Consider the following 56,606-nt stretch of genomic DNA (forward strand, 5'->3'; position numbering starts at 1 on the left):
CGGTCAGCGTCGGGCTGAACCTCACCCGCGCCTCGCTGGACGCGGCCACCAAGTACCCGTGGCCGCGCGGCGGTCACCCCACCGAGCCGGACTCGGTCAAGTTCGGGGCGTACGAGGACGACCTGCCGGTCTTCGCCTGGCTGCGGCGCGGCGCGCCCGCGGACCGCAAGTGCTTCGAGGCCCAGGTGATGGACTGGTCGGACGACGTGGCGTACTCGGTCCACGACTTCGAGGACGGCCTGCACGCCGGGCACCTCGACCCCAACCTGCTGTTCGCCGAGCCCGAGCGGAACGCCATCTGGCAGGTGGCGATCGGCCGTTACGTGCCGGCCGGCACCGACCCGGAGGAGCTGCGCGAGGCCCTGGACCGGCTGATGGAGGAGGAGTGGTGGCCGCACGGGTACGACGGCTCGGCCGCCGCCCAGGCCCGCCTGAAGGACGCCACCAGCCAGCTGATCGGCCGGTTCTGCCTGGCCGCGGAGGGCGCGACCCGGGAGGCGTACGGCTCGGGCCGGCTCACCCGGTACGGGGCGGAGCTGGTCGTCCCCCGGGAGGCCCGCAACGAGTGCGCCGTACTGAAGGCGGTCGCCGACCTGTACGTGATGCAGCGCGAGGAACAGGGGCGGGTGCGGGCCGACCAGCGCATCGTCCTGGCCGAACTCGCCGAGGCGCTCAGCGCCCGGGCGCCGGAGGGGCTGGACCCGCAGTTCCGGGCCCTGTTCGACGCCGCGCCCGACGACCGGGCGAGGAAACGCGCGGTCATCGACCAGATCGCGTCCCTCACGGACGCCTCGGCGCTCTCCCTGCACACCCGGCTCACCGTCCGCGCACGGCGCGCCGGGACCTGAGCCGATCGGGCCACGTCCCCTTCACGCGGCAGACTCGATGCGGGACGCTCGCAAGTGGCCGCAAGTGGCGAAGAGGTTATGAGGAGGCATCAGGTGGTCGACGCACACCGGACGTTCGTCATCGTGGGCGGGGGTCTGGCCGGGGCAAAGGCGGCGGAAACACTGAGGTCGGAAGGGTTCACCGGCCGGGTCATCCTGATCGGCGACGAGCGCGACCACCCCTACGAGCGCCCTCCCCTGTCCAAGGGGTACCTGCTGGGCAAGGAGGAACGCGACAGCGTCTTCGTCCACGAGCCCGGCTGGTACGCCCGGGCCGACGTCGAACTGCACCTGGGCCAGTCCGCCGTCCAGCTGGACCGCGAGGGGAAGCGGGTCGTCCTGGGCGACGGCACCGCCCTGCACTACGACAAGCTGCTGCTGGCCACCGGCGCCGAACCCCGCCGCCTGGACATCCCCGGGACCGGCCTGGCCGGGGTGCACCACCTGCGCCGCCTCGCGCACGCCGAGCTGCTGCGCGGGGAGCTCGCCGCCCTCGGACGGGACAACGGACACCTGCTGATCGCGGGCGCCGGGTGGATCGGCCTGGAGGTCGCGGCGGCCGCCCGCACCTACGGCGCGGAGGTGACGGTGGTCGAACCGGAGCCCACCCCGCTGCACGCGGTGCTCGGCCCGGAGCTCGGCGGCGTCTTCGCCGACCTGCACCGCGAGCACGGGGTGACCTTCCACTTCGGCGCCCGGCTGACCGAGATCACCGGCCAGGACGGCATGGTGCTGGCAGCCCGCACGGACGACGGCGACGAGCACCCGGCGCACGCGGTGCTCGCCGCGGTCGGGGCCGTCCCGCGGACCGCGCTCGCCGAGACCTCGGGCCTGGCCCTGGTGGACCGGGCGCACGGCGGCGGCATCGCGGTGGACGAGTCGCTGCGCACCTCCGACCCGGACGTCTACGCGGTCGGCGACGTGGCCGCCGCCCACCACCCGCTGTTCGGGACCCGGCTCCGGGTCGAACACTGGGCGAACGCGCTCAACGGGGGCCCGGCCGCCGCCCGGGCGATGCTCGGCCAGGAGGTCCGCTACGACCGGGTGCCGTACTTCTTCTCCGACCAGTACGACGTGGGCATGGAGTACTCGGGGTACGCGCCGCCCGGGGCTTACGACGAGGTGCTCATCCGGGGCGACGTCGCGCGGCGGGAGTTCATCGCCTTCTGGCTGTCGGAGGGCCGGGTGCTGGCCGGCATGAACGTGAACGTGTGGGACGTGGTGGAGCACGTCCAGGCGCTGATCCGGTCCGGTACGGCGGTGGACCGGGAGGCGCTGGCCGACCCGTCGGTGCCGCTGGAATCGCTGCTCCCGGCACAGGAGGGTGCCTGACGGGATTGTCGTACTCCGGCCGTAGAATTCACGCGTGGCAGGCAGGATCAATGACGACGACGTGAAGGCGGTACGGGACGCGGTCCCGATCGACGCCGTCGTCTCGGAGTACCTCCAGCTGCGCAACGCGGGTGGCGGCAACCTCAAGGGCCTCTGCCCGTTCCACGACGAGAAGTCCCCGTCCTTCCAGGTCAGCCCCAGCAAGGGGCTGTACCACTGCTTCGGCTGCCAGGCGGGCGGGGACACCCTCGACTTCATCATGAAGATCGACCACCTGTCGTTCTCCGAGGCGGTCGAGCGGCTGGCCGGCCAGGCCGGGATCACCCTCCGCTACGAGGAGGGCGGGTACACCGCGGGCACCAGCGGCCGCGGCGAGCGGATCCGGCTGGTCGAGGCGCACAAGGCGGCCGCGCAGTTCTACGTGGACCAGCTGGAGTCCCCGGAGGCGGAGATCGGCCGCCGGTTCCTGGCCGAGCGCGGCTTCGACCAGGCGGCGGCCGCGCACTTCGCGGTGGGCTACAGCCCGGCCGGCTGGGACCACCTGACCCGGTTCCTGCGCGGGCGGGGCTTCACCGACAAGGAGCTGATCCTCTCCGGGCTGGCCCAGGACAGCCGCAGCGGAAAGCCGATCGACCGGTTCCGGGGCCGGCTGATGTGGCCGATCCGGGACATCACCGGCGAGGTGGTCGGCTTCGGCGCGCGCAAGCTGCGGGACGACGACAACGGGCCGAAGTACCTGAACACGCCCGAGACGGCGATCTACAAGAAGTCCCAGGTCCTGTACGGCATCGACCACGCCAAGAAGGAGATCGCGAAGACCTCCCGGGCGGTGGTGGTCGAGGGCTACACCGACGTGATGGCCTGCCATCTGGCCGGGGTCACCACGGCGATCGCGACCTGTGGCACCTCCTTCGGCGGCGACCACATCAAGATCCTCCGGCGGCTGCTGATGGACAACGCCACCGCCGAGGTGATCTTCACCTTCGACGGTGACGCGGCCGGCCAGAAGGCCGCGCTGCGGGCCTTCGAGGACGACCAGAAGTTCGCCGCGGAGACCTCCATCGCGATCACGCCGGGCGGGATGGACCCGTGCGAGCTACGGCTGGCCGAGGGCGACGAGGCGGTGCAGGGCCTGGTGGAGAGCCGGACCCCGCTGTTCGAGTTCGCGCTGCGGCACATCGTGGCCCGGCACAACCTGGACAACCCGGCGGGCCGGGCGGCGGCGCTGGACGAGGCCGCGCCGGTGGTCGCCAACATCAAGAACATCGCGATCCAGCACGAGTCGGCGGTGCAGCTGGCCGGCATGCTGGGCGTGCGGGACGAGCAGTTCGTGGTCAAGCGGGTGGCGCAACTGGCCCGTTGGGCGCGGGAGCGGGGCTCGGGCGGGAACGGCGGGCCGGGCGGGCCCGGCGGACGTCCCCCGCAGCCGGGGCGCGGGCAAGGGCGCGGGCAGGCGTACGAGGCGGTGCCGGCGCCCGCCCCGGCGGCACTGTCCGGTCCCGCGCTGAACCTGCGCAGCCCGGCCCACCGCACCGAGCGGGAGCTGCTGAAGCTGGCCCTGCAGCGGCCGGAGCTGGTCTCCCCGGCGTTCGACGCGTACGGGGTGGACGAGTTCACCGCACCGCCGTACGCGGCGGTCCGGCAGGCGGTGCTGGACGCGGGCGGCGTGTCTTCGGGCGGCGAGGACTTCCTGGCCCGGGTCCGCGAGGCCGCGCCGAACGACACGGTCCGGTCACTGGTGACGGAGCTCGCCGTCGAGGCGGTCTTCTCGAAGGCGGTGGACGAGGTCTACGCGGGCGAACAGCTGGTCGCGGTCCGGCTCCGCGCGGTGGACCGCCGCGTCAACGAGCTGAACAGCGCGATCGTCCGGCTGAACCCGCACGCGCAGGCGGAACGGCACCAGGCGATCAACCAGGAGCTGTGGGTGCTCCAGCAGTACGGCCGCCGGCTGCGGGAACAGGGCGCGGCGGGGCTGTAGGCCGGGCCGGGACCCGCTCTCGCGCGGGGCCGGCGGTTCCGGCGAGGTCGGCGGTTCCGGCGAGGCTGGCGGTTCCGGCGAGGCCGGCGATCGGGCGGGATCCGCGGTTCGGTCGAGATCAGCGGTTTGGGCGGGATCAGCGGTACGGGCGGGATCAGCGGTTCAGCCGGGATTCAACGGTTCCGCCAGTCGCCGCCGGGGATCGGGATGCCGGACTCGGAGAGCCGGCGGGCCACCAGCGGTGCCGCCAGGTACACCCAGGCACGGACCGGGGTGCCGTCCGGGCGGAGGGCCTCGCGCAGGACCCGGTCGTAGACGTTCCGGGGGCGGCCCGCGCCGTGGTACTCCTCCAGCCGGTCCAGGGCCGCGAGCAGCTCCTCGTAGGCTCCGGGCGCGGCGGTGACCAGATCTCCGGATATGGAGCCGCCCGGGTGTTCCACGGCGAACGGGTAGCCCGGGCCCTCGTAGAGCCGCGCGCCGGGGAGCCGGGCGGGCTCCTCGGCCGCCGTGCGGCCGCGGAGGAACAGGTCGTGGTTCAGCTCGCCGGGGCGCAGGGTGCCGTAGACGAAGAACGGGAGCTCGGCGGTCACGGGGCGACCTCTGCGGCGACCCAGGCCAGATAGTCGGCGCCGCCCCGGACCACCGGGGTGGCGATGATCTCCGGGGTGTCGTACGGGTGGCCGGCTGCCAGGGCTGCCTCCAGGGCCGGATACCGCTCGGCGGTGGTCTTGAACAGCACCTGCCACTCCTCCGCGGTCTCGACCGCGCCCTGCCACCGGTAGACCGAGGTGACCGGGCCGGAGATCTGGGCGCAGGCGGCCAGCCTCGCGTCCACCGCGCCCCTGGCCAGCGCCGCGGCGCCCGCCGCCGAGTCCACGGTGGTCGACACGGTGACGACCGCCGCTCCGGACGGCTCCGGTACGGGCCGTTCGACCGATGTCACTGGGGCCTCCCTGGCAATGGAACGTATGGGCGCGATGCGAACGAAGGAACGGTACGGCGATTCTCGCCCCCGTGCCCAGGGGCGGCCCCACCGGAGGTGGGGGCAGGTGTTCCGCAGGGTGACGGGGTCCCCTGCGGAACACCTGCCGACCCGGCGGCGGGGCCATGCGAAGAGGGCGGGATCACCCGGACGGCAGTCGGCGGTGGTGCACCCCGTACGCACGCCCTGACCTGCTGCGACGGGGTGTGCGCGGGGGCCGGCCGAAGGGATGTGACGGAGCATCAGCAGGCGCCCCGGCCCCGGGAGGGATTAGCTCGACGCACGACCCCGCGTCACGAGGACCGAGGAACCCATGCGCCGCCGCACCGCCCATCTGCTCACCGCCACCGCGCTGACCGCCGCCGCCTTCGCCGGCCCGGTCGCGGGAGCGGTCGCGGGGGCGGTCACCCGTTCCGGGCCCTTCGCGGCCGGGGACTTCGCCGTGCTGGAGGTCTGGCCGAAGTCGGCCGCCCCCGGCACCACCGTCACCGTGAACACCACCGCCTGCGGGCCGGACAGCCACGCCGACGGCGATGCCACCACGGTCGGCGGCGGCCGGTTCCGCCTGGTGCCGGGCACGCACCAGGAGGTCGTCGTGGGGCAGTTCCAGGTCGCCCGCGACACCTCGCCCGGCACCTACGACATCGGTTCGACCTGCGCCGACGGCAAGTTCGCCACCGGCCGTCTGGTCGTCACCGAAGGGCACGGCCCGCAGGGCCACGTCCGTACCGGAGTGGGCGGTGGCACGACCACCACCGCTGACCCCGCCAAGGTCACGGCGGGAGCGGCAGTGCTGGCCGCGGCCGCCGTCGGCGGTACCTGGCTCCTGCGTCGCCGGGCGAGCGGCACGCGGAGCTGACGGGCGCCCACCGCGGCCCCGGCCGCGGTCCGACCGGTACCGCCCCCGTCGCCCGCCCCGTGAGGTCCCCCCGTTCGCGGGGACGGGCGACGGCCACCCACCGCACGGCCCGGGGCACAGCGCACCGCGCGGCCCGGCCCGGGCCCCACCGAGGGACGGGGACATGCGAGGCGACACCCGCGGCACCGGCACCGGCACCGGCCCCGGCCGTCCCGGCCGCGGGTGTCGCGAGCCCCGCGGCCGGCCGGGCCCGCTCGGCCCCGCCTGGCGGATCGGGCTCCTCGCGGTCGCCTTCTGCCTCGGCGTATGGCTGGTCGGCAGCGGGTCCGCGGAAGAGGTGCGGCCGCCGCAGCCCTCCTCCGCCGAGGCGGCGGGGGTCTCGGGCGGCTGGGGCGCGATCGCGCCGCTGCCCGGTTCGCCGCCCCTCCGCATCCGAGTTCCGTCCATCGGGGTCGACGCCCCGCTGACCGGGCTCGGTCTGGAGCGGGACGGCAGCCTCCAGGTGCCGCCCACCGCCGACCGCAACCTGGCCGGCTGGTACCGGGACGGCACCACCCCCGGCGCGGCCGGAACGGCCATCGTGGCCGGGCACGTCGACCACGCCACCGGCCCCGCGGTGTTCTACCGGCTCGGCGCGGTCCGGCGCGGCGCGTTCGTCGAGGTACCGCGGGCGGACGGCCGTACCGCCGTGTTCACCGTGCACGCGGTCGAGGTGTACGACGCGGACGCCTTCCCCGACGACCGCGTCTACGGACCCGCGAAGGGGGCCGAACTCCGGGTGATCACCTGTGGCGGGCGCTTCTCCCCCGGTACCGGCTACCGCGGGAACGTGGTGGTCTTCGCGCACCTGACCGGCACCCGCTGAGTCGGCTTCATCGATTCGGACGGACGCGCCGGGTCGGGCCCACCGGGTCAGGCCGTCCGGGTCAGGCCAGCGGTTCAGGCCCGCCGGGTCAGGCCCACTGCTCCCAGCCCAGCTTCAGCACCAGCGCGCACACCACCGTCAGCAGCACGACCCGGACGAAGCCACTGCCCTTCTTGAGCGCCAGCCGGGCCCCCGCCATGCCCCCGGCGAGGTTGAACACCGCCATCAGCGCGGCCAGCCGCCACATCACCGCCCCCTGGTACGCGAAGACGGCGAGGGCACCGGCGTTCGTCCCGACGTTGACGATCTTGGCGGTGGCCGAGGCGGTCAGCAGGTCCAGGCGGAGCAGCCCGGTCAGGGCGAGGACCAGGAAGGTGCCCGTACCCGGCCCGATCAGGCCGTCGTAGAAGCCGATGCCCACGCCCGCGAGGAGGATCGCGGCGGCGATCCGCTGCCGGGTGACCGGCCCCGTGGCCGGAGCCGCCCCGAACGAGGGCTTGAAGATCACGAAGGCGGCGACCAGCAGCAGCACCACCATGACCACCGGGATCATGGCGTCCTTGCTGAAGGAGGCCGCGAGCACGGCGCCGCCCGCCGCGCCCGCCATCGCCGCCAGGCCGATCCGGGCCGCGGTCTTCACGTCCACGGGCGCCTTGCGGGCGAAGGTGATCGCCGCACCGGTGGTGCCGACGATGGCCACCGCCTTGTTGGTGCCGAGCGCGTGCGTGTGCGGCACGTTCGCGGGCAGGCCCAGCAGCAGGGCGGGCAGCAGGAGCAGTCCGCCGCCGCCCACCACCGCGTCGATCCAGCCCGCCGCCGCGGCGGCCACACACAGCACGATGATCATCGTCGTAGATATGTCAGGCACGTGGTGAACCTACGGTCCTGTCCCACGCCGAGTCGATCAATCGCCGCTTTCTTGCGCAAGGTTTGAGGTTTCGGCGGCAGTGGCCGCAGGCGGGACCCGGTCCGGAGCCACCGGAGCCGCCGGCTCCAGGACGGCGGTCAGCACGGTCGCGGCCAGCGCCCCGGCCAGCCCGATGCCCGCAGCGACCCGCCACTCGGGTGGCACGGCGTGCAGCGTGGCGAACCGCCCGGCCCGCCGCCGACGGCGCCGGCCGCTCGGGCCGGAGCGCACGCCGGAGTCCCCGACGGAATTCCAGCCCGAGTCCCGGCCCGAGTCCCGGCCCGAGTCCGGTCCCGCGTCCGGGCCGTGGTTCCAGCCCGAGTCCCGGCCGTGGTCCCAGCCGGAGTCCTGGCCGAAGTTCCAGCCGGAGTCCCCGCCGTGGTTCCGGCCCGAGTCCGGGGCCGATCCGGAACCGGGCACCCGCCCGGGCGCCCCGGCCCACGCGGCCTCAGGCACGGGCGCGGGCACGGGCGCAGCCACGGGGCCGGGTACGAGCCCGGGGCCGGCCTCGGGCACGGGCACGGGTATCGCCACGTCCACGGAAACGTGCAGCGGATGGCGCATGGGGTGGAGGTGCGGACGCACGGCGGGTCGGTCTCCCTGTATCGGAACGTAGGTCGGACGGTGATTCGGAAAAGGTGGCTCGGCACAGGCAGCCCGGCAGAGGCGGCCCGGAAGAGGCAGCTCGGAAGGTGAAGCACTCGGCGTGGATGTGCCCGGCCGGCACCCCGGCCCGCAGCAGCGCGGCCCGCGTCGCCGCCGCCATCCCCGGCGGCCCGCACAGGTAGACGTCGTGCTCGGCCAGGTCCGGCAGCAGTGCGCGCAGCGCACCCGGGGCCAGTGGGTCGTACGCCCCGTCGGACGGCCCCAGCAGGTAGTGCAGCCCGGCCTGCCGCCCGGCCGCGATGGCCTCCAGCTCGGACCGCAGCACCAGCTGCTCCGCCGCCCCGGCCCGGTAGAGCAGGGTCAGGTCCCCGGGACCGCCGGGCAGCGTCTCGAACAGCGCGCGCAGCGGGGTGATGCCCACCCCGCCCGCGATGAGCAGCACCTTGGGACGGGTGCGGCGGGCCGCGGTGAGCGCACCGAACGGCCCGGTGGCGATCACCCGGGTGCCGGGCCGCAGCCGGCGGATCCGGCGGGAGTGCCCGCCCAGGCCCTTCACGGTGATGCGCAGGGTGTGCTCCCGGACCGGGGCGGAGAGCGAGAACGGCAGCGCCGTGTACCAGAGCCGCCGCTCCTGGGGGCACCTCCCAGCGGCAGCTGGGGGAGAACCGCCAGCGCAGGAACTGCCCCGGTTCGGCCCGGAGTTCGGCGAGGTGGTCCCCGTATACGACGACGGAGACCACGCCCGGCCCCTCGGCCCGGACCTCGGCGACCCGCAGCGAGTGCCGCAGGGCCTGCCGTACCGGGACCACCGCGCGGTACCAGACCAGCAGTGCGGCGACCACGGTGTGGGCGAGGGCCCAGAACCAGCCGAGGGCGTCGAGGTCGGGCCCGGCGAGCTGGTGGACGAACCCGAGGGCCGCGGCCGCGTACACCAGCAGGTGCGCCCCCCGCCAGGTTTCGTGGGCGAGGCGGTGGCGTACCGCGCGGGCGGAGGTGACGCCCACGGCCGCGAACAGCGCCGTGCCGGCGGTGGCGGCGGCCAGCGCGGGGTAGCCGATCAGCTCGCGGGCGGCGGTGAGCAGGTCGCGCCCGCCGTGCACGGCGTAGCCGAGGAGGGCGAAGAGGCCGTGGCCGAAGCAGAGCAGCAGCACGGGCCGGCCGCCGGCCGCGTGCCAGCGGGCCAGCCGGTCGGCGCCGACGCCGTGCTCGACGGCGGGCACCCGGGCCATCAGGAACAGCAGGACGAGCACCCCGTACCCGGCGAGCAGGCCGGCGAGGTGGGCGGCAGTGGCGAACAGCGCGTCGGGCCGCGCGGAGGGCCGGACCTGCGCCGCCCACAGCAGGCAGACCGCCCCCGCCCCGCCCAGGATTCCGCCCTTGACCCGCACCACCACATCGCCCATACGGGCAAGCTAGGCGCCCTCCGACGGCAGTTGAAGATCCTTAAGCCTGGCTTGAGCGAGCCCTCACGGGCGCTTAACCCGGCCTGGGAGACGGGCGTTCCTCCCGGGTAACAAGGGTGATGCCGTCGGGAAACAGCGGCCGCGCACGCTCAGGGCATGACCTGGCGACAGCAGCGTGTGGTGGTGGTCGGCGGTGGCCTCGCGGGGCTGCGCCTCGCCCGGCGGCTCGACCCCGCACCGATCAGCGTGACCGTACTCGGCGAGGAGACGTACGCCCCCTACAACCGGGTACTGCTCGCGGAGATCCTCGCGGGGCGGTACGCGCCCGAGGTCGCGGCCCTGCCCGCGGCCGGACCGGAGCTGCGGCGGGGCGTGCGGGCCGTCCTGATCGACCGGGAGCAGCGGGTGGTGCACTGCGACGACGGCTCCGTGGAGCCGTACGACACGCTGGTGCTGGCCACCGGGTCCAACGCGGTGCTGCCGCCGCTGCGCGGCCTGTTCGAACCCGGGAAGGGCGAACTGCCGGACGGCGTGCACCCCTTCCGCACCATGGACGACTGCACGGCCCTGTCGGATGCGGTCCGGCCGGGCGTCCGCGCGGTGGTGATCGGCGGCGGGCTGCTGGGCGTCTCGGCGGCCCGGGCGCTGGCCGCGCGGGGCGCACAGGTGGTCCTGGCCCAGCAGGGCGAGCGGCTGATGGAACGTCAGCTGGACGAGCCGGCCTCCGCGCTGCTGCGGTCCCACCTGGCCGAGCTGGGCGTGGAGGTCCACACCGAGTGCCGCGTCCGCGCGGTGCTCACCGACCCGCCGGGCTCCGGCCCGGCCCGCGGGCCCCGGCCCGGCCCGCCGCTCCGGGCGGCGCCCGGTGCCCGGCGGTCGCCGGGCGGACCCCGCCGGGTCACCGGCGTGGAGCTCGCCGACGGCTACCGGCTGGACGCCGACCTCGTCGTCCTCGCCTGCGGCGTACGGCCCCGCGTGGGCCTGGCCCGGGCCGCCGGGCTCGACGTACGGCAGGGCGTGCTCGTCGACGACGAGCTCCGCACCACCGACCCGCGGATCCACGCGATCGGCGACTGCGCCGAGCACGACGGCCAGGTCTACGGTCTGGCCGGCCCGGCCCTGGAACAGGCCGACGTACTGGCCTCGATCCTGCTGAGCGGTTCGGCCGCGGCCGAACCCGCCGCGCCCTCGTCAGCCCCCGAAACCCCCGTGCCCGGCCCCGGTCAGGGGGCCGGAGCCGGGCACGGCCGGCCACCCGGCACCCCGGGAGCGGCCACGGGCACGCCCCTCCGGTACACCGGCACCCGCGCCCTGACCCGGCTCACCCTGAACCACGGGCCCGCCGGACCCGCACCCCTGGACCTCGCCGCCTTCGGCGAGACCACCCCGCTCCCCGGCGACGACGTGGTCCGGCTGACCGACGCGACCCGCCGCACCTACCGGCAGGTCGTCGTCCGCGGCGACCGGCTCGTCGGCGGGGTCCTCCTCGGCGAACTCTCCGCCGTGGGAACCCTCGCCCGCGCCTGGGAGGGCGACGAACCGCTGTCCGCCACGGACCGGCTGATCCACCTGCTCACCGACGACGGAGGCTCCTCACAATGACCAAGCCCACGATCCTGCTCATCGGGCACGGCATGGTCGGCCAGCGCTACCTCGAAGCGCTCGCCGAGCGGGGCACCACCCGCACCCACCGCGTCGTCGTGCTCGCCGAGGAACCCCGGCCCGCCTACGACCGGGTCCACCTCACCTCGTACTTCTCCGGCAGCACCCCCGAGGACCTGTCGCTCACCCCGGCCGGCTTCCTGGCGGAGCACGGCATCGAGCTGCACCTCGGCGACCCCGCCACCGCCGTCGACCGGGCCGCCCGCACCGTCACCACCGGCTCCGGCCGGGTCCTCCCGTACGACGTACTGGTGCTCGCCACCGGCTCGTACCCGTTCGTGCCGCCGGTGCCCGGCAAGGACGCCGCCGGCTGCTTCGTCTACCGGACCATCGAGGACCTGCTCGCCATCGAGGAGTACGCCAAGGAGCGGACCCGCGGCGCGGTGGTCGGCGGCGGCCTGCTCGGCCTGGAGGCGGCCGGCGCCCTGCAGGGCCTCGGCCTGGCCACCCGGATCGTGGAGTTCGCGCCCCGGCTGATGCCCGTACAGGTCGACGAGGGCGGCGGCGCCGCCCTGCTCCGCACCATCGAGGGCATGGGCCTGACCGTGCACACCGGGGTCGGCACCCAGGAGGTGGTCACCGGCGGCCCGGACGGCTCGGTCAGCGGCATGCTGCTCTCCGACGGGACGACCGTCGAGACCGACCTGGTGGTCTTCTCCGCCGGGGTCCGGCCCCGCGACCAGCTGGCCCGGGACTGCGGCCTCGACGTCGGCGAGCGCGGCGGCATCACCGTCGACGCCCGCTGCCGCACCTCCGACCCGTACGTCTACGCCATCGGGGAGTGCGCACAGGCCGTCGACGGCCGGGTCTACGGGCTGGTCGCCCCCGGCTACGAGATGGCCGAGACCGCCGCCGACGACCTGCTCGGCCGCGACCGGGAGTTCACCGGCGCCGACCTGTCCACCAAGCTCAAGCTGCTCGGCGTGGACGTGGCCTCCTTCGGCGACGCCCACGGCAGCGCCGAGGGCTGCCTCGACGTGGTCTACTCCGACTCCCGCTCCGGGATCTACAAGAAGCTGGTGGTCTCCCCCGACGGGACCCTGCTCGGCGGGGTGCTGGTCGGCGAGGCCGACGCGTACGGCCTGCTGCGCCCGCTGACCGGCAGCGTCCCGCCGGTCTCCCCCGAACAGCTGGTGCTGCCCGCGGGGGCGGGCGCGCCCGCCGCACTCGGCCCGGCCGCGCTGCCCGACACCGCGGTGATCTGCTCCTGCCACAACGTGACCAAGAAGGAGATCGCCGCCTGCGCCACCCTCGCCGAGGTCAAGAAGTGCACCCGCGCGGGCACCGGCTGCGGCTCCTGCGTGAAGGTGATCGGCCAGCTCCTCCCGGCGAGCACCGACAAAGGACTCTGCGGCTGCTTTCCCTTCACCCGGGCCGAGCTCTACGAGATCGTCCGCACCCGCCGCCTGACCTCGTACGAGGAGCTCCTCGACGGGCACGGCCGGGAGGCGGCCAGGGGCGGCGACGGCTGCGAGACCTGCAAGCCGGCCGTCGGCTCGATCATCGCCTCCCTCGCGCCGAGCATCGGCGCCAGCGGCTACGTCCTCGCCGACGGGCAGGCGGCCCTGCAGGACACCAACGACCACTTCCTCGCCAACCTGCAGCGCAACGGCTCGTACTCGGTGGTCCCGCGGATCCCCGGCGGCGAGATCACCCCGGAGAAACTGATCGTGATCGGCGAGGTCGCCCGCGACTTCGGCCTCTACACGAAGATCACCGGCGGGCAGCGGATCGACCTGTTCGGCGCCCGGGTGGACCAGCTGCCGAGGATCTGGGCGCGGCTGGTGGACGCCGGCTTCGAGTCCGGGCACGCGTACGGGAAGGCCCTGCGCACGGTGAAGTCCTGCGTGGGACAGACCTGGTGCCGCTACGGCGTCCAGGACAGCGTCCGCATGGCCATCGACCTGGAGCTCCGCTACCGGGGCCTGCGCGCCCCGCACAAGCTGAAGTCGGCGGTGTCCGGCTGCGCCCGGGAGTGCGCGGAGGCGCAGAGCAAGGACTTCGGCGTGATCGCCACGGCCAACGGCTGGAACCTCTACGTCGGCGGGAACGGCGGCGCCACCCCGCGCCACGCGGACCTCCTCGCCCAGGACCTGTCCGACGCCGAACTGGTCCGGCTGATCGACCGCTTCCTGATGTTCTACATCCGCACCGCCGACCGGCTGGAGCGGACCTCCACCTGGCTGGACCGGCTGGAGGGCGGCCTGGACCACCTCCGGGACGTGGTCGTGCACGACTCGCTGGGGCTGTGCGCGGAGCTGGAGGCCCTGATGGCCGAACACGTCGCGCACTACCGGGACGAGTGGGCGGCCACCCTGGACGACCCGGACCGGCTGCGCCGGTTCGTGTCCTTCGTCAACGCGCCGGGCGCCCCCGACCCGGCCGTGCAGTTCGTGCCCGAGCGGGACCAGGTCAAGCCCGACCTGGCCGTCCTCACCCTGGAACCCCTGGGAGGGAACCGATGACCGTGGAACTGCGGGTGGCCGAGGGATGGCTGACCGTCTGCGAGCTCTCGCAGCTGCTGCCCGGGCGGGGGGTGGCGGCGCTGCTGCCCGACGGCAGCCAGGCCGCGGTGTTCGTGGACCGGGCCGGCCGGCCGTACGCGATCGGCAACCGGGACCCCTTCACCGGGGCGCAGGTGCTCTCGCGCGGGCTGATCGGGGCGGCGGAGGGCCGGCCGTTCGTGGCGTCGCCGCTGCTCAAGCAGCGCTTCGACCTGGAGACGGGGCGCTGCCTGGACGACGAGGAGGTGGCGGTCCCCACCTATCCGGTGCGGACCGCCGCGACCTCGTAGCCCCTCCGGCGTCACCGCGCTCCGGCGTCACCGGCGCGACGGCCGCCGTCAGCCCTGGGCGGCGGCCGGGTCCATCCAGATGACCTCCCACAGGTGGTGGTCGAGGTCCTCGAAGGTGCGGCCGTACATGAAGCCGTACTCCATGGCCGGGCGCGGCTCGGTGGCGCCGCCCGCGAGGGCTCCGTCCACCAGCTCGTCGACCCGCTCGCGGCTGTCGGCGCTCAGCGCGAAGATGCCCTGGGCGGTGCGGGCGGTGTCGGCGATCTCCTTGGAGGTGAACTCCTTGAACTTGGCCTCGGTCAGCAGCATCGCGAAGATGGTGTCGCTGAAGACCAGGCAGGCCGCGGTGTCGTCGGTGAACTGCGGGTTGAAGGAGTAGCCGAGCTTCTCCCAGAAGGCCTTGGCCGCGTCCAGGTCCTTGACGGGGAGGTTCACGAAGATCATCTGCGGCTGGGACATCTCGGTCTCTCTTCTCTCGGGTTCCGCGCGCCTCCGCGTGGCGCGGGGGCTACGGCGTGGTGCGGTGTGGTGTGGTGTGGTGCTGTCGAGAGGTGGACCGGGGGCGCCCGGGAAACTCATCGGTCCCGTCCGAAGTTTTTTCGGGAATCCGCGAACCTGCAGGTCAGAGGGTCGGAGAGAGAGGTTCGGAAGGTCGGACCAGGGAGGCGCAGCTCCAGGGCGGCCAGCGGGACGAATCCCGGGCCCTCCCCGGTGCGTGCCGCCCCCGTGCCCGCCAGCCGCTCGTGCAGGGTGAGCGCGATCCGCTCGCCCTGCGTCTTGGCCCGCTCCGCGAGCGGTCCCTCGTACAGCCCGTCGACCGTGGCCCGCCACAGCTGCACCCAGCGCCCGAAGTCCTCCGCGGTCATCGGGCGTACGGAGTGCAGGGCGGCGTGAGGGGCCAGAGCATCGCCCCTGTAGTAGGCGCTGCGGAACAGGGCGCGCTCCCAGAAGTCGGTGATCCTGGGGAGGTGGGCCTCCAGATCGGTGCCCGCGATCCGGGTGAAGAACGGTCCGATCAAGGGGTCGGCGAAGGCCGCGGTGTAGAAGCGGCGCAGCAGGACCGCGAGGTCCGCCCGCCCGGCGATATCGGAGCGCTTCTCGTTCATGTCCCCGCCATCCTCGCGCATCCGCGGTCCTCCCGGGGCAGAAAGCCACAGGGTGCCGCGGCGTCCGGAAATCGACCCTCCGGGACGGGACGGGAGCCGCCGAAGTGCCGCCTGGGCTTCGCGGGGATTGCACTCCGAGCGGTCGCCCCCGCGTCATGCGGAGTTGACGCCCAGTCAATGCCGGAGTCCTAGGTTCCCAGGCGCACGTGTACCCGTGCGGCCGCCCGGCCCCGGGGCCCTCCTCCCCCCAGGAGTGACCGTGGAACGTCGTACCTTCCTGCGCGGTGCCGTGATCGGCACCTCGGCCGCCGCCTTCGGCGGCACCCTGATGCGCGGCGCCGCCTACGCGGCCCCCGCCCAGCCCGGCCCCGGCCCCTACGGAGCGCTGGGCGCGGCGGACGCGAACGGCATCATGCTGCCCGGCGGCTTCACCAGCCGGGTGATCGCCCGTTCCGGCCAGACCGTCGGCGGCACCTCCTACACCTGGCACAACGCCCCCGACGGCGGTGCGTGTTTCACCGACGGCTCGGGCTGGATCTACGTGTCGAACTCCGAGATCAACCCCTCCGGCGGTGCGAGCACCGTCAGGTTCGACTCCTCCGGCACGGTCACCGGCGCGTACCGGATCCTGTCGAACACCCGGCAGAACTGCGCGGGCGGCAAGACCCCGTGGAACACCTGGCTGTCCTGCGAGGAGGTCAGCCTGGGCTACGTGTACGAGACGGACCCGTACGGGGTGAACGCGGCGGTGCGGCGGCCCGCGCTGGGCCGGTTCAAGCACGAGGCCGCGGCCGCCGACCCGGTCCGCCGGGTCGTGTACCTGACCGAGGACGAGACCAACGGCTGCTTCTACCGCTTCCTCCCCGCCACCTGGGGCGACCTGTCCTCCGGCACCCTCCAGGTCATGGTGGCCGGCACCGGCACCTCCGGCTCCTTCACCTGGCAGAACGTGCCGGACCCGGACGGCTCGCCGACCACGACCCGCAGCCAGGTCCCGGGCGCCAAGAAGTTCAACGGCGGCGAGGGCTGCCACTACGCCAACGACACGGTCTGGTTCACCACCAAGGGCGACAACCGGGTCTGGCAGCTGAACCTGGCGAACAGCACCTACGAGCTGGCCTACGACGACTCTCTCGTGGTGGGCGGCGGTGCCCCGCTGACCGGCGTCGACAACGTCACCGGCTCCTCCTTCGGCGACCTGTACGTGGCCGAGGACGGCGGCAACATGGAGATCTGCGTGATCACCCCGGACGACGTGGTCGCGCCGTTCCTGCGGATCACCGGCCAGTCCTCCTCCGAGATCACCGGCCCGGCCTTCTCCCCGGCCGGCAACCGCCTGTACTTCTCCAGCCAGCGCGGTACGAGCGGCAGCTCCTCGGGTGGCATCACCTACGAGGTGACGGGCCCGTTCCGGACCTGAGCCCCCTGGCCCTTTCTCCCGACGGCCGCACCCCGACCGGGTCCTGGCGGGGTGCGGCCGGGGTGCGGCCGCGCCGGGCCTCCTTCAGGAGGCCACCGCCCCGCCCTTCAGCAGGGCCGCGCCCAGCGGGGTCACGGTGTGCAGCACCGCGTTGCCCCGGCGCAGGGTGGTCACCAGGCCGGCCTCGCGCATCACGCAGGCGTGCTGGCTGGCGGATGCCAGGGACACCCCGGCCCGGCGGGCCAGCTCGCTGGTGGTGGCGCCGTCGCCGATGGCCCGCAGCACCACCGAGCGGGTGTGGCCGACCAGCTTGCCCAGGGTGCGGACGCGCTGCTCGTCGGGACAGGCCGGGCGCACGTGGCGGGCCGCGGCCGGCGCGGCCGCGGCGGAGGCCGGCTCGGCGGCCGCCGGGTACACCAGCACCGGCGGCAGCTCGGGGTCCTGCAGGGTCACGGCGGTGCGCCGGCAGAAGAACGAGGGCTGGAGCAGCAGCCCGCGGCCGTCCAGCGTGACGTCCCGGTCCACCGGGTAGTCGCATTCGAGCACCGGCGCCCGCCAGCGCAGCATGGACGGCAGGGAGGCCAGCAGCTCGTCCGCGCCGCCGTCGAGCAGGGCCCGGCCGCGGGCGGCCCGCTCCGCCTCGATCTGGGCCTGGATATGGGTCCAGTACGGCTCCACGGCGGCCCGGTGGTATCCGCGGAGCTCGCGCAGCAGCCGGGGCAGCACCTGGGTCCCGCCGTCGGCGAACTCGCGCAGCCGGGGCGGCAACGGCGCTCCGGCGGCCACCAGGGACAGCTCCTTCCGCAGCCGGTCGTCGCGGATCCCGCGGAGCGCGTCGAGCCCGAGGTCCCAGCCGTACCGTCCCTCGGCCGGGGTCAGGAAATCGGGGAAATAGCCGCGACTCGGTATGAGCGCACCGAGGAGCCGTGTTTCACTATTCAACCGGCTGCGCGCTTCAGTACGCCATTCACCGAACAACCGGGCATCCCGCCGGTCTCTTAGTCGGTGAAAACTAAGAATCGTTTCCCACAACGCATCGGGACGCCCTGCCATCCGTACGCGTGCCAGGTCCACTCCAGTGAAATGGATACGCAGCACCGAACCCCCACCTGTGCAACCGCAATCCCCCCGCTCCATGAGTATGCATGCCGTCACACGACGTCACCACGCCCTTTCGGCCACAGTTGAAACCCCTTTCGGCAGGGGCGTGACAACCGAAATGCTGTACTCCGCCGGGCACACTCCGGCGCGACCGAAACGCTCCGCGAAGGCCGTGGGGGGCTTTGCGGGGCCTGGCGGTCGGTCGCACCGGGAAGCGCCGACGTGACCGGCAGATTGACAGCAGGCGGTGGACGGGTGGGGATCCGTCCGCCGCCTGCTGCGTTCGTCCGAGGTGTTCGGCCGCCACTCCGAATAGTTGTTGAACAACAAAAATTGTTGCGCGCCTGCCCTCGGGGGTCAGGGAACCCGGGGGCAGGCGCGCGGTCGTGGGGCCGGCCGTCCCGTCGGGGTCCGGGTGGACCTCATGACCCGTCGTGGACCTGATGGCCCGTCATGTCCGACGGGACGGCCGGAGTGGTGGGGGCAGCCGAAGGGCGGTCAGCGGCTGCCGGAGGGCGGTCAGCGGCTGTCGGAGCCCTTGTCGCCGCCCGCCGCGGCGGCCCGGCCGGCCTCCAGGCGCGCCACCGGGATCCGGAACGGCGAGCAGGAGACGTAGTCGAGGCCGACCTCGTGGAAGAAGTGCACCGACTCGGGGTCGCCGCCGTGCTCGCCGCAGACGCCGAGCTTGAGGTCGGGGCGGGTGGCCCGGCCCAGCTTGGCCGCGTGCCGGACCAGGGAGCCGACGCCGTCCTTGTCGATGGTCTCGAACGGCGAGACCCCGAAGATGCCCTTCTCCAGGTAGGCGGTGAAGAAGCTGGCCTCGACGTCGTCGCGGGAGAAGCCCCACACCGTCTGGGTCAGGTCGTTCGTGCCGAAGGAGAAGAACTGGGCGGCCTCGGCGATCTGGTCGGCGGTCAGCGCGGCGCGCGGCAGCTCGATCATGGTGCCGATGGTCAGCTTGAGGTCGGTGCCGGTGGCGGCCTCGACCTCGGCGATGATCCGGTCGGCCTCCTCGCGGACGATCTCCAGCTCCTGGACGGTGCCGACCAGCGGGATCATGATCTCGGCGCGCGGGTCGCCCTTGGCGTCCTTGCGCACCGCGGCGGCCTCGGCGATCGCACGGACCTGCATGGCGAACAGGCCGGGGATGACCAGGCCGAGGCGGACGCCGCGCAGACCCAGCATCGGGTTCTGCTCGTGCAGCTTGTGCACGGCCTGGAGCAGGCGCAGGTCGTTCTCGTTGGGGTCCTTGCGGGCCTCGGCGAGGGCGACCCGGACCGACAGCTCGGTGATGTCGGGCAGGAACTCGTGCAGCGGCGGGTCGAGCAGACGGACGGTGACGGGCAGGCCGTCCATCGCCTCGAACAGCTCGACGAAGTCCTTCTTCTGCAGCGGCAGGAGGGCACTGAGTGCCTCCTCGCGCTCGGACTCGGTGTCGGCCAGGATCAGGCGCTCGACCATCTCGCGGCGCTCGCCGAGGAACATGTGCTCGGTGCGGCACAGGCCGATGCCCTGGGCGCCGAACCGGCGGGCGCGCAGCGCGTCCTCAGCGTTGTCGGCGTTGGCGCGGACGCGCAGCCGGCGGACCCCGTCGGCGTAGGACATGATCCGGTGCACCGCGCCGATGAGCTCGTCGGCCTCGTCCGCGCCGGCGTGCATGCGGCCCTCGAAGTACTCGACGACCGGGGAGGGTACGACGGGTACCTCACCGAGGTAGACCTTGCCGGTGGAGCCGTCGATGGAGACGACGTCGCCCTCCTCGATGACCTGCCCGGCGGAGGTGGTCAGGCGGCGGCGCTTGGTGTCGACGTCGAGGTCCTCGGCGCCGCAGACGCAGGTCTTGCCCATGCCGCGGGCGACGACGGCGGCGTGCGAGGTCTTGCCGCCGCGGGAGGTCAGGATGCCCTCGGAGGCGATCATGCCGTCCAGGTCGTCCGGGTTGGTCTCGCGGCGGATCAGGATGACCTTCTCGCCGGAGCGGGACCACTTCACGGCCGTGTAGGAGTCGAACACGGCCTTGCCGACAGCCGCGCCCGGGGAGGCGGCGATGCCGCGGCCGAGCAGCTCCGTCTTCGCGTCCTCGTCGAAGCGCGGGAACATCAGCTGGGCGAGCTGGGCGCCGTTGACCCGGCGGAGCGCCTCGGCCTCGTCGATCAGGCCCTGGTCCACCAGCTGGGTGGCGATGCGGAACGCGGCGCCGGCGGTGCGCTTGCCGACCCGGGTCTGGAGCATCCACAGCTGACCGCGCTCGATGGTGAACTCGATGTCGCAGAGGTCCTTGTAGTGGGTCTCCAGCGTCTCCATGATCTGCATCAGCTGGTCGTAGGACTTCTTGTCCAGCTGCTCCAGGTCGGAGAGGGGCACCGTGTTGCGGATGCCGGCGACGACGTCCTCGCCCTGCGCGTTCTGCAGGTAGTCGCCGTAGACGCCCTGGTGGCCGCTGGCGGGGTCGCGGGTGAAGGCGACGCCGGTGCCGGAGTCCGGGCCGAGGTTGCCAAAGACCATCGAGCAGACGTTGACGGCGGTGCCCAGGTCGCCGGGGATGCGCTCCTGGCGGCGGTAGAGCTTGGCGCGGTCGGTGTTCCAGGAGTTGAAGACCGCCTCGACGGCGAGGTCGAGCTGCTCGCGGGCGTCCTGCGGGAACTCGCGGCCGGCCTCCTTCGCGACGATCTTCTTGAAGGCCTTGACCAGCTTCTTGAGGTCGGCGGCGTCGAGGTCGGTGTCGACGGTGACCTTCTTGGCCGCCTTGGCCTCGTCGAGGGCGTCCTCGAAGAGCTCGCCCTCAACCCCGAGGACGGTCTTGCCGAACATCTGGATCAGGCGGCGGTAGGAGTCCCAGGCGAAGCGCTCGTTGCCGGCCTGCTTGGCCAGGCCCTGGACCGACTCGTCGGAGAGGCCGATGTTGAGGACCGTGTCCATCATGCCGGGCATGGAGAACTTGGCGCCGGACCGGACGGAGACCAGCAGCGGGTCGTCGGACTGGCCGAGCTTCTTGCCCATCTTCGCTTCGAGCGCCTGCAGGTGGGCGGTGACCTCGTCGCGCAGCGCGGCCGGGGCCTCGCCGCTGTCCAGGTACACCTTGCAGGCCTCGGTGGTGATGGTGAAGCCGGGAGGCACCGGGAGACCCAGGTTGGTCATCTCGGCGAGGTTGGCACCCTTGCCGCCGAGAAGGTCCTTGAGGTCGCGGTTGCCTTCGGTGAAGTCGTAGACGAACTTCTGATCTTTGTTTTCCGACACGGGTCTCGACTCCTCGAGGACTCGGTGGCTGCCCTGACGGCGAGGAACATACCCAGATCGAAGGCTTCTGGGTACGTCCACTTGGTCGTCATGCGCCCGTAACCGGCCGACTGCCACCAGATCGAAAGTGACTGGCGAGTAGCGAAAACCTCCCAAGAGCTTTCACCTCCCGAACGGGAAAGTGCCAACTGAGGCGTGTTCCCGCTCGGATGAGCGATCATCGATACATTTGCCTTCAAGGCTTGAACGCACAAAGGGTGGCACCCAGTGCCACCCTTTGGAAGTCATAGCCGTGATCTGAGCGCTCATCTGAGCGCAACCCACCCCATGCGTGGCGTATCTCACGCCGCGCACGGAGGGGATTCTCAGCCTCCGGACGTATCCAGCTCTGCGTCTTCACTCACCCCAGCGCAGTCGTAGGGATCCTTCAGCCAGCCTTCCGGCAGGACAACTCGGTTGTTTCCGGACGTCCGGCCGCGGGGGCCGTCGGCACTCTCGGGCCAGGGCTGGTCCAGATCAAGCTCGCTCAGATGAGCGTCCAGTTCGGACAGGGAGGACGTGATCGCCAGCTTCTTGCGCATCTCGGATCCGACCGAGAATCCCTTGAGGTACCAGGCCACGTGCTTACGAAAGTCGATCACACCGCGGGCCTCGTCCCCGATCCACTCCCCCAGCAGGGTCGCGTGTCGGATCATGACCGCGGCGACCTCCCGGAGCGAGGGGGCGTAGTAGTCCCCCGTACGACCCTCGAAGGCGGCGACCAGGTCGTTGAACAGCCACGGACGGCCCAGGCAGCCCCGGCCCACCACCACGCCGTCGCAGCCGGTCTCGCGGACCATCCGCAGCGCGTCCTCGGCGCACCAGATGTCCCCGTTGCCCAGCACCGGGATCTCCGGGACGTGCTCCTTGAGCCGGGCGATGGCCTCCCAGTCGGCGGTGCCGCCGTAGTGCTGGGCGGTGGTCCGGCCGTGCAGGGCGATGGCGGTGACCCCCTCCTCCACGGCGATCCGGCCGGCGTCCAGGTAGGTCAGGTGGTCGTCGTCGATGCCCTTGCGCATCTTCATGGTCACCGGCAGATCGCCGGCCCCGCTGACCGCCTCGCGGAGGATCGCCCGGAGCAGGTTCCGCTTGTACGGAAGCGCGGAGCCGCCGCCCTTGCGGGTGACCTTGGGCACCGGGCAGCCGAAGTTCAGGTCGATGTGGTCGGCCCGGTCCTCCTCGACGATCATCCGTACGGCCTTGCCCACGGTGGCCGGGTCCACCCCGTACAGCTGAATCGACCGCGGCTTTTCCGACGCGTCGAAGTGGATCAGCTGCATGGTCTTCTCGTTGCGCTCGACCAGCGCGCGCGTCGTGATCATCTCGCTCACGAACAGCCCCTTGCCGCCCGAGAACTCGCGGCAGAGGGTACGGAACGGGGCGTTGGTGATGCCGGCCATGGGCGCGAGCACCACCGGGGGCTGCACGGTGTGCGGGCCGATCGCGAGGGCGGTGGGGAGCGTGGTCATCCCCCCATTGTCGCGCATGCCGTGTTGATCAGGTGTCCGTACGATCGGCGCCATGAGCGAGACCGGCCACCGGCACCGCATGCTCGTGCTGGCGATCTGCTGCATGAGCCTGCTGATCGTCAGCCTCGACAACACCGTCCTGAACGTCGCCCTGCCACAGATGAAACGCGAGCTCGACGCTCCCGTCTCGGGCCTGCAGTGGACCATCGACGCCTACACCCTGGTGATGGCCTCACTGCTGATGCTGATGGGCTCCACTGCCGACCGGATCGGCCGCCGCAAGGTCTTCGTGGCGGGGCTGGTCCTGTTCACCCTGGGCTCGCTGCTCTGCTCGCTGGCCCCGGGCCTGGAGTGGCTGATCGCCTTCCGCGCACTCCAGGCGGTGGGCGCGGCCATGCTCAACCCCGTCGCCCTGTCGATCATCGCCAACACCTTCACCGAACCGGCCGCGCGTGCCCGCGCGATCGGGGTCTGGGGCGGGGTGGCCGGCATCGCCATGGCGGCCGGCCCAGTGGTCGGCGGGGTGCTGGTGGACTCGGTGGGCTGGCGCTCCATCTTCTGGCTCAACCTGCCGATCGGTCTGCTCGCACTGCTGCTCACCCTGAAGTACGTCCCGGAGTCGCGGGCGCCCCGGCCGCGCCGTCCCGATCCGGTCGGGCAGGTGCTGATCATGGCCCTGCTGGGCTCGCTGACGTACGGGATCATCGAGGCGCCCACGGCCGGGCTGCGCTCGGGGCTGGTCCTGGGGTGCGCCGCGGTCGCCGTGGCCGCCTTCGTGGGACTGCTGGTGTACGAGCCCCGGCGGGTGGACCCGCTCATCGACCCCCGGTTCTTCCGGAGCGTGCCCTTCAGCGGAGCCGTGGTGATCGCGATCTGCGCCTTCGCCGGGCTGTCCGGGTACCTCTTCCTGACCACCCTCTACCTGCAGGACGTACGCGGGCTGGACGCCCTGTCGGCGGGTCTGTGGATGCTGCCGCTGGCGCTGATGACCTGCCTGATCGCCCCGCTGTCCGGGCGGCTGGTGGGCAGCCGGGGGCCGCGGCTGCCGCTGGTGGTGGCGGGTCTGGGGATGGGGTCGAGCGGCCTGCTGTTCGCCGCGTTCTCGGCGGAGGACCAGGTCTGGCTGATGCTGACCGCCTACCTGCTGTTCGGCCTGGGCTTCGGCATGGTCAACTCGCCGATCACCAACACGGCGGTCTCGGGCATGCCGCGCTCCCAGGCGGGGGTGGCGGCGGCGGTCGCGGCCACCAGCCGGCAGACCGGCGGCACGCTGGGGGTGGCGGTGATCGGCTCGGTGCTGGCGGCGGGTCTGGCCCGCGGCGGCGACTTCGCCGAGGCCGCCCGGCCGGCCTGGTGGATCATCACGCTCTGCGGGGCGCTCACGCTGGTGCTGGGCGTGGTGAGCAGCGGCGCCTGGGCGCGCGCGACGGCCGCCCGGACGGCCGCGGCCCTGGAGGAGCCGCCGGCCGGCCCCGGTCCGGCCGCCATGGCCTCCGGGCCGCCCCGCTCCGAGTGACCGGACGTACGCCGGCCGCCCCGGGACCCGGCCGGGCTACTCGCCGCAGGTGAAGTCCTCCGCGGAGGAGTTCACCCGGCCGAGGAGGGTGCGCAGCTGCTCGCACTCCTCGTCGGAGAGGTTGCCGAAGATGCCGCGCTCGACCTCGTCGAGCGCGGCGTTGGTCTTTCCGAGGGCGGCCGAGCCGCTGCCGGTGATCGCCACGATGTGGCGGCGCCGGTCGGCCGGGTCCCGGCGGCGCTCTACCAGGCCCTCGGTCTCCAGGTCGTTGAGGATGCCGACGAGCACGCTCGGGTCGACCTCCAGCCGCTCGGCGAGCGCACGCTGGCCGATCGGGCCGGCGTCCAGGTGCATGAGGGTCATGGCGTGCCGGGGGGTGAGGCCGGCCGCGCCGAGCGCCTTGCGGATCCGCGTCTGGGTGACCGAGCCGTGCCAGGCCAGCTGCAGGCCCAGGCGGCGCATGGGGTCCGGATCCGTCGTCATACGAGCACCGTATCAGCGAACTAATGATTGCGATCTGCCAATCGTTGATGCTATTCAATGATTGACCGCTCAAGACCATTGGAGTTGCTCATGTTCATCGCCTTCGCCGTCGTCTCGGCGCTCCTCGCCCTCGCCCTCGCCGCTTCCGCGGCCGCCCAGTTCCGGCGGCACCCGCAGATCGTCGGCAACATGCGCAGGCTGGACATCCCGGACTCCTGGCTGCCCCGACTGGCCGCCGTGAAGGCCGCGGGCGCGATCGGGCTGGTCGCGGGGCTCTGGGTGCCCCTGCTCGGCGCCGCCGCCGCGATCGGCGTCGTCCTGTTCTTCGCCGGTGCGGTGATCGCGCACCTGCGGGCGAAGGACTGGGATGTGGCCCCGGCGGTGGTGCTCGGCCTGCTGGCCGGCACCTCGCTCACCCTCGGCATCCTCGCGGCATAACCCGATCGGAGGGATGACCGCTGACAGATATTGAAATCTGTCAGCGGTCATGCCACTCTTCTTGCATGACCACTCCCGCGAACACCCCTCAGCACCGCACGCTCGGCTCCGCCGGTCCGGCCGTGTTCCCCCTCGGCCTCGGCTGCATGGGCATGTCCGCCCTCTACGGAGAGGCGGACCGGGCCGAATCGATCGCCACCATCCACGCCGCCCTCGACGCCGGGGTCACCCTGCTCGACACGGGCGACTTCTACGGCATGGGGCACAACGAGCTGCTGATCGCCGAGGCCCTCCGCACGGCCCCGCGGTCGGCCCGCGAGCAGGCCCTGACCAGCGTCAAGTTCGGAGCCCTGCGCACGGTGGAGGGCGGCTTCACCGGATACGACGGCCGCCCGGAGGCCGTGAAGAACTTCCTGGCCTACTCGCTCCAGCGGCTCGGCCGGGACCACATCGACATCTACCGCATCGCCCGGGTCGACCCCGACGTGCCGATCGAGGAGACGATCGGCGCGATCGCCGAGGCCGTGCAGGCCGGGCACGTCCGGCACATCGGACTCTCCGAGGTCGGCGCCGACACCATGCGCCGGGCGGCAGCTGTCGCCCCCATCGCCGACCTGCAGATCGAGTACTCGCTCATCTCCCGCGGCATCGAGGCGGAGATCCTGCCGACCGCACGCGAGCTGGGCATCGGCGTCACGGCGTACGGCGTCCTCTCCCGCGGCCTGATCAGCGGGCACTTCACCCGGGACCGGCTGCTCGGCCCCGGCGACTTCCGCGGCATGAGCCCCCGCTTCCAGGGCGAGAACCTGGACCACAACCTCGCGCTGGTGGACTCGCTGCGCAAGGTGGCCGAGGACAAGGGCGTCAGCGTGGCCCAGACGGCCATCGCCTGGGTCCTCGCCCAGGGCCCGCGGCACGGGGTGGACATCGTCCCGCTGGTCGGGGCCCGCCGCCGGGACCGGCTCGCCGAGGCACTGGGTGCGCTGGACGTGGAGCTCGGCCCGGAGGATCTGGCCGCCGTCGAGGCCGCCGTGCCCGCCGGTTCGGCGGCCGGCGAGCGCTACCCGGCCGCCCAGATGGCCCACCTCGACAGCGAGCACTGAGCGCCCGGTACGGTCGAGTCATGCCGCCCGAAGCCCTGACCCCCGACCGCATCCTCGAAGTCACCGAGGACGTGCTGCGCCGCTACGGCCCGGCCAAGGCCACCGTGGTCGACGTGGCACGGGCGCTGGGGGTCAGCCACGGCAGCGTGTACCGGCACTTCCCCTCGAAGGCGGCGCTGCGCGAGGCGGTCACCGACCGCTGGCTGGGCAGGACGGTCGGGCGGCTGGCCGAGATCGCCGCCGCCCCGGCCGAGCCGGCGCCCTCGAAGCTGGAGTCCTGGCTGGAGGCCCTGTTCGAGGCCAAGCGGCACAAGGCGGGAGACGATCCGGAGCTCTTCGCCACCTACACGGTGCTGCTCGCGGAGAACAGCGGGGTGGTCGACGCCCACCTCGCCGAGCTCGTCGCCCAGCTGACCCGGATCATCGAGGAGGGGGTGACCGCCGGCACCCTGTCCGCCGCGGACGCCCCGGCCTCGGCGCGTGCCGTCTTCGACGCCACCGCCCGGTTCCACGACCCGCAGTACGCGGCCGAGTGGCAGAGCCCCACCATCGCCGCCGAGTTCGAGGCCGTGTCCTCCCTGGTGGTCCGCGGCCTGAGGGCCTGATCCGGTCGCCCAACTCCCGCCCCTGACCTGCGCGATCACCTGGAACAGCCGATTCCGAAGAGTTGGTGATCATTTGAGCCGGGCGTGGTGACCCCGTGCCCATCCGTGGCCTACCGTCCCCCAGACCGCACTCATCCGCTCTTCGTCTCGTCTCAGGGGGAAACATGTCCACGGCGTCCGTTCCGGACACCCGCCCGGAACCACCCGCCCGCTCCGGATCCGCGGCCGCGATCGGCTGGGTCCTCACCATCCTGCTCAACGTCGTAGCGCCGATCCTCACCTACAACACGCTCAAGGACGACCACGGCTGGAGCGAGTTCGCCGCACTGCTGGCCAGCAGCGCGTGGCCGGTGCTGGACACCGCCGTCATGGTGGCCTGGCGGCGCAAGCTCGACGAGTTCGCCGTCGTCACGCTGGTGTTCATCGTCATCACGGCCGTGGTCTCGCTCCTGGGCGACCACTCGGCCCGGACCCTCCTGGTCAAGGACTCCGGGGTGACCGGCCTGTTCGGGCTGCTCTGCCTTTCCACCCTGCTGGCGCCGCGTCCGCTGATGTTCTACTTCGGGCGGAAGTTCGCCACCGACGGCACTCCCGAGAGCACCGCCTGGTGGAACGGCCTGTGGCAGTTCGAGGGCTTCCGGCGGACCATGATCGTGATGACCACGGTCTGGGGCGTGGCCTACCTGGCCGAGGCCGGCGTGCGCATCGCCCTGGCGTACTCGCTGGACACCGACACCATGGTGACCCTCAGCCCGTTCATGATCTACGGCGTGCTGGGCGCGCTGGCCCTGTGGACCGCGTGGTACGGCAAGCGCTCCCGGGCCGAGGGCGAAGCACGTGCCGCCGCCGCGGCCGCCCAGGGCTCCGCGTCCTGACCCGGGTACACCCGGATACGCCCGCGTACGACGAGGGGCCCGGTGCGCTCGCGCGCACCGGGCCCCTCGCGTGTCCTGACCTAGCAGCCCAGCAGGCGGGCGCCCAGGTAGCCCTGGATCTGGTCCAGGGAGACGCGCTCCTGCTTCATGGTGTCGCGCTCGCGCACGGTCACCGCGTTGTCGTCCAGGGTGTCGAAGTCGACCGTGACGCAGAACGGCGTACCGATCTCGTCCTGGCGGCGGTAGCGGCGGCCGATGGCGCCGGCGTCGTCGAACTCGATGTTCCAGAACTTCCGCAGGTCGGCCGCGAGGCCCTTGGCCTTCGGCGACAGCTTCTCGTTGCGGGACAGCGGCAGCACGGCGACCTTGACCGGGGCCAGGCGCGGGTCGAGGCGCATCACGGTGCGCTTCTCCATGACGCCCTTGGCGTTCGGGGCCTCGTCCTCGGTGTACGCGTCGAGCAGGAAGGCGAGCATGGCGCGGTTCACGCCGGCCGCGGGCTCGATGACGTACGGGACGTAGCGCTCGCCGGCCTCCTGGTCGAAGAAGGACAGGTCCTGGCCGGAGGCCTCGGAGTGGGCCTTGAGGTCGAAGTCGGTGCGGTTGGCCACGCCTTCGAGCTCGGAGAACTCACTGCCGCCGAAGTTGAAGCGGTACTCGATGTCGGCGGTGCGCTTCGAGTAGTGGGACAGCTTCTCCTTCGGGTGCTCGTACCAGCGGATGTTCTCCTCGCGGATGCCGAGGTCGCGGTACCAGTTCCACCGCTCCTGCATCCAGTACTCCTGCCACTGCTCGTCCTCGCCCGGCTTGACGAAGAACTCCATCTCCATCTGCTCGAACTCGCGGGTCCGGAAGATGAAGTTGCCGGGCGTGATCTCGTTGCGGAAGGACTTGCCCATCTGCGCGATGCCGAACGGCGGCTTCTTGCGGGAAGTCTGCTGCACCTGGGCGAAGTTGGTGAAGATGCCCTGGGCGGTCTCGGGGCGCAGGTAGGCCTTGGAGCCGGTGTCCTGGGTCGGGCCGAGGTGGGTCTCCAGCATGCCGGAGAACTGCTTGGGCTCGGTGAACTGGCCCTTGGTGCCACAGTTCGGGCAGTTGACGTCGGCCAGGCCGTTGGCGGGGACGCGGCCGTGCTTGGCCTCGTACGCCTCCTCCAGGTGGTCGGCGCGGTGGCGCTTGTGGCAGGAGGTGCACTCGGTCAGCGGGTCCGAGAAGGTCGCCACGTGACCGGAGGCCACCCAGACCTCGGGGGCGAGGATCACGGACGAGTCGATGCCGACGATGTCCTCACGCCCGGTGACCATGGCCTTCCACCACTGGCGCTTGATGTTCTCCTTGAGCTCGACACCGAGCGGCCCGTAGTCCCAGGCGGCCTTGGAGCCGCCGTAGATCTCACTGCAGGGGTAGACGAAGCCACGGCGCTTGCTGAGGCTGACGATGGTGTCGATCTTGTCGGCGGCCACGATGCTCTCTTCATTACGAGGACGAACGCGAATGCCTCAGGTTACCGGCGGCCGCCCCTCCCCGATCAAATCGGTTCCGCTTTTCCGGCCCCTCACCTGGGTTTTTGACAACGGTTTCCATCTTTGATGAAAATGGATGTCATGAACGCACGACGCCTCATACCCTCCGCCGCCCTCGCCGGAGCCGTCGCCCTCGGGGCCGCGACGCTGACCGCCTGCTCAGGAGCCGAAGCCGCGGGCGGCGGAGAGGACGGCAGGCTCGCCGTGACGGCGTCGTTCTACCCGATGCGATTCCTCGCCGAGCAGATCGGCAAGGACCACGTGGCGGTCACCTCCCTGACCAAGCCGGGCGTCGAACCGCACGACCTGGAGCTCACCCCGAGGCAGACCGGGCAGCTCGGCGAGGCCGATGTCGTGCTCTACCTCAAGAACCTGCAGCCCGCCGTCGACAAGGCCGTCGCCCAGTCCGGCGTGAAGACCGTCGTCGACGCCGGCACCCTCACCGAGCTGGAGGAGCACCACACCTCCGGCCACGAGGAAGGCGACGGCCACGACCACGGCGAGGCCGGCCAGGACCCGCACGTCTGGCTCGACCCGGTCAAGTACGCGGAGATCGCCAAGGGCACCGGCGCCGCCCTGGAGAAGGCCGACCCGGCCCACGCGGCCGAGTACAAGAAGAACACCGAGGAACTGGTCGGCAAACTGGCCGCGCTGGACACCGAGTTCAAGAACGGCCTGGCGAACACCTCCGCCAAGACCTTCATCACCTCCCACTCCGCCTTCGGCTACCTCGCCGAGCGCTACGGGCTGGACCAGGAGTCCATATCCGGCATGGACCCCCAGTCCGAACCCAGCCCGGCCCGGATCAGGGAACTCCAGGAGCTCGCGAAGAAGGAGAACGTCAGCACCGTCTTCTTCGAGACCCTGGCCAGCGACAAGACCGCCAAGTCCCTCGCCGCGGACGCCGGCCTGAAGACGGACGTGCTCGACCCGCTGGAGGGAATCACCGACAAGTCCCAGGGCGCTGACTACTTCGAGGTCATGCGGTCCAACCTGAAGAACCTGCAGAAGGCGCTGGGGAGCAAGCAATGACGACGGATGCCGTGATATCCCTGCGCGGGGCCACCGCCTCGCTCGGCTCGCGCCCGGTGCTGCGCGGCGTCGACCTCACCGTGCACCGCGGCGAGGTCGTCGCGCTGCTCGGCGCCAACGGTTCCGGCAAGTCCACCGCCGTACGCGCCGTCGTCGGCCAGGTCCCGCTGAACTCCGGCGAACTCTCGCTCTTCGGCACCGAGTTCCGGCGCTTCCGCGACTGGTCCAGGGTCGGCTACGTCCCCCAGCGGACCACCGCCGCCGGCGGGGTTCCCGCCACCGTCCGTGAAGTGGTCTCCTCCGGCCGGCTGGCCCGCCGCCGGTTCGGCCTCCCGCGCGCCGCCGACCGGGCCGCCGTGGACCGCGCCCTCGACCTCGTCGACATGCGCGCGTACGCCTCCGCCTCGGTGAGCGCCCTTTCCGGCGGCCAGCACCAGCGGGTGCTGATCGCCCGTGCGCTCTCCGTGGAGCCGGAACTCCTGATCATGGACGAGCCGATGGCCGGCGTGGACCTCGACAACCAGGAAGTCCTCGCGAACGCGCTGCGCGCCCAGGTCGCCGCCGGCTCCACGGTCCTCCTCGTGCTGCACGAGCTCGGCCCGCTGGAACCGCTGATCGACCGGGCCGTCGTCCTGCGCGACGGGTGCGTGGTGCACGACGGTCCCCCGCCGGAGGCCGTCGGACAGCACGCGCTGCCCGGCCACGACCACGTACACCCCCACGCGGCGCACGACGCCGAGCCGCTCCGGACGGGACTGCTGAGCTGATGGAAATCCTCAACGACGCCTTCATGCAGCGGGCCCTGATCGCGGCCACGCTGGTCGGCATCACCGCACCCGCCATCGGCACCTACCTGGTCCAGCGGCGGCAGGCCCTCATGGGCGACGGCCTCGGCCACGTGGCCATGACCGGTGTCGCCCTCGGGTTCCTCTTCCAGACCAGCCCGGTGTGGATGGCCACCCTGGTCGCCGTGCTCGGCGCGGTCGGCATGGAGCTGATCCGCTCCCGCGGGAGGACCAGCGGCGACGTCGCGCTCGCCATGCTCTTCTACGGCGGCCTGGCCGGCGGTGTCATGATCATCAACCTGGCCCCGGGCGGCTCGACCGCCAACCTGGTCAGCGCCATGTTCGGCTCGATCACCACCGTCACCCCCGAGGACGTCACCGCCATGGTGATCCTCGCCGCGTTCGTCATCGCGGCGACCATCGGACTGCGCAGGCAGCTGTTCGCGGTCTGCCAGGACGAGGAGTTCGCCCGGGTCACCGGTCTGCCGGTACGGGCGCTGAACCTGCTGATCGCGGTCACCGCCGCGGTCACCGTCACCGTGGCGATGCGGATCGTCGGCCTGCTGCTGGTCAGCGCGATGATGGTGATCCCGGTCGCCGCGGCGCAGCGGATGACCCGGAGCTTCGCGGCGACGCTGGGCCTGGCCATCGCGATCAGCGTGACCGTGTCGCTGTCCGGCACGGCCGCCACGTACTACATCGACGCGCCGTCCGGCGCCACGATCGTGCTGCTCGCCATCGCCGTGTTCATGATCATGACGGCCCTGGCCACCCCGCTGGCCCGCCGCCGGGCCCGGGCCGCGGCGGGCGCCGCACCCGACGGGCAGCTCTGCCCGCGGGACGGCGTACAGGACGACGTAAGGGTCTAGGGCGGCGGGCCCGCCTGGCACAATGGCCCCAGGCCGATACGAGGAGGAACCGGTGGCGACTGCTCCTGGCGAGACGAATACCGCGCCAGTACGAGGACGCTCCACCCGGCAGCGCGCGGCCGTCGCGGCCGCCCTGGACGAGGTGGACGAGTTCCGCAGCGCCCAGGAGCTGCACGACATGCTCAAACACCGCGGCGCCTCCGTGGGCCTGACCACCGTCTACCGCACCCTGCAGTCCCTGGCCGACGCCGGGGAGGTCGACGTGCTGCGCACCAGTGACGGCGAGTCGGTCTACCGCCGCTGCTCCACCGGCGAACACCACCACCACCTGGTCTGCCGCGGCTGCGGCAGGGCCGTGGAGGTGGAGGGCCCGGCGGTGGAGAAGTGGGCCGACGCGATCGCCGCGGAGCACGGCTTCGTGAACGTCGCCCACACGGTGGAGATCTTCGGCACCTGCGCGGACTGCGCGGCCGCCGCCTAGTCTCCCCAGGCCCGCCAGGGCCGAGGGGACGCATCGCAAGGCGCCGGAGCGCCTCGGTAGCGGAGCTGTCGGGGCGTTTCGGCAACGCGGCGAGGTGCCGTGCCAGGCGGCGCGGCCCTGGCCATGATCCGCCGGACAGGCCCTATACCCGCTTCAGGTTCCGCTCCAGCAGGACGCGCAGGCGCTCGGCGGCCTCCGGGGCCGCGAGGCCGCGCTTGGGCAGCACCATGACCACGACGGCCTGCTTGTCACGCGAGAACAGCGCGAAGGTGGCCGGCGTCTCGGCGTAGTGGGCGAAGACGGACCAGGCGTGGAACGTGGAGGTCTCGGCTCCGTTCACGGCGAGCCCCCGGGCGTCGACGGAGGTCCCGCACTCCCCCGCGGTCTCCAGCATCCCCGAGGCGGCCCGCGCCATGAGCCGGTGGCCGAGGAACACGTACACCCAGCTGATGACGGTCAGCGCGAGGAGGCCGACGGCCACCGGGCTCACCCCGCCGTCCAGCGCGGTCAGCAGTCCCGCGAAGAGGGGCGCCATCAGGCCGGTGAGCGCCCAGGGCAAGCGCTGGCGGCGGCCGGCGGGAGTGCGGTACCGGGCCCGCAGCGCCTCCCTCATGTCCGCCGGTGTCGGCGTGTAGCGGAACTCGACGGCGGGCCCCCCGGGTGCCGGCTCGTTCGTGTGGAAATGCTGATCCCCGCCCATGACGTCCATGAGCGGGGATCGTACGGGCGCGACGGTCAGCCGTTCGAGCCGGGGCCCTCGGAGTCGACCTGGTTGGGGATGGCGCCGCCGAAGCGGCGGTCCCGCTGGGCGTACTCCAGGCAGGCGTTCCACAGATGGCGGCGGTCGAAGTCCGGCCACAGCACGTCCTGGAAGACCATCTCGGCGTACGCGCTCTGCCAGAGCAGGAAGTTGGAGGTGCGCTGCTCGCCGCTGGGGCGCAGGAACACGTCCACGTCCGGCATGTCCGGGTAGTAGAGGTACTTGGCGAGGGTCTTCTCGCTGACCTTCGACGGGTCGAGACGGCCGGCCTTCACGTCCTCGGCGAGGGCCTGCGCGGCATCGGCGATCTCGGCCCGGCCGCCGTAGTTCATGCAGAAGTACAGGGTCAGCTTGTCGTTGCCCTTGGTCTGCTCCTGCGCGACCTGGAGCTCCTTGGCCACCGACTTCCACAGCCTGGGCATCCGGCCAGCCCAGCGCACCCGGATGCCGAGCTCGTCGAGCTGGTCGCGGGTCTTGCGGATGAAGTCGCGGTTGAAGTTCATCAGGAAGCGGACCTCGTCGGGCGAGCGCTTCCAGTTCTCGGTGGAGAAGGCGTAGAGGGAGATGTTCTTGACGCCCATCTCGATCGCGCCCTGGAGGACGTCCAGGACCCGCTCGGCGCCGACCTTGTGGCCCTCGGTGCGCGGCAGGCCCCGCTCCTTGGCCCAGCGGCCGTTGCCGTCCATCACGATCGCGACGTGCTCCGGTACCAGCTCGCCCGGGATCTTCGGCGGCACTGCGCCGGAGGGGTGCGGCTCGGGAAGCGTGTACTCGCGGCGGGAGCGTCCCAGGAATCCGCGTACTGCCATGCGCTTTGGTCTCCGATCTCGGTCACTTCTCTACGTAACGCAGGGAACGCAGCCCGCGCTCCAGATGCCAGTGCAGATAGGCGGAGACGAGTCCGCTCCCCTCGCGCACGTACCGCGGCTCCGCCGCGTCGGCCGTCGCCCAGTCCCCCGTCAGCAGGGCGCTGAGCAGCCCGATGGCCTCAGCAGATGGTACGACGCTTCCGGCGACCCGGCAGTCGCCGCATACGACCCCGCCCGCGGCCACGGAGAAGTGCCTGTTGGGGCCGTGGATGCCGCACTTCGCGCAGTCCTCGAAGGAGGGGGCGTAGCCGTTGACGGCGAGGGAGCGGAGCAGGAAGGCGTCCAGGATGAGGTGCGGGGCGTGCTCGCCGCGGGAGAGGGTGCGCAGGGCGCCGACGAGCAGCAGGTACTGCTGGACGGCGGGCTCCCCCTCGTTCTCGGTGAACCGCTCGGCGGTCTCCAGCATGGCCGTGCCGGCGGTGTAGCGGGCGTAGTCGGTGACGATGCCGTTGCCGTACGGGGCGATGATCTCGGTCTGGGTGCAGAGCGGCAGGCCGCGGCCGACCAGTTCGCTGCCGCGGGCGAAGAACTGCACGTCGGCGTGGGAGAAGGGTTCCAGCCGGGCCCCGAACTTGGACTTGGTGCGGCGTACGCCCCGGGCCACGGCCCGGACCCGCCCGTGTCCGCGCGTCAGCAGCGTGATGATGCGGTCCGCCTCACCCAGCTTCTGGGTGCGCAGCACGATGCCGTCGTCGCGGAACAGACTCATGGGCCCATTGTCGCCGGTGGGTCGGACAGCGATGGCCCCCGGCCGGACGTGGGTCCGGTCGGGGGCCATCACCCCTTGGGAGGACTGGGGGATCAGCCCGCCGGCGTCTTGGCGGTCTCGCCCGCCTCGTCGGCTTCTCCGGCCTCGCCGGAGGTGGCCTCCGGGGCGGCTGCGGGAACGACGGCCGGAACGTCGTCGCCGGCCTCGGACTTCGCGGCGGCCTCGGACTTCGCGGCGGCCTCGGTCGCGGCCGGGCCGGCCGGGGCCGGGATCGTGGCCACGACGTCGTGGGCGTCGTCCTTGGCCAGGCCGTTGAAGATCAGGTTCAGGACGATGGCGGCCGTGGCACCGAGCGTCACACCGCTGTTGAGCAGCGAGGACAGGTCGGGGTTCATGTGGTCCTTGAAGAGGACCGGGACGGTCGCCGGGAGCAGGGCGAAGGCCAGGGAGACACCCACGACCAGCGCGTTCTTCTCCTCCTTCAGGTCCACCTTGGCGAGGGTCTGGATACCGGCCAGGGCGACCATGCCGAACATGACGGTCGCGGCGCCGCCGAGGACTCCGTGCGGGACGGCGGCGACGATGGCGGCGGCCTTGGGCAGCATGCCCAGGATGATCATGAAGACACCCGCGGCGACGACCACGAAGCGGCTCTTGACCTTGGTCATCCGCACCAGGCCGACGTTCTCGGCGAAGGCGACGTACGGGAAGGAGTTCAGCACACCGCCGAGGGCGGTGGCGGCACCGTCGGCACGCAGGGCGCGGGCCACGGTCTCGCTGTCGACCTCCTTGCCGACGATGTCACCGACGGCGTAGGTGTCACCGGTGGTCTCGACCATGGTGATCAGCATGACGATGAGCATCAGGACGATCGGGAACCACTCGAACTTCGGGGCCCCGAAGTGGAACGGGGTGGTGATGCCGACCCAGTCCGCCTTGGAGACGTCGCCGAACTTGGCGTCGCCGAGGATGAAGGAGACGACGGTGCCGCCGACCAGGCCGAGGAGGATGGCGATCGAGGAGAGGAACGGCTTGCCGATCCGCATCAGGACCAGGATGAAGAGCATGGTCCCGCCGGCGTAGGCGAAGTTCTTCGGGTCACCGAAGTCGGGGCTGCCGAGGCCGCCGGCGGCGTCGTTGAGACCGACGGGCAGCAGCACGATGCCGAGCACGGTGATCACGGTGCCGGTGACGACCGGCGGGAACAGCCGCATGACACTGCGGAACGCCTTGGGCGGCAGCCAGGCGAAGGCGAAGGTGGCGATACCGGCCGTGATGACCGCGCCGTAGATCACCAGGAGGGCGGCGGTGCCGCCGCCGGCCCCGAGGCCGATGGCGATCATCGGGGAGACGGCCGTGAAGGTCACGCCCTGGATCAGCGGCAGTCGCGCACCGATCCGGCCGATGCCGAATGCCTGGATGATCGAGGCGATACCACAGGTGAAGAGGTCCGCGTTGATCAGGTAGACCAGCTGTTCAGGGCTCAGCTTCAATGCGCTGCCGACGATGATCGGGACGATCACCGCGCCTGCGTAGAAGGCGAGTACGTGCTGGAAACCGTACAGCGCGAGCTTGGGGACGGGGAGCACCTCGTCGACCGGGTGCGAGCTCTGCTTTCCGTCGGAAAGCCGGGCGGCGACACGTGCCATCTCTGCCTTGCCCTTCGGGGAGGTAAATGAGAGGAGATCTGGTTATCCCTGGCAAGGCGCGGATCGTGGTGCGTGGTTCCGCCAGGGTTTTCAGTGCATTCACGTGGATCGAAGCCCCACTGTGTTACAGCAGGCGTCTCTTCGTGTGACCGGAATTGAACGCCTGTGGGGGGCGCCACACCTATCGTCGACTTACACAAAGTGTTGAGGTGTGGAGAAGTTGAATTTGTTGGTTCCTCCACTGGCGGGCGATGCGCCAGGGGGCTATGGGCAGGATCGGCAGAGGATCGCTTTCCAGCCACACTGTCGCGAACCGCACAGGGTCTGAGCTGCATAAACGCTCCGGACGTCAGTTCGAGTCCGCAAACGGGAGTCCACACTTCCGGAGGTCCCCTTGGTGGATCACCCGACTGCGGACGGCACCCCTCCGTCGATCGTACGGGCGAGTAATGGCCACCCCGAGGCCGGATCGTTATGCGGGAGGAGCGGCTTTTGTCCCACTTCCCTGCAGCCCGACGTGCAGGTTCACCCGAGGTGACAGGGGTGAAACGCGCGTAGCGCCCTGTCCACCGGACCGGCCCGGGGCCGGCGGACAGGGCATCGCGTGGAGCGAAAGGGCGCGAAAGGGCGCTCGGGGGGCTCAGCCGGCCGCGCGCACGGCCGCCAGGAGGCGCGAGATCTCGTCGGAGTCCAGCCGCAGCGCGGCCCCCACCGTCGACAGCACCTCGCGCTCCGCCGGCGTGTACGGGCCGTCGGCCAGGGCGATCCGGGCCCCCTGCAGCAGCAGGGACTCCCGGCCCGGCGCGGCCAGGTGCGGGGAGAGCGGTTCCAGCGCCTCGTGCAGCTCGATCGACAGCGCCGCCCCGCAGCACTCGGGCCCGTCGTAGAGGCCCGGGAGCCGCCCGGTGTCCGAGGTCAGCGTCTCCACCAGGGCCGCCAGCTGGTCTTCCGTACAGTCCTGGAAGCCCGCCGACCGTACGACGCCCACCGCCGCCTCCAGCGCCGCGCGGGAGGCGGCTCCGCCGGCCGCGAGGACGGCCAGGGTGACGGTGTGGACCGCGTCCCGGAGCATCGCGGAGAAGCGGGCGGTGGTCGGATGGTCGAGGACGTCGGCGGCGAACCGCTCGCGGCAGGCCGCGCATTCGACCACCGGTCCGACGTGGCCGCGCGGCAACAGGGGTACGCCCAGCACGGTGAACCGACGGCGGCCGGTGCGGCGGCGGTAGTTCCGGTCCCCGCCGCATCCGGGGCAGAAGAACTCCCCGTCGCTCACGGTGGTCCAGGTGGTACGGATGCCCCAGAGCATCAGCTTCCGGCTGGTCCCACCCCGCACTGGCAGCACGTCCCACCTCCGTAAACCAGCGGCGACGTCGCCGCGTTGGCGTGATGTTAGCCACATCGGTGAGGATCCGTCAGTCGTGTGACCGGACAACATCCGTCGGCGCGGGGACTTGGCCGATCCGCGCCCCTGTTCACCACCCCGCGCCCCCTATCCTCACCGCCGTGCACGAGAAGTCCTGTCTGGTGACCGGCGCCGCGAGCGGTATCGGCCGCGCCACCGCCCTGTTCCTCGCCCGCTCGGGCGCCCGCGTCACCGCGGCCGACATCCATGCCCCCGGACTGGCCTCCCTGCGGACGGAACTGGCCGGGGAGGGCCTCGGGGTCGAGACCGTCACCGGCGACGTGTCCGATCCGGAGCAGAACCGGGCCATGATCGGGGCCGCGGTGGCCGCCTACGGGCGGCTCGACGTCGCCGTGGCGAACGCGGGCGTGATCCCCCTGTCGGACGTACGGGAGACCACCCCGGAGATCTGGGACCACGTCATGGCCGTGGACGGCCGCGGCATGTTCCTGACCTGCAAGTACGCCATCGAGGCGATGACCGCCCAGCAGCCGGCCGGCGGCGCGCTGGTCTGCGTGTCCTCCATCTCGGGGCTGGCCGGGCAGGCCCGGCAGGCGGCGTACGGGCCGGCCAAGTTCGTCGCCTCGGGCCTGACCCGGCACCTGGCGGTGGAATGGGCGGCGCGCGGCATCCGCGTCAACGCGGTCGCGCCCGGGACCATCCGCACGGAGCGGGTCCGAGCCCTCCCCGACGAGCCGGGCGGGCCGGAGTACCTGGAGCAGATCACCCGCGCCCACCCCATGGGCCGCATCGGCGAGCCGGAGGAGGTGGCCCGGGTCATCGCCTTCCTCGCCTCGGACGCCGCCTCCTTCGTCACGGGAGTGGTGCTGCCGGTGGACGGCGGCTACCTCGCCCAGTAGGCCCCGTGGCACGGCCCGGACGGCGCGACGGCCCCCGACGCTCCTTCCGGAGCGTCGGGGGCCGTCGTGGCGGACCGGTCGGGCCTTCGGTCAGCGGCCGGCGCGGTTGACCGCCGAGATGACCGCCTTCAGCGAGGCGCGGGTGGTGTTGGCGTCGATGCCGATGCCCCACAGCACGCGGCCGTCGATGGCGCACTCGATGTACGAGGCGGCCTGCGCGGAGGCGCCCTCGCTCATGGTGTGCTCGGTGTAGTCCAGCAGGCGGGCGTCGACGCCGATGCTCGCCAGCGCGTCGAAGAAGGCCGAGATCGGGCCGTTGCCGGTACCGCTCAGCACGGTCTCGGCGCCGTCCACGACCGCCTCGACGGTCAGGGTGTCCGTACCGTCCTTGTCGGTGGCCGTCGAGCCCGAGCGCAGCTGGATCCGGCCCCACGGGTTCTCAGGGTTGGGCAGGTACTCGTCCTGGAAGACGTCCCAGATCGCCTTCGGGGTGACCTCGCCGCCCTCGGCGTCGGTCTTGGCCTGGATGATCCGCGAGAACTCGATCTGCATGCGGCGCGGCAGGTCCAGCTTGTGGTCGTTCTTCAGGACGTACGCGATACCGCCCTTGCCGGACTGCGAGTTGACCCGGATGACCGCCTCGTAGGAGCGGCCGACGTCCTTGGGGTCGATCGGCAGGTACGGCACCGCCCACTCGATGTCGTCGACCGTCTTGCCCTGGGCGGCCGCGTCGGCCTCCATGGCGTCGAAGCCCTTCTTGATCGCGTCCTGGTGCGATCCGGAGAAGGCCGTGTAGACCAGGTCGCCCGCGTAGGGGTGGCGCGGGTGGACCTCCATCTGGTTGCAGTACTCGGAGGTCCGGCGGATCTCGTCGATCTGCGAGAAGTCGATCTGCGGGTCGACGCCCTGCGAGAACAGGTTCATGCCCAGGGTGATCAGGTCGACGTTGCCGGTGCGCTCGCCCTGCCCGAACAGGCAGCCCTCGATCCGGTCCGCGCCGGCCATCAGGGCCAGCTCGGCGGCGGCGACGGCGGTGCCGCGGTCGTTGTGCGGGTGCACGGAGATGCAGATGTGCTCGCGGCGGGTCAGGTTGCGGGCCATCCACTCGAAACGGTCCGCGTGCGTGGAGGGGGTGGAGCGCTCGACGGTGGCCGGCAGGTTCAGGATGATCTCGCGGCCGGGGCCGGGCTGCCAGACGTCGCAGACCGCCTCGCAGACCTCCAGGGCGAAGTCCAGCTCGGTGTCGGTGAAGATCTCGGGGCTGTACTGGTAGCCGAAGACCGTGTCGTCGCCCAGGATCTTCTCGGCGTACTCCATGACCAGGCGGGTGCCGTCGACGGCGATCTGCTTGATCTGCTCCTTGGAGCCGCGGAAGACGACCCGGCGGAAGGTCGGGGCGGTCGCGTTGTACATGTGCACGGTGGCCCGCTTGGCGCCGCGCAGCGACTCCACGGTCCGCTCGATCAGGTCCTCGCGGGCCTGGGTCAGCACGGAGATGGTGACGTCGTCCGGGATCGCGCCCTCTTCGATGATGGAGCGCACGAAGGCGAAGTCGGTCTCACCGGAGGAGGGGAAGCCGACCTCGATCTCCTTGTAGCCCATGCGTACCAGCAGGTCGAACATCTCGCGCTTGCGGGCGGGGGTCATCGGGTCGATCAGCGACTGGTTGCCGTCGCGCAGGTCGGTGGACAGCCAGCGGGGAGCCCGGGTGATCCGGGCGTTCGGCCAGGTGCGGTCCGGGATGTCCACCTGCTCGTACGCGCCGTACTTGTGGATCGGCATCCCGGAGGGCTTCTGGGAGTGGGTCGCGTTGGTGATGGGCGTGGGGCGACCGGCGTAGCTGTGCTGCTGGCTCATGGCGTAGGGCTCCTCGCGTGTCCGCGTGTGTTCGCTGGAACGGCCGACAGGTCGTGCCTCAGGTGGTGAGGACGGCGCAACACCAGACTCCGCGGGGAGGGGGTCGACCTACGACTACAGGCCCTCGCCGCGGCAGCTAAGGAGAAGCAGCCAGTTACGCATGATGACCGGAGCCTAACCGAGACCGCGGCGGGGGCGCGTTGCCGTTTCAGTATGCAAGACCCCATGGTCCGATTTGCACTGTTTGTGACCCCTGACTCCACTTCGGGCGGGAAGTCCGTTGGATCCGTCAACGCCATGCAATCGCTTTCGGTCAACTGAATGAATCATGGTCACAGGTAGTGACACCGGCATGACCCACTGCCACATTGCCGGGCATGGATGCCAACCGCCACCCCGTCTTCTGCACGATCGTGCCCCCGCACCTGCTCGACCGGATCGTGCTGTCCGAGAACGTCCGGCGCGCCGACGTCGCGCAGCGCACCCTCGAACACGACTCCCTGCAGCGCGCCCGGCGCCGCATCACCACCGCGCGCGGGGTCGTCCCCACGCTGGCCGCCGCGGCCCCGGACCGGCCGGAGCGCACGATCTACGACGCCCAGCACCGGACCCGGCTGCCCGGGACCAAGGTGCGCGAGGAGGGATCGGAGCCCGGCCGGGACGCGACCGTGAACCGCGCGTACGCGGGGCTGGGCGCGACCTTCGAGTTGTTCCTCAAGGCTTTCGGACGCCACTCCATCGATGACGCGGGGCTGGCACTGGACGCCACCGTCCACTACGGGCAGGAGTACAACAACGCCTTCTGGGACGGCCGGCAGATGGTCTTCGGCGACGGGGACGGCGACCTGTTCCTCGACTTCACCGTCTCGGTCGACATCATCGGGCACGAGCTGGCGCACGGGGTCACCCAGTACACGGCCAATCTGGAGTACTACAAGCAGGCCGGCGCGCTGAACGAGTCGATGTCGGACGTGTTCGGCTCGCTGATCAAGCAGTACACCCTGGACCAGACGGCCGACCAGGCGGACTGGCTGATCGGCGCCGGGCTGCTGGGGCCGGACGTCAGCGGGGTCGCACTGCGCTCGATGAAGGCGCCCGGCACCGCGTACGACGACGACGAGCTGGGCAAGGACCCGCAGCCGGCCACCATGGACGACTACGTGCAGACCAGCCGGGACAACGGCGGGGTGCACATCAACTCGGGCATCCCCAACCACGCCTTCTACCAGCTGGCGACCGCACTCGGCGGCAAGGCGTGGGAGCGGGCCGGGCAGATCTGGTACGACACGCTGACCGGCGGCGAGCTGGCCGTCGACGCGAGCTTCACCGACTTCGCCTCGCTGACCGTGGCGGCAGCGGCGGCCCGGTTCGGGGACGGCGGCGAGGAGCACCAGGCGGTGCTCAAGGCGTGGTCCCTGGTGGGTGTGGGGACCGACCGGACCCCGTAGGGCGGTCCCGGTAGGGCGGGCCCGGCGGACCCCGGCCGGTGCCCCGGTCCGGCGTTCTCCGGGGCCGGTGCCGGCGGATCCCGGTAGAAAGGTGACATGCGGATTCATGTGCTGAGGACCGGGGGCTTCGCGGGCATCGAGCGACAGGCCGAGGTGGACACCGAAGGCCTCGCCGACGAGGAGGAGTGGGAGGCCCTGGCCATGCTCGCGCTCCAGGCTCCGCCGCCGGACCCGTCCGGGCACCAGGTACGGGACGGCTTCTCGTACCGGATCACGGTGGACGGGCGGACCGTGTCCTGCGCCGACCCGCACGTCACGGAGGCGCAGCGCAGGCTGATCCGCCGGGTGCTGAAGGAAGGCGCCTGAGCGGCGGGCCGGGGACGGGCGGGCCGGACGGGCCTGATGCCCTCCCGGCCCGCCCCTCACACCCGTGCCTGCGGTCAGGCCGGCGCGGGCGGCTCCGCGATCATGGCGGTGCCGACGCGGCGGAAGCCGGCGCGGCCGTAGATCCGTGCCACGTCCTCGTCGCCCGCGGACAGGAAGACCAGTTCCGCGCCGCGTGCGCGGGCGTCCGCGACCAGGGCCGCCGTCACGGCAAGGGCCAGGCCCTGGCGCCGGGCGGCGGGCAGGGTGCCGACGGCGACCACCTCGGCCACCCCGCCGACCGGGTTGTACATCCCGGAGCAGAGCACCATCCCGTCCCGCACGGCCACGGCCAGGGCGCTCCGGCCGGAGCTGATCTTGGTGGACACCATCGCGGCCCGGCCGGCCGTCGACGGGTCCGCCAGCGCCGTCGCGAGCTCCGCCGGTCCCGCCTCGCCGAGCGCGGTGCCCGGGGCGGCGAAGGCCAGCGCCGGTACCGTCACCGCAGCCGCCAGCAGCGGGTCGGCAGCGTCCAGCAGCCGCACCTCCGGGTGCGGCGGCAGCGCTTCGGCAGCCGGGTCCAGCGCCATCAGGGGGTGCTCGTGCACGTGCAGCCCCGCCGCGAGCGCGGCCTTCTCCATCGAGGGCGTGGTTTCGGCCACCCACTCGAAGGCCTCCGGAACGTTCAGCTCGCGCTGCCGCTCCCGGGCGCGCAGCACGTCCTCCGCGGTCACCGGGTGGCCGCCGAGGGCGGGCCGGGCGTAGTAGGGCCAGCCGCTGCCCTCCTGCACGAACAGCGTCAGCGCGCCGAGGTCTTCGGGGCGGGCGCCGCCCACGCGGGGCACGGTGTCGTAGTAGCTCTCAAGATCGTCAAGAATCGTCACCGGGCCATCCAAACAAGGCACGCCCGGTCCGGCACCCTCTTTTGGCTCCGTTTCCGCTCTTCTCCGCGAGGCCGCCTCCGCCCCGCGTTTGCCGGAACGGCAAGGATGTTTGCCCTGGTCCGGAGGGCGGGCGGAGCATCGGGGACATACCCGCCGCACGACCGAACCGGAGGCACCCGATGGCCGGACATCCGCACGCGCACACCCACGAGCACCACCAGCAGCACGCGCACCACCGGAACACGCACCAGTCGCACGCCTCGGAGCGGGAGTTCTGGGACTCCTTCTACGGCGAGAAGGAGCGGATCTGGAGCGGCAGGCCCAATGCGGTCCTGGTCCGGGAGGCCGGGGAGCTGCCGCCCGGCCGCGCCCTGGACCTCGGCTGCGGCGAGGGCGCCGACGCGGTCTGGCTGGCCCGCCGGGGCTGGCGGGTGACCGGTACCGACATCTCGCCCGTGGCCCTGGAACGGGCCGCCGAGCACGCGGCCGAGGCCGAGGTGGCCGACCGGATCACATTCGAACGCCACGACCTCGGGGAGTCCTTCCCGGCCGGCACGTTCGACCTGGTGTCCGCCTGCTTCCTGCACAGCCCGGGGGACATGCCCCGCGAGCGCATCCTGCGCACCGCGGCGGCAGCCGTCGCCCCCGGCGGCGTCCTGCTGGTCGCCGGCCACGGAGGTACTGCGCCCGGAACCGAGAACCCGCACCCGGACCTGCACCTCCCCACCCCGCAGGAGGTGCTGGCGGACCTGGAGCTGCCCGAGGGCGGCTGGGAGGTGCTGGTCTGCGCGGAGCACGAGCGGACCGGCACCGAGGCCGACCGGCCGGGGCACGGCTACGACAACACGCTCAAGGTCCGGCGCCGGGCCTGACGGCGGCGAGGCCTGACGGACACCTGGTCCGACAGGCGGCAAGTCTGGCGGACAGCAGGACTGGCAGGCGCGGCAGGACGGACGGCAGGCCCTGAGGGCGGCGGCGCCCGGCGTCAGAAGCCGAGCTTGCGCAGCTGCTTGGGGTCGCGCTGCCAGTCCTTGGCGACCTTCACGTGCAGGTCGAGGAAGACCGGCGTGCCGAGCAGCGCCTCGATGTGCTTGCGCGACTTCATGCCGACCTCCTTCAGGCGCGAGCCCTTGGGGCCGATGATGATGCCCTTCTGGCTGGGCCGCTCGATGTAGACATTCGCGTGGATGTCCAGCAGCGGGCGGTCCTTGGGCCGGTTCTCGCGCGGCAGCATCTCCTCGACCACCACGGCGATGGAGTGCGGCAGCTCGTCCCGTACGCCCTCCAGCGCGGCCTCCCGGATCAGCTCCGCGACCATCACCATCTCGGGCTCGTCGGTGAGGTCGCCCTCCGGGTAGAGCGGCGGGCTCTCGGGCAGCATCGGGGCGATCAGGTCGGCGAGGAGCTGCACCTGCGTGTCGCCGACGGCCGAGACGGGCACGATCTCGGCCCACTCGATGCCGAGCTCGGCACCCAGCTTCTGGATGGCGATCAGCTGCTCGGCGAGCGCCTTGGAGTCGACCAGGTCCGTCTTGGTCACGATGGCGATCTTGGGGGTCTTCTTGATCCCCGCGAGTTCCTTCGCGATGAACTTGTCGCCGGGGCCGAGCTTCTGGTCGGCGGGCAGGCAGAAGCCGATGACGTCGACCTCGGCCCAGGTGGTCCGCACCACGTCGTTCAGCCGCTCGCCGAGCAGCGTGCGCGGCTTGTGCAGGCCGGGCGTGTCGACGAGGACGAGCTGGGCGTCCGGGCGGTGCACGATGCCGCGGACGGTGTGCCGCGTGGTCTGCGGCCGGTTGGAGGTGATCGCGACCTTCGTGCCCACCAGTGCGTTGGTCAGGGTCGACTTGCCCGCGTTGGGACGGCCGACGAAACAGGCGAAACCCGCACGGTGCGGGGCGGTGGGCTCGGGGGAACGATCGCTCATACGGGCCATTCTCCCCGATGCCGCCGCCCGCGCCGACCAGACGGCCGCCGCGGGGGCGAGCAGGGGGGCCAGGGCGGCGGCCAGGAGCGCCCCGGCGAGCGCGGGGAGCAGCCCCGGGTGGGCGGCGTACGCGGCGGCGGCCCGGCCCTCCGTCCCGGCCGCGCCGGCCCGGACGGTCACCTCGGTCCAGCCGAAGGGCGGCGGCCCGGTCCACGGTTCGGTGACCGCCACCCGCTGTCCGGGCAGCAGCTCGGCGGGCGGGCCGGCCGCCGGGCGGCGGAGCAGCGGACGTCCCAGGATCCCGGTGGCCGTGACGGTGGCCTGCGGACGGAGGGTGATGTTCCCCAGGTTGTGGAGGGTGTACGTGATCTCGGCCCGCCCGGCCCGCCCGGCCCGCCCGGCCCGGCCGCGTACGGCGAGGTCCTCGACGGCGAGGGCGGGGGCGGTGGGGCCGGTGACCCGGAGATGGACGCGGGCGGCGACGGCCTGCTGCACGGCGATGCCCTGCGGGGTGCGCTGCGCGGCCTCCTCCCCGGCGACGACGGCACCGGGGTGGTCGCCGGGTTCGGCCCGCTCGGGAACCTCGACGGTGAAGGGGACCTGCAGCGTGCTGCGGGGCGGCAGGGTGACCCGGTCCCGGCCGAGCCGGATCCAGGCGCCGGTGGCGCGGCGCGGTTCTTCGGGGCCGCGGACGGCGAAGCCGCCGTCCCGGGCCGTGTTGTGGGCGTCGGCGGCGTAGAGGCGGAGGGTGAGGGGCCGGTCGGTGCGGTTGGTGAGGGTGACGGCGTCGGTGACCGTCCCGCCGGGCGCCGTCGCCAGGTAGAAGTACGGCCGCTGCCCGGCCGCGGTGGCTGAGGGCAGTACGGCCCACTGGCCGTTGTCCGCGGCCGCGGCCGTCCCGGCGGGGCCGAGGAACACGGCGGCCAGCGCCGTCAGCAGGGCCGCGAGGACGCCGAGGGCCCCGAGTCGCGGTAGCCGGCCGTTCAAGACAGGGTCAGCGTCAGGGTGGCCGTGTACGCGCCGGGCGGTGCGTACGGCGGGACCTGGAGGGTGACCCCGGCGTCCACCGTGAAGGTGCCGCCGACCGCCTCGCCGTCCGGGGTCGAGGCGAGGACGGCGCCCTCCGGGCCGACCGTGCCGGGGCTGCCCGGGGCACAGGCGGCGGTGCTGCCGGGGGCGGTGGCGCAGGCCGGGGTCCAGGTGAGGGAGGCGCCGGGGATGCGGTGTCCGCCGGGTCCGGAGAAGTCGGTGACCTTGCCGACCAGGGACCAGCCGGCCGGGCCGCCGCGGGCGTCCTTCACCGTGACGGTGCCGATCTTCCCGGCCGCGCCGCCGCCCTCGCCGTACGGGACGGCGCCCAGGGCGATGTCCTCGCCCTCCTGGGTCATGGACAGGCCGCCCGGTTCGACGGTGGCGGTGATCCGCTGGGTCGCGGGCGGGAGGGGCACGGCTTCGACGACTCCGTAGGCGGCCGGCCCGGAGCCCTTGGCCGCCGTCCAGGCGAGGCCTTCCCAGGCGACCACGGCGGTGGTGGCCCGGTCGCCGACGGCCAGGTCCGCGGTGAGGAACCCGCGGTCGTCGGCGGTGGCCCTGACCCGGTCGGCGGTGACCGCGGTGCCGGCCCGCCCGGCCACGGTGACGGCGGCGCCCGGGGTGAAGCCGCCCGCCGTCACCCTCACCCGGTCGCCCGGCCGGCCGCGGGGCGCGTCCAGGGCGACGTACCGCAGGTTGGCGGTGGGTGCCGGGGAGGCAGTGAGGCGGGCGGAGACGGGGACCGGCCCGGCGGGGGTGCAGGTGGTGTCGCCGAGGGCGTATCCGGCCGGGGCGAGGGTGGTCTCGCCGGCGGCGGTGACGGTGAAGGTGCCCGTCATCAGGAAGGTGCCGAGCCGCCCGCCGGCCGGCACCGGGTCGTTGCGCCGGACGCCGGTGACGGTGACCTCGCCGGACTGCGCGCCGGCCAGCCGGAGGGTGCCGGTGGGGGTGAGCACGTCGGCGGGCAGACCGGTGGGCAGCGGGTTCACGGCCGGAGTGCCGGTGACCCGGTAGGTGACGGTGACGGTGTCGCCGACCCGCGGCGCGGGGTTGTCCACGGCGACCACGGCGGTGGTGGGACCGTCGGCGGGCGGTCGTCCCGCCGCCTGCGGAGGCAGGCACTGGGTGGGGAACCCGACCTGGCCGGGCGGCCGTCCGGCGCCGGGACCGTCGGCCGCGGCCGCGCCCATGGCCCCGCTCGCGGCGGCGAGGACGGCCATCCCCGTGGCCGCTCCGGCCCAGTTCCGTCTGCGCATTGCCCCGCCCCCCGGCCGCATCGCCCCACCCCCGGTTCCGCCCGTGCGCCTGTGGGCGCCATTCACGGGCGGGCGGCGGCAGAAGTCAATGCACGGCTCCCCCATCATCTGATGGCCCATCAGTTGGTGGGACGTTGGGAGTTCCTGCGGCACGGAAGGTGCGCCGGTACGCGGTCGGGCTCACCCCGAGCACCGCCTGCATGTGCTTGCGCAGCGACTGGGCGGTGCCGAAGCCGGCCTCCCGGGCCACCCGGTCCATCGACAGGGCGGTGGTCTCCAGCAGGTGCCTGGCCCGGTCGACGCGCTGCAGCACGATCCACCGGCCGGGGCTCACCCCGGCCTCCTCGCGGAACCGGCGGGTGAAGCTCCGTACGGACATCGCCTCCTGACGGGCCATGTCCACCAGCCGCAGCGGCTCGTGCAGCCGGTCCAGCGCCCAGGCGCGGGCCGCGGTGGTGCCGGCCACCCGCGGCTGCGGCACCGGGCGCTCGATGAACTGGGCCTGGCCGCCGTCCCGGTGGGGCGGTACGACGGTCCGCCGGGCCACCTCGTTGGCCACGGCGGCCCCGTGGTCACGGCGCACGATGTGCAGGCAGAGGTCGATGCCGGCGGCGACCCCGGCGGAGGTGAGCACATCGCCGTCGTCGGTGTAGAGCACGTCCGGGTCCACCAGGACCCCGGGAAAGAGCCGTTGGAAATGCGCGGCGGAGGCCCAGTGGGTGGTGGCACGACGGCCGTCGAGGAAACCGGCGGCGGCCAGCACGTAGCCGCCGGTGCAGATGGACACCAGGCGGGTACCGGGGCGGAGGTGCGCGAGGGCACCGGCCAGTTCGGGGGTGAGCCGGCCCTCGTCGTAGACCGGCCCGAGCTCGTAGGAGGCGGGCACGACCACGGTGTCTGCGGTGGCCAGCAGCTCGGGTCCGTGCTCGACGGAGACGGCGAAATCGGCGTCGGTCCGCACCGGGCCGGGGGCCAGCCCGCAGGTGAGGATCTCGTACAGGGGGCGGCCGGCCGCGTCCTTGGCCCGGCCGAAGATCCGGTGCGGGATCCCGAGCTCGAAGGGCAGCAGCCCGGCCAGCGCGAGGACCACCACGCGGTGGGGACGCCCGGCCGTGTGGGCCGGCGGATCCTCGGGAGCGTTCGACATCGGCTTCGGCATCGGAATCGGCTTCGGCATCGCCATGGCCCGATCGTACCGAACACTGTCGGTCAGGCCACTGGAGCGCGGCGCGGCTCCCGTCGAAGCTGGCTGCGTGACCCAGACAGCACCCGCCTCCCCGTCCGCGCCGCCCGTCGGCGAAAAGCGCCCGGCCCGCGTCCACCGCGCCTGGTCCGTGGCCGCCGTGGCCTTCGTGACGATCATCGGCGCGGCGGCCTTCGCCTCGCTCCCCGGCCTGCTCATCGAGCCGTTGCACGCCGAGTTCGACTGGTCGCGCGGCACCATCGGCTTCGCGATCTCGGTCAACCTCGCGCTGTACGGGCTGACCGCGCCGTTCGCGGCCGCCCTGATGGACCGCTTCGGCATCCGCCGGGTGGTGGCCTGTGCGCTGACCGTCATCGCGGCAGGGTCGGTGGCCACGGTGTGGATGACGGCGGCCTGGCAGCTGGTGCTGTTCTGGGGGGTGCTGGTCGGGCTGGGCAGCGGCTCGATGGCACTGGCCTTCGCGGCGACCGTGACCAACCGCTGGTTCACCGCCCGGCGCGGGCTGGTCACCGGCGTCCTGACCGCGGCCGGGGCCTCCGGCCAGCTGGTGTTCCTGCCGCTGCTGTCCTGGCTGGTGAGCGACCACGGCTGGCGGCCCGCCGCGGTGACGGTGGCGCTGACCGCGCTCGCCGTGGTGCCCTTCGTCTGGCTGCTGCTGCGCGACCACCCGGCGGACGTGGGACTGGCCCCGTACGGCGGGGAGTACGCGCCGAAGCCCGAGCCGGTGGCGGGGGCGGCGCGGCGGGCGGTGACGGTGCTCCTCAAGGCGGCGCGGACCGGCCCGTTCTGGCTGCTGGCGGGCACCTTCGCGATCTGCGGCGCCTCCACGAACGGCCTGGTCAGAACGCATTTCGTGCCCGCCGCCCACGACCACGGGATGCCGGTGACGGCGGCCGCCGGGCTGCTCGCGGTGATCGGGGTCTTCGACGTGGTGGGCACCATCGCGTCCGGCTGGTTCACCGACCGGTTCGACGCGCGCCGGCTGCTGGCGGTGTACTACGCGCTGCGCGGGATCTCGCTGCTGTTCCTGCCGGTGCTGCTGGCCCCGGCGGTACACCCGCCGATGATCTTCTTCATCGTCTTCTACGGCCTGGACTGGGTGGCCACCGTGCCGCCGACGATCGCGCTCTGCCGTGAGCAGTACGGAGAGGACAGCGCGATCGTGTTCGGCTGGGTGCTGGCCTCGCACCAGGTGGGTGCGGCCCTTCTGTCCTTCCTGGGCGGGGTGGCGCGGGACGTGTTCGGCTCGTACGACGTGGTCTGGTACGCGTCGGGCGCGCTGTGCGCGGTGGCTGCGCTGATGGCGATGGTCATCCGGCGCCGGCCTTCGGCTGCGCCGGGCAGGGCTGCGGCTGCGGCTGCGGCTGCCTAGCAGGGTGCGGGCCGGCCGGTATCCGGAGCGCGCAGGGCTCCGGCTCGTGCGGGAGCGGGGCTCCGGCTCATCCGGGAGCGGGGCTCCGGCTCGTGCGGGAGCGGGGCTCCGGCTCGTGCGGGAGCGGGGCTCCGGTCTGACCGGAGGACGCGGCTCGGCCGGCCCAGTGAGGGGGCTCCGGCCGGGCGGGGTGCGGTGCCGGGCGGGGGTGTCCCGGTGTGCCCACCCGTCCCGCCCTGCGGGACGCCTGCCCACACCGGGGTGGGACGCCCGCCCGCACCGGGGCGGGACACCCCGCCCGCACCGGGGTGGGACGCCCGCCCACACCGGGGCGGGACACCCCGCCCGCACCGAGGTGGGACGCCCGCCCACACCGGGGCGGGACACCCCGCCCGCACCGAGGTGGGACGCCTGCGCACACCGGGGTGGGACGCCTGCCCACACCGAGGTGGGACGTCTGCGCGCACCGGGGTCGGGCGCCCGGCCGCGCCGGGGGTGGGGTCGGGGCGGCCGGTCACGGTGAGGCGGTCAGCCGGCCTTCGTCGTGGACTTCAGGGTGCCGTCGGGGGCGGCGAGGAGGACCGGGGTGTCCGGGCCGCCCAGGTCGCGGACGGCGGCGCGGTCCGCGTCGGCCGGGGTGTCGGCGGCGCTGACCACGGCCGCGGCCTCCAGGGACTGCGCGCCGCTGGCCACGGCCATGGCGACGGCGGTCTGGAGGGCGCTGAGCTTGAGCGAATCGAGGTCCACCGTGCCCGCCACGTAGGTGCGGCCGGTCTCGTCCCGGACGGCGGCCCCCTCGGGCACCCCGTTCCGGGCCCGGGCGCTGCGCGCCAGCGTGATGATCTTGCTGTCCTCGGGGTCCAGCGCTGTGGTGTCGGTCATGGACGAAAGCATATGGAGCGCCCAGGTCCTGCCGCGCAACGCCCCCGCCCGGCCGGTCGTCCCTAGGCCGCCCGCCCCGTCAGCTTCTTCACGACCAGGCTGGTGAAGGTCTCGAATTCCCTGGCGTCCCACTGGTCGCGGAAGCCGTGCCGGGACGTGGCGATCAGACCGCCCCGGCGGACGAGCACCACGTTCACGTGCGTGGACACGTCGGCGTCGAGGTCCGTGGCCACGGAAAAGCCGTAGCCGCCGTCTCCCGCCGAGGGCGCCACGAACGGTTCGGCGCGCGACGGCAACGGCAGCTGGCTGCCGTCCGCCTCCATGCTGACGGAGAACGCGCCGCACGCGCGCACGGCGCTTTCGACGTCCTTCAGGAACGCGGCCGCGCCGGCCTCGCCGAGTTCGAACACGCTCGTCTCGTACTTCGTCCCCCCGGCGTTCTCGAACACAGCGCCCACGGCCCTTCCCTTCGCCCGCTCCGGCCAGACCCCTTCCGTGAGATCTGCGAGCACCTGGCACTCGGGCTTGTCGGCCGGTGCGGGTCCGGTCTGTGCCGGCGCCCCGCTGACGCCCCAGCCCTCGGGCAGGTCCGCCTCGACGAGGACGGCCTTCGCCGGCGTCCGCGGCGCCGCGGCGTCGCCGGAGCCGCCGTCGTCGCACCCGGCGAGGAGCACGGACGTCATCAGGGCGGCGGTCGCCACCCGGGCCGTACGGACGTACACGGGCACTCCGGGGGATGTCACGTGGTGTGCGGGGTCGCGCCAGCATAAGGGCGCCCCGGCGGGGCCGTGCCACGACCCCGCCGGAGCGCCCACCAGGCCCTACGGGCGGTCGAGCCGCAGCCGCTCCGCGCGCGGGAGGCCCGCGACCACCAGGTCGTAGGAGTCCTCGACGAGCTCGCGCACCATGCGGTCCGGCAGGCTGCCGTCCACCGTCACGGTGTTCCAGTGGCGTTTGTTCAGGTGGTAGCCCGGGGCGATCGCCCCGTGCTCGGCGCGCAGGCGGACCGCTTCCTCCGGGTCGCACTTCAGGCTGATCTTCAGCGGGGCCGAGTCCAGCTGGGACAGCGCGAACATCTTGCCGAGCACCTTGAAGACCGAGGTCTCCGGGGTGAACGGGAACTCCTCGACCGCCGCGTTGAAGCCGAGGCAGAAGGCGCGCAGCTCCGCCGGTGTCATCCCGTCGTCTCCTCCTCGTCGGACGGCGCCGGGACCGGCTCCGTCAGCACCGTGACGATCTTGTTCCGGCGGCCGGCCGGGGACTCCGCGGTGAGCCGCAGCGAGCGGCCGTCGGGCAGCTCCACCAGGGCTGTCGCGCCCGCGATCGGCACCCGGCCCAGCGCCTTCGCCAGCAGGCCGCCGACCGTCTCGACGTCCTCGTCGTCGAAGGCCTCGATGCCGAACAGCTCGCCGAGGTCGGTGATGTCCAGGCGGGCCGTGACCCGGTAGCGGTCCCCGCCCAGGTCCTCCACGGGCGGGAGCTCCCGGTCGTACTCGTCGGTGATCTCGCCGACGATCTCCTCGAGGATGTCCTCGATGGTGACGATGCCGGCGGTGCCGCCGTACTCGTCGATGACGACGGCGACGTGGTTGCGGATCTGCTGCATCTCCCGCAGCAGATCGCCCGCGTTCTTGGTGTCGGGCACGAAGGTCGCCGGCCGCATCGCCGTGGACACCGGGTCGGACTCGGCGGCGCGGTTGATGTGGGTCTTCCGGACGAGGTCCTTCAGGTACACGATCCCGACGATGTCGTCCTCGTTCTCGCCGGTCACCGGGATCCGGGAGAAGCCCGAGCGCAGGGCGAGGGTGGTGGCCTGCCGGATCGTCTTGAACCGCTCGATGACGACCAGGTCGGTCCGCGGCACCATCACCTCGCGGACCAGGGTGTCGCCCAGCTCGAAGACCTGGTGCACCATGCGGCGCTCCTCGTCCTCGATCAGCGATTCCTTCTCCGCCAGGTCGACCATGGCGCGCAGCTCGGCCTCCGAGGCGAAGGGTCCCTTGCGGAAGCCCTTGCCGGGGGTGAGCGCGTTGCCGACGAGGATCAGCAGCTGCGGGATCGGCCCCATGATCCGGGCCAGCGGGACCAGGACGTACGCGGCCGCGGTCGCGGTGTTCAGCGGGTGCTGGCGGCCGATGGTGCGGGGCGAGACACCGACGGCCACGTAGGACACCAGCACCATCACGGCGATCGCGACGAGCAGCGCCGTCCAGTTGTCGCCGAAGTGGGCCAGGCAGACGTACGTGACGAGCACGCCGGCGGCCATCTCGCAGGTGACCCGGACGAGCAGGGCCACGTTGACGTAGCGGGTGGGGTCGGCGGCGACCTGGGCCAGCTTGGCGCTGCCGCGCCGGCCCTCCCGTACGGCCTGTTCCGCGCGGAAGCTGGAGACGCGGGCGATGCCCGCCTCCGCGCAGGCCGCCAGCCAGGCGACCATGACCAGCAGGACCGCCCCGGTGATCAGCTGGCCGGGGGTCACGAGACGGTCGGGGCGGGCGAGGGGCCGGTCAGGCCGCGCTCGGCCCGCCAGCCGTCCACGATGGCCGCCTGGAGACCGAACATCTCGGCCTTCTCGTCCGGCTCCTCGTGGTCGTAGCCCAGCAGGTGCAGCACTCCGTGGACGGTGAGCAGTTGGAGCTCCTCGTCCATGGAGTGCCCCGTCGGGGCTTCCTCGCCCTGCTTCTTGGCGACCTCGGGGCAGAGCACGATGTCGCCGAGGAGCCCCTGCGGGGGCTCCTCGTCGTCCTTGGCGGGCGGCCGGAGCTCGTCCATCGGGAAGGACATGACGTCCGTCGGCCCGGGCAGGTCCATCCACTGGATGTGGAGCTGCTCCATCGCGTCGGCGTCGATGACGATGACGGAGAGCTCGGAGAGCGGGTGGATCCGCATCCGGGTGAGCGCGTAGCGGGCGATGTCGAGGATCGCCTGCTCGTCGACCTCGGTTCCGGACTCGTTGTTGACGTCGATCGACATGGTGCTCGGCTGCTACTTCCCGTTTCGGTTGTCGTACTGCTCGTACGCGTCGACGATACGGCCGACGAGCTTGTGCCGTACGACGTCCTGGGAGGTGAGCAGCGAGAAGTGCACGTCCGGGACACCCTCCAGGATGTCCCGCACCTGGCGGAGGCCGGACTTGGTGCCTCCGGGAAGGTCGACCTGGGTGACGTCACCCGTGACGACGATCTTGGAGTCGAAGCCGAGCCGGGTCAGGAACATCTTCATCTGCTCGGGGTTCGTGTTCTGCGCCTCGTCGAGGATGATGAACGCGTCATTGAGCGTCCTTCCCCGCATGTAGGCGAGCGGGGCGACCTCGATGGTGCCCGCCGCCATGAGCCGCGGAATGGAATCCGGGTCGAGCATGTCGTGCAGTGCGTCGTACAGCGGGCGCAGGTACGGGTCGATCTTCTCGTAGAGCGTGCCGGGCAGGAAGCCGAGCCGCTCACCCGCCTCGACGGCGGGCCGGGTGAGGATGATCCGGCTGATCTGCTTGGACTGCAGGGCCTGGACCGCCTTGGCCATGGCGAGGTAGGTCTTGCCGGTACCGGCGGGACCGATGCCGAAGACGATCGTGTGCTTGTCGATCGCGTCGACGTACCGCTTCTGGTTGAGGGTCTTGGGGCGGATGGTGCGGCCGCGGTTGGAAAGGATGTTCTGGGTGAGTACCTCGGCGGGCGTCTCCTGCGTGCCGCCGCCGTTCTCGCTCGCCTGGAGCATCGCGATCGACCGTTCCACTGCGTCCTCCGTCATCGGCTGCCCGGTGCGGAGCACCAGCATCATCTGGTCGAACAGGCGCTGGATCAGGGCGACGTCCTTGGCGTCGCCGACCGCGCTGATCTCGTTTCCCCGGACGTGGATGTCAGCCTGCGGGAAGGCGTTCTCGATCACGCGCAGCAGGGAATCGCCCGAGCCGAGCACCGTCACCATCGGGTGCTTGGCCGGAACACTGAATTCGGCGCGTGCCTGCCCCGGCAGGAGCGGGGTCCGGTCTGTGGTCTTCTGCGTCATGGGCCGGCCCTGTGGCCTGCACATACCTCCCGTTGCGGGGTCTCGCCAGTCGACGACCTCTGGACTACCAAGGGTACGACGCGCCCGGGTGTCGCCCGAGGGGTTTTCCCCGCGGCCCCGGCGGCGTACGCGCCCGGCTACGCGGAGTGCCGGAACCCGATCGTGGGCACCGCCCGCCGCCGCACCGAGGCACCGGCCGGTACGGCGGGGAGGTCGGCCCGCCCCAGGAGCTCCTCGCCGAGCAGGCCCTCCAGGAAGGCGTAGCGCGCCGGGTGCTCCGGCCGGGAGCGCCACCAGTGGGCGACCTCCTCCCAGCCCGGGGCGGACAGCGAGCCGCCGAACTCCTGCACCGACAGGGCGGCGGTCAGGCCCGCGAAGGCCAGCCGGTCGGCCAGCGGCCAGCCGGCCAGGGTGCCGGTGACGAACCCGGCGACGTACACGTCTCCGGCGCCCGTCGGGTCGAGGGCGTCGACGGTGATCCCCGGCATCTCCGCCGTCTCCCCGGTACGGCCGTCCACCGCGTACGAGCCCTCCGCGCCGAGGGTGACCACGGCGATCGGCACCCGCTCGGCCAGCGCCCGGGCGGCCGCGCGCGGGCAGTCGGTGCGGGTGTACCGCATGGCCTCCCCCGCGTTCGGGAGGAACGCCTCGCAGTGCTCCAGGTCCACCAGGGCGTCCAGGTCCCAGACACCGCTCTCGTCCCAGCCGACGTCGGCGAAGACCCGGGCCCCCCGGCCGGCCGCCTCGGCGATCCACCGCTCGTGGCGGCCGGGCACCAGCGAGGCCACCGCGGCACGGGCGCGCGGCGGGCCGTCGGGGAAGGGCACGGGCGCCGGGGTGGTCCCGTCGGCCTGGCCGGGGGCGGCACCGGTGCCGGGGGCGGGGGGTGCCTCGTGCCCGTGCGAGACCATCGTGCGCTCCCCGTCGTAGGCCATGGAGACCGTGACGGGGCTGTGCCAGCCGGGCACGGTCCGGGACCTGGACAGGTCGATGCCCTCGCCCTGTTCGAGGGCGTCCCAGCAGTACTCGCCGTAGTGGTCGTCGCCGAACGCGGCGGCCAGCGAGGTGCGCAGCCCGAGCCGGGCCAGGGCGGTGGCCATGTTGGCCACCCCGCCGGGGCTGGAGCCCATGCCGCGCGCCCAGGACTCCGTACCGATCACGGGCGCGGAGTCCAGGCCGGTGAAGATGATGTCGAGGAAGACCGTGCCGGTCAGGAAGACGTCGCAGTCGGGGTCCCGCGGGGTGCGCAGCGCGGCCAGCGGGTCCACCGGGACCGCCCGCGGGACCGCGTGTGATCCGCGCGGGGCTCCGTGGGATCCGTGGGCTCCGTGGGCTCCGTCTCCGCTGCTCCGACCGGTCACTTCGGCTCCCCCTTCTCGACGGAAAGCTGTCAGCCATGCCCGCCCGCCGGCGGCGCAAAACCAGTGTGTACCGGATCCGGCCGGAAATGCTCTTCCCGGTCACCGGGACGCACCCGGAAGGCGCGGGCGGGAAGGGCGATGTGACTACCGGCGCTTGGGGAACGGGACGTGCATCAGGTCGGCGGCGATGGTGAGGTCGGCTTCGAAGCCGGCCCGGCGGGCCTGGAGCTCGAACTCGGCGGGGTCCCCGTAGCGCTGCGAGAAGTGGGTGAGCACCAGGTGCCGGACGCCGGCGTCGCGGGCGATGCGGGCGGCCTGGCCGGCCGTCAGGTGGCCGTGCTCCACGGCGAGGTGCTCGTCCTCGTCCAGGAAGGTGGACTCGATGACCAGCATGTCGCAGTCCTGGGCG

At 72.4% G+C, this 56,606-nt stretch carries 53 protein-coding genes and 1 pseudogene (2 of these 54 cut by a window edge); 23 read left to right on the forward strand and 31 right to left on the reverse strand.

Features of this window, described 5'->3' with window-relative positions; translation table 11 throughout:
• From AC067U_RS07740 to dnaG, 3 genes are all read left to right on the forward strand, one after another.
• Positions 1-848, forward strand: the 3' portion of a protein-coding gene (locus AC067U_RS07740; protein WP_478828727.1) for a deoxyguanosinetriphosphate triphosphohydrolase. The gene continues 454 nt to the left of window position 1, outside the view; only the last 848 of its 1,302 coding nucleotides appear in the window; the start codon falls outside the window, past its left edge; it ends in the stop codon at positions 846-848.
• 93 nt (positions 849-941) lie between these two features.
• A complete protein-coding gene (locus tag AC067U_RS07745) occupies positions 942-2,219 on the forward strand; it encodes an NAD(P)/FAD-dependent oxidoreductase (RefSeq protein ID WP_478828728.1) in 1,278 nt (425 codons plus the stop codon).
• A 34-nt stretch (positions 2,220-2,253) separates the two neighbouring features.
• The gene (gene dnaG, locus AC067U_RS07750) at positions 2,254-4,197 is read left to right on the forward strand and encodes a DNA primase (protein ID WP_478828729.1); all 1,944 of its coding nucleotides are present in this window, start codon (positions 2,254-2,256) and stop codon (positions 4,195-4,197) included.
• Between the two features lie 173 nt (positions 4,198-4,370).
• Here the strand turns inward: dnaG and AC067U_RS07755 are convergent, their stop codons facing one another.
• Together AC067U_RS07755 and cutA are read right to left on the reverse strand one after the other, a co-directional pair.
• The gene (locus AC067U_RS07755) at positions 4,371-4,787 is read right to left on the reverse strand and encodes a gamma-glutamylcyclotransferase family protein (protein WP_478828730.1); all 417 of its coding nucleotides are present in this window, start codon (positions 4,785-4,787) and stop codon (positions 4,371-4,373) included.
• Positions 4,784-5,140 (reverse strand): divalent-cation tolerance protein CutA, encoded by a 357-nt coding sequence (gene cutA / locus AC067U_RS07760; RefSeq protein WP_478828731.1) that lies wholly within the window; start codon positions 5,138-5,140, stop codon positions 4,784-4,786. The genes AC067U_RS07755 and cutA overlap by 4 nt, the downstream gene beginning before the upstream one ends.
• A 352-nt stretch (positions 5,141-5,492) precedes the next feature.
• On the opposite strand from cutA, the gene AC067U_RS07765 reads away from it, so the two are divergent.
• The gene (locus AC067U_RS07765) at positions 5,493-6,038 is read left to right on the forward strand and encodes a hypothetical protein (RefSeq protein WP_478828732.1); all 546 of its coding nucleotides are present in this window, start codon (positions 5,493-5,495) and stop codon (positions 6,036-6,038) included.
• Positions 6,039-6,201: 163 nt separating this feature from the next.
• Positions 6,202-6,903 (forward strand): class F sortase, encoded by a 702-nt coding sequence (locus AC067U_RS07770; protein ID WP_478828733.1) that lies wholly within the window; start codon positions 6,202-6,204, stop codon positions 6,901-6,903.
• Between the two features lie 88 nt (positions 6,904-6,991).
• On the opposite strand, the gene AC067U_RS07775 is transcribed toward AC067U_RS07770, so the two are convergent.
• The 4 genes and pseudogenes from AC067U_RS07775 to AC067U_RS07790 all read right to left on the reverse strand — a co-directional run.
• Positions 6,992-7,771: a sulfite exporter TauE/SafE family protein gene (locus AC067U_RS07775; RefSeq protein ID WP_478828734.1), complete on the reverse strand. Its 780-nt coding sequence runs from the start codon at positions 7,769-7,771 to the stop codon at positions 6,992-6,994.
• A 36-nt stretch (positions 7,772-7,807) separates the two neighbouring features.
• Positions 7,808-8,266, reverse strand: a complete 459-nt coding sequence (locus AC067U_RS07780) for a hypothetical protein (RefSeq protein WP_478828735.1) — start codon at positions 8,264-8,266, stop codon at positions 7,808-7,810.
• Complete coding sequence (locus AC067U_RS07785; protein WP_478828736.1) at positions 8,259-8,972, reverse strand: ferric reductase-like transmembrane domain-containing protein; 714 nt, start codon at positions 8,970-8,972, stop codon at positions 8,259-8,261. The genes AC067U_RS07780 and AC067U_RS07785 overlap by 8 nt, the downstream gene beginning before the upstream one ends.
• Positions 8,973-9,384: 412 nt before the next feature.
• Positions 9,385-9,819: pseudogene (locus tag AC067U_RS07790) on the reverse strand (ferric reductase-like transmembrane domain-containing protein); the annotation flags it as partial.
• A 156-nt stretch (positions 9,820-9,975) separates the two neighbouring features.
• On the opposite strand from AC067U_RS07790, the gene AC067U_RS07795 reads away from it, so the two are divergent.
• From AC067U_RS07795 to nirD, 3 genes are read left to right on the forward strand one after another with little or no spacing between them, the layout of a single operon-like run.
• Complete coding sequence (locus AC067U_RS07795; protein ID WP_478828737.1) at positions 9,976-11,421, forward strand: NAD(P)/FAD-dependent oxidoreductase; 1,446 nt, start codon at positions 9,976-9,978, stop codon at positions 11,419-11,421.
• A complete protein-coding gene (nirB, locus tag AC067U_RS07800; RefSeq protein ID WP_478828738.1) occupies positions 11,418-13,946 on the forward strand; it encodes a nitrite reductase large subunit NirB in 2,529 nt (842 codons plus the stop codon). Before AC067U_RS07795 ends, nirB begins: the two co-directional genes overlap by 4 nt.
• Positions 13,943-14,275, forward strand: a complete 333-nt coding sequence (gene nirD / locus AC067U_RS07805; RefSeq protein WP_478828739.1) for a nitrite reductase small subunit NirD — start codon at positions 13,943-13,945, stop codon at positions 14,273-14,275. The genes nirB and nirD overlap by 4 nt, the downstream gene beginning before the upstream one ends.
• 48 nt (positions 14,276-14,323) lie before the next feature.
• On the opposite strand, the gene AC067U_RS07810 is transcribed toward nirD, so the two are convergent.
• Both AC067U_RS07810 and AC067U_RS07815 read right to left on the reverse strand, forming a co-directional pair.
• The gene (locus AC067U_RS07810) at positions 14,324-14,734 is read right to left on the reverse strand and encodes a VOC family protein (protein ID WP_478828740.1); all 411 of its coding nucleotides are present in this window, start codon (positions 14,732-14,734) and stop codon (positions 14,324-14,326) included.
• A gap of 116 nt (positions 14,735-14,850) precedes the next feature.
• On the reverse strand, positions 14,851-15,381 hold the full coding sequence (locus AC067U_RS07815) for a group III truncated hemoglobin (RefSeq protein WP_478828741.1): 531 nt from the start codon (positions 15,379-15,381) through the stop codon (positions 14,851-14,853).
• Positions 15,382-15,640: 259 nt separating this feature from the next.
• On the opposite strand from AC067U_RS07815, the gene AC067U_RS07820 reads away from it, so the two are divergent.
• On the forward strand, positions 15,641-16,801 hold the full coding sequence (locus AC067U_RS07820; protein ID WP_478828742.1) for an alkaline phosphatase PhoX: 1,161 nt from the start codon (positions 15,641-15,643) through the stop codon (positions 16,799-16,801).
• Between the two features lie 84 nt (positions 16,802-16,885).
• Here the strand turns inward: AC067U_RS07820 and AC067U_RS07825 are convergent, their stop codons facing one another.
• The 3 genes from AC067U_RS07825 to dusB form a co-directional block, all read right to left on the reverse strand.
• On the reverse strand, positions 16,886-17,899 hold the full coding sequence (locus tag AC067U_RS07825; protein ID WP_478828743.1) for an ArsR/SmtB family transcription factor: 1,014 nt from the start codon (positions 17,897-17,899) through the stop codon (positions 16,886-16,888).
• Between the two features lie 522 nt (positions 17,900-18,421).
• Entirely contained in the window at positions 18,422-21,139 is a 2,718-nt protein-coding gene (gene ppdK / locus AC067U_RS07830) for a pyruvate, phosphate dikinase (RefSeq protein ID WP_478828744.1), read from the reverse strand.
• 365 nt (positions 21,140-21,504) lie between these two features.
• Positions 21,505-22,665, reverse strand: coding sequence for a tRNA dihydrouridine synthase DusB (dusB, locus tag AC067U_RS07835; protein ID WP_478828745.1), 1,161 nt, complete (start codon positions 22,663-22,665; stop codon positions 21,505-21,507).
• Positions 22,666-22,699: 34 nt separating this feature from the next.
• On the opposite strand from dusB, the gene AC067U_RS07840 reads away from it, so the two are divergent.
• Positions 22,700-24,163, forward strand: a complete 1,464-nt coding sequence (locus AC067U_RS07840) for an MFS transporter (RefSeq protein ID WP_478828746.1) — start codon at positions 22,700-22,702, stop codon at positions 24,161-24,163.
• A gap of 36 nt (positions 24,164-24,199) precedes the next feature.
• Here the strand turns inward: AC067U_RS07840 and AC067U_RS07845 are convergent, their stop codons facing one another.
• Complete coding sequence (locus AC067U_RS07845) at positions 24,200-24,646, reverse strand: MarR family winged helix-turn-helix transcriptional regulator (protein WP_478828747.1); 447 nt, start codon at positions 24,644-24,646, stop codon at positions 24,200-24,202.
• Positions 24,647-24,736: 90 nt separating this feature from the next.
• Here AC067U_RS07845 and AC067U_RS07850 point away from each other — a divergent pair, with 90 nt between their 5' ends.
• The 4 genes from AC067U_RS07850 to AC067U_RS07865 all read left to right on the forward strand — a co-directional run bounded on the left by AC067U_RS07850 (position 24,737) and on the right by AC067U_RS07865 (position 27,667).
• Complete coding sequence (locus AC067U_RS07850) at positions 24,737-25,084, forward strand: DoxX family protein (protein WP_478828748.1); 348 nt, start codon at positions 24,737-24,739, stop codon at positions 25,082-25,084.
• A 65-nt stretch (positions 25,085-25,149) separates the two neighbouring features.
• The gene (locus tag AC067U_RS07855) at positions 25,150-26,187 is read left to right on the forward strand and encodes an aldo/keto reductase (RefSeq protein WP_478828749.1); all 1,038 of its coding nucleotides are present in this window, start codon (positions 25,150-25,152) and stop codon (positions 26,185-26,187) included.
• 20 nt (positions 26,188-26,207) lie between these two features.
• Positions 26,208-26,792, forward strand: coding sequence for a TetR/AcrR family transcriptional regulator (locus tag AC067U_RS07860; RefSeq protein WP_478828750.1), 585 nt, complete (start codon positions 26,208-26,210; stop codon positions 26,790-26,792).
• Between the two features lie 164 nt (positions 26,793-26,956).
• Entirely contained in the window at positions 26,957-27,667 is a 711-nt protein-coding gene (locus AC067U_RS07865) for a VC0807 family protein (RefSeq protein ID WP_478828751.1), read from the forward strand.
• 80 nt (positions 27,668-27,747) lie between these two features.
• On the opposite strand, the gene AC067U_RS07870 is transcribed toward AC067U_RS07865, so the two are convergent.
• Positions 27,748-29,130, reverse strand: a complete 1,383-nt coding sequence (locus tag AC067U_RS07870; protein ID WP_478828752.1) for a glycine--tRNA ligase — start codon at positions 29,128-29,130, stop codon at positions 27,748-27,750.
• 141 nt (positions 29,131-29,271) lie between these two features.
• Between AC067U_RS07870 and AC067U_RS07875 the strand changes: the two genes are divergently transcribed.
• From AC067U_RS07875 to AC067U_RS07890, 4 genes are read left to right on the forward strand one after another with little or no spacing between them, the layout of a single operon-like run.
• Positions 29,272-30,222 carry a metal ABC transporter substrate-binding protein gene (locus AC067U_RS07875; protein WP_478828753.1) on the forward strand — a complete coding sequence of 317 codons (951 nt, stop codon included), beginning with the start codon at positions 29,272-29,274 and terminating at the stop codon, positions 30,220-30,222.
• A complete protein-coding gene (locus AC067U_RS07880) occupies positions 30,219-30,989 on the forward strand; it encodes a metal ABC transporter ATP-binding protein (protein ID WP_478828754.1) in 771 nt (256 codons plus the stop codon). The genes AC067U_RS07875 and AC067U_RS07880 overlap by 4 nt, the downstream gene beginning before the upstream one ends.
• Positions 30,989-31,876 carry a metal ABC transporter permease gene (locus AC067U_RS07885; protein WP_478828755.1) on the forward strand — a complete coding sequence of 296 codons (888 nt, stop codon included), beginning with the start codon at positions 30,989-30,991 and terminating at the stop codon, positions 31,874-31,876. Before AC067U_RS07880 ends, AC067U_RS07885 begins: the two co-directional genes overlap by 1 nt.
• 52 nt (positions 31,877-31,928) lie before the next feature.
• A complete protein-coding gene (locus tag AC067U_RS07890; protein WP_478828756.1) occupies positions 31,929-32,357 on the forward strand; it encodes a Fur family transcriptional regulator in 429 nt (142 codons plus the stop codon).
• 142 nt (positions 32,358-32,499) lie between these two features.
• Here AC067U_RS07890 and AC067U_RS07895 read toward each other — a convergent pair whose 3' ends face one another.
• From AC067U_RS07895 to AC067U_RS07915, 5 genes are all read right to left on the reverse strand, one after another.
• Entirely contained in the window at positions 32,500-33,066 is a 567-nt protein-coding gene (locus AC067U_RS07895; RefSeq protein WP_478828757.1) for a YcxB family protein, read from the reverse strand.
• Positions 33,067-33,092: 26 nt separating this feature from the next.
• Positions 33,093-33,926: an isoprenyl transferase gene (locus tag AC067U_RS07900; protein WP_478828758.1), complete on the reverse strand. Its 834-nt coding sequence runs from the start codon at positions 33,924-33,926 to the stop codon at positions 33,093-33,095.
• Between the two features lie 22 nt (positions 33,927-33,948).
• Complete coding sequence (gene recO / locus AC067U_RS07905; RefSeq protein WP_478828759.1) at positions 33,949-34,695, reverse strand: DNA repair protein RecO; 747 nt, start codon at positions 34,693-34,695, stop codon at positions 33,949-33,951.
• 92 nt (positions 34,696-34,787) lie between these two features.
• The gene (locus AC067U_RS07910) at positions 34,788-36,344 is read right to left on the reverse strand and encodes a nucleobase:cation symporter-2 family protein (RefSeq protein WP_478828760.1); all 1,557 of its coding nucleotides are present in this window, start codon (positions 36,342-36,344) and stop codon (positions 34,788-34,790) included.
• 640 nt (positions 36,345-36,984) lie between these two features.
• Positions 36,985-37,686, reverse strand: a complete 702-nt coding sequence (locus AC067U_RS07915) for a TerB family tellurite resistance protein (RefSeq protein WP_478828761.1) — start codon at positions 37,684-37,686, stop codon at positions 36,985-36,987.
• 161 nt (positions 37,687-37,847) lie between these two features.
• On the opposite strand from AC067U_RS07915, the gene AC067U_RS07920 reads away from it, so the two are divergent.
• Positions 37,848-38,606 carry an SDR family NAD(P)-dependent oxidoreductase gene (locus tag AC067U_RS07920; RefSeq protein WP_478828762.1) on the forward strand — a complete coding sequence of 253 codons (759 nt, stop codon included), beginning with the start codon at positions 37,848-37,850 and terminating at the stop codon, positions 38,604-38,606.
• A gap of 90 nt (positions 38,607-38,696) precedes the next feature.
• On the opposite strand, the gene leuA is transcribed toward AC067U_RS07920, so the two are convergent.
• Positions 38,697-40,463, reverse strand: a complete 1,767-nt coding sequence (gene leuA / locus AC067U_RS07925; RefSeq protein ID WP_478828763.1) for a 2-isopropylmalate synthase — start codon at positions 40,461-40,463, stop codon at positions 38,697-38,699.
• A gap of 377 nt (positions 40,464-40,840) precedes the next feature.
• On the opposite strand from leuA, the gene AC067U_RS07930 reads away from it, so the two are divergent.
• Positions 40,841-41,911, forward strand: coding sequence for a M4 family metallopeptidase (locus AC067U_RS07930; RefSeq protein WP_478828764.1), 1,071 nt, complete (start codon positions 40,841-40,843; stop codon positions 41,909-41,911).
• Positions 41,912-42,007: 96 nt separating this feature from the next.
• Positions 42,008-42,277 (forward strand): protealysin inhibitor emfourin, encoded by a 270-nt coding sequence (locus AC067U_RS07935; protein WP_478828765.1) that lies wholly within the window; start codon positions 42,008-42,010, stop codon positions 42,275-42,277.
• Positions 42,278-42,351: 74 nt separating this feature from the next.
• On the opposite strand, the gene AC067U_RS07940 is transcribed toward AC067U_RS07935, so the two are convergent.
• Positions 42,352-43,158 carry a GNAT family N-acetyltransferase gene (locus tag AC067U_RS07940; protein ID WP_478828766.1) on the reverse strand — a complete coding sequence of 269 codons (807 nt, stop codon included), beginning with the start codon at positions 43,156-43,158 and terminating at the stop codon, positions 42,352-42,354.
• A 179-nt stretch (positions 43,159-43,337) separates the two neighbouring features.
• Here AC067U_RS07940 and AC067U_RS07945 point away from each other — a divergent pair, with 179 nt between their 5' ends.
• Positions 43,338-44,030: a class I SAM-dependent methyltransferase gene (locus AC067U_RS07945; RefSeq protein ID WP_478828767.1), complete on the forward strand. Its 693-nt coding sequence runs from the start codon at positions 43,338-43,340 to the stop codon at positions 44,028-44,030.
• 113 nt (positions 44,031-44,143) lie between these two features.
• On the opposite strand, the gene era is transcribed toward AC067U_RS07945, so the two are convergent.
• From era to AC067U_RS07960, 3 genes are all read right to left on the reverse strand, one after another.
• Positions 44,144-45,094, reverse strand: a complete 951-nt coding sequence (era, locus tag AC067U_RS07950; protein WP_478828946.1) for a GTPase Era — start codon at positions 45,092-45,094, stop codon at positions 44,144-44,146.
• A 974-nt stretch (positions 45,095-46,068) separates the two neighbouring features.
• Complete coding sequence (locus tag AC067U_RS07955) at positions 46,069-47,373, reverse strand: WxL domain-containing protein (protein ID WP_478828768.1); 1,305 nt, start codon at positions 47,371-47,373, stop codon at positions 46,069-46,071.
• Between the two features lie 85 nt (positions 47,374-47,458).
• The gene (locus AC067U_RS07960; protein WP_478828947.1) at positions 47,459-48,520 is read right to left on the reverse strand and encodes a GlxA family transcriptional regulator; all 1,062 of its coding nucleotides are present in this window, start codon (positions 48,518-48,520) and stop codon (positions 47,459-47,461) included.
• Between the two features lie 106 nt (positions 48,521-48,626).
• Between AC067U_RS07960 and AC067U_RS07965 the strand changes: the two genes are divergently transcribed.
• On the forward strand, positions 48,627-49,949 hold the full coding sequence (locus AC067U_RS07965; RefSeq protein ID WP_478828769.1) for an MFS transporter: 1,323 nt from the start codon (positions 48,627-48,629) through the stop codon (positions 49,947-49,949).
• Positions 49,950-50,477: 528 nt separating this feature from the next.
• On the opposite strand, the gene AC067U_RS07970 is transcribed toward AC067U_RS07965, so the two are convergent.
• The 8 genes from AC067U_RS07970 to AC067U_RS08005 form a co-directional block, all read right to left on the reverse strand.
• Positions 50,478-50,831: a cytidine deaminase gene (locus tag AC067U_RS07970; RefSeq protein ID WP_478828770.1), complete on the reverse strand. Its 354-nt coding sequence runs from the start codon at positions 50,829-50,831 to the stop codon at positions 50,478-50,480.
• 62 nt (positions 50,832-50,893) lie between these two features.
• Complete coding sequence (locus AC067U_RS07975) at positions 50,894-51,553, reverse strand: hypothetical protein (protein WP_478828771.1); 660 nt, start codon at positions 51,551-51,553, stop codon at positions 50,894-50,896.
• Between the two features lie 99 nt (positions 51,554-51,652).
• Positions 51,653-52,009 carry an MmcQ/YjbR family DNA-binding protein gene (locus AC067U_RS07980; RefSeq protein WP_478828772.1) on the reverse strand — a complete coding sequence of 119 codons (357 nt, stop codon included), beginning with the start codon at positions 52,007-52,009 and terminating at the stop codon, positions 51,653-51,655.
• Positions 52,006-53,310 carry a hemolysin family protein gene (locus AC067U_RS07985; protein WP_478828773.1) on the reverse strand — a complete coding sequence of 435 codons (1,305 nt, stop codon included), beginning with the start codon at positions 53,308-53,310 and terminating at the stop codon, positions 52,006-52,008. Before AC067U_RS07985 ends, AC067U_RS07980 begins: the two co-directional genes overlap by 4 nt.
• Positions 53,307-53,804 carry an rRNA maturation RNase YbeY gene (ybeY, locus tag AC067U_RS07990; RefSeq protein WP_478828774.1) on the reverse strand — a complete coding sequence of 166 codons (498 nt, stop codon included), beginning with the start codon at positions 53,802-53,804 and terminating at the stop codon, positions 53,307-53,309. Before ybeY ends, AC067U_RS07985 begins: the two co-directional genes overlap by 4 nt.
• 12 nt (positions 53,805-53,816) lie before the next feature.
• On the reverse strand, positions 53,817-54,836 hold the full coding sequence (locus tag AC067U_RS07995) for a PhoH family protein (RefSeq protein WP_478828775.1): 1,020 nt from the start codon (positions 54,834-54,836) through the stop codon (positions 53,817-53,819).
• Between the two features lie 137 nt (positions 54,837-54,973).
• Positions 54,974-56,104 carry a carbohydrate kinase family protein gene (locus tag AC067U_RS08000; RefSeq protein WP_478828776.1) on the reverse strand — a complete coding sequence of 377 codons (1,131 nt, stop codon included), beginning with the start codon at positions 56,102-56,104 and terminating at the stop codon, positions 54,974-54,976.
• A 237-nt stretch (positions 56,105-56,341) separates the two neighbouring features.
• Positions 56,342-56,606: the 3' end of a ribonuclease Z gene (locus AC067U_RS08005; RefSeq protein WP_478828777.1), read on the reverse strand. The gene runs 641 nt beyond the window's last position; 265 of the gene's 906 nt are visible here — the last part of the coding sequence; its start codon lies off the right edge, out of view; it ends in the stop codon at positions 56,342-56,344.

The organism is Streptomyces sp. NPDC043853, assembly GCF_056436025.1.

Bases quoted from the DNA above. Each gene is read 5' to 3' on its own strand.
- AC067U_RS07980 (WP_478828772.1), bottom strand. From the start codon at position 52,009: ATGACACCGGCGGAGCTGCGCGCCTTCTGCCTCGGCTTCAACGCGGCG.
- AC067U_RS07875 (WP_478828753.1), top strand. From the start codon at position 29,272: ATGAACGCACGACGCCTCATACCCTCCGCCGCCCTCGCCGGAGCCGTC.
- AC067U_RS07795 (WP_478828737.1), top strand. From the start codon at position 9,976: ATGACCTGGCGACAGCAGCGTGTGGTGGTGGTCGGCGGTGGCCTCGCG.
- AC067U_RS07895 (WP_478828757.1), bottom strand. From the start codon at position 33,066: ATGGACGTCATGGGCGGGGATCAGCATTTCCACACGAACGAGCCGGCA.
- AC067U_RS07995 (WP_478828775.1), bottom strand. From the start codon at position 54,836: ATGACGCAGAAGACCACAGACCGGACCCCGCTCCTGCCGGGGCAGGCA.
- AC067U_RS07845 (WP_478828747.1), bottom strand. From the start codon at position 24,646: ATGACGACGGATCCGGACCCCATGCGCCGCCTGGGCCTGCAGCTGGCC.
- ybeY (WP_478828774.1), bottom strand. From the start codon at position 53,804: ATGTCGATCGACGTCAACAACGAGTCCGGAACCGAGGTCGACGAGCAG.
- AC067U_RS07840 (WP_478828746.1), top strand. From the start codon at position 22,700: ATGAGCGAGACCGGCCACCGGCACCGCATGCTCGTGCTGGCGATCTGC.
- AC067U_RS07765 (WP_478828732.1), top strand. From the start codon at position 5,493: ATGCGCCGCCGCACCGCCCATCTGCTCACCGCCACCGCGCTGACCGCC.
- AC067U_RS07885 (WP_478828755.1), top strand. From the start codon at position 30,989: ATGGAAATCCTCAACGACGCCTTCATGCAGCGGGCCCTGATCGCGGCC.
- nirD (WP_478828739.1), top strand. From the start codon at position 13,943: ATGACCGTGGAACTGCGGGTGGCCGAGGGATGGCTGACCGTCTGCGAG.
- AC067U_RS07855 (WP_478828749.1), top strand. From the start codon at position 25,150: ATGACCACTCCCGCGAACACCCCTCAGCACCGCACGCTCGGCTCCGCC.
- dusB (WP_478828745.1), bottom strand. From the start codon at position 22,665: ATGCGCGACAATGGGGGGATGACCACGCTCCCCACCGCCCTCGCGATC.
- AC067U_RS07850 (WP_478828748.1), top strand. From the start codon at position 24,737: ATGTTCATCGCCTTCGCCGTCGTCTCGGCGCTCCTCGCCCTCGCCCTC.
- AC067U_RS07960 (WP_478828947.1), bottom strand. From the start codon at position 48,520: ATGTCGAACGCTCCCGAGGATCCGCCGGCCCACACGGCCGGGCGTCCC.
- AC067U_RS07900 (WP_478828758.1), bottom strand. From the start codon at position 33,926: ATGGCAGTACGCGGATTCCTGGGACGCTCCCGCCGCGAGTACACGCTT.
- AC067U_RS07935 (WP_478828765.1), top strand. From the start codon at position 42,008: ATGCGGATTCATGTGCTGAGGACCGGGGGCTTCGCGGGCATCGAGCGA.
- leuA (WP_478828763.1), bottom strand. From the start codon at position 40,463: ATGAGCCAGCAGCACAGCTACGCCGGTCGCCCCACGCCCATCACCAAC.
- AC067U_RS07810 (WP_478828740.1), bottom strand. From the start codon at position 14,734: ATGTCCCAGCCGCAGATGATCTTCGTGAACCTCCCCGTCAAGGACCTG.
- AC067U_RS07880 (WP_478828754.1), top strand. From the start codon at position 30,219: ATGACGACGGATGCCGTGATATCCCTGCGCGGGGCCACCGCCTCGCTC.
- AC067U_RS07860 (WP_478828750.1), top strand. From the start codon at position 26,208: ATGCCGCCCGAAGCCCTGACCCCCGACCGCATCCTCGAAGTCACCGAG.
- nirB (WP_478828738.1), top strand. From the start codon at position 11,418: ATGACCAAGCCCACGATCCTGCTCATCGGGCACGGCATGGTCGGCCAG.
- AC067U_RS07770 (WP_478828733.1), top strand. From the start codon at position 6,202: ATGCGAGGCGACACCCGCGGCACCGGCACCGGCACCGGCCCCGGCCGT.
- AC067U_RS07970 (WP_478828770.1), bottom strand. From the start codon at position 50,831: ATGACCGACACCACAGCGCTGGACCCCGAGGACAGCAAGATCATCACG.
- AC067U_RS07910 (WP_478828760.1), bottom strand. From the start codon at position 36,344: ATGGCACGTGTCGCCGCCCGGCTTTCCGACGGAAAGCAGAGCTCGCAC.
- AC067U_RS07815 (WP_478828741.1), bottom strand. From the start codon at position 15,381: ATGAACGAGAAGCGCTCCGATATCGCCGGGCGGGCGGACCTCGCGGTC.
- era (WP_478828946.1), bottom strand. From the start codon at position 45,094: ATGGCCCGTATGAGCGATCGTTCCCCCGAGCCCACCGCCCCGCACCGT.
- recO (WP_478828759.1), bottom strand. From the start codon at position 34,695: ATGAGTCTGTTCCGCGACGACGGCATCGTGCTGCGCACCCAGAAGCTG.
- AC067U_RS07945 (WP_478828767.1), top strand. From the start codon at position 43,338: ATGGCCGGACATCCGCACGCGCACACCCACGAGCACCACCAGCAGCAC.
- AC067U_RS07930 (WP_478828764.1), top strand. From the start codon at position 40,841: ATGGATGCCAACCGCCACCCCGTCTTCTGCACGATCGTGCCCCCGCAC.
- AC067U_RS07865 (WP_478828751.1), top strand. From the start codon at position 26,957: ATGTCCACGGCGTCCGTTCCGGACACCCGCCCGGAACCACCCGCCCGC.
- AC067U_RS07955 (WP_478828768.1), bottom strand. From the start codon at position 47,373: ATGCGCAGACGGAACTGGGCCGGAGCGGCCACGGGGATGGCCGTCCTC.